Raw genomic sequence first — 56,753 nt, forward strand, 5'->3', positions numbered from 1 at the left:
GCGAGCTGGCGGAAGATCTCGTTGTTCGGGATCGCCTCGCCGGGCGCCTCCGCGCACTTGGTGTTGTAGGTCAGGTAGAGGTGGCCCCAGGACAGGATCATGTCCTCCATCTCCGCGCCCATCGTGGCGGGCAAGAGGATGTCGGCGTAGGAGGCGGTGTCCGAGATGAAGTGCTCGGCGGAGACCATGAACAGGTCCTCGCGCATCAGCCCCGCGACGATCTTGTCGGTCTCGGGCGCCTGCGTCACCGGGTTCGAGTTCCAGCACATCATCGACATGATCGGCGGGTCGAGCTGCAACTCGCCGGTGAGCGCGCGTCCGATCTGCAGGTTGCTGACCACGCGGGTCCCCTCGGGGATCAGGTCGGGCCGGCACATCACGTCGAACTTGTAGGGGTGCTCCCAGACGCCGAACTGCGTGACGCCGCCGCCGACATGGCGCCAGGCGCCCGTCAGGGCCGGAATGGACGAGACGGCCCGGATGGTCTGGCCGCCGCCGTAGTGCCGCTCCAGCGCCACGCCCATGCGGATGCCCACCGGCTGCTCGGTGGCCATTTCGCGGGCGAGCTTGCGAATGTCGTCGGCGGAAACGCCCGTGATCTCGGCAGCCCATTCGGGCGTGCGGGTGCTGGCCCGCTCCTTCAGCTCCTCGAAGCCAACCGTGTAGTTGTCGACGTAGTCCTGGTCGACGAGGCCCTGTTCGATGATGGAGTTGATCAGCGCCATGGCCAGCGCGCCGTCCGTGCCGGGTTTCGGCGCGATGTGCCAGTCGGCCGCCTTCGCCGTGCGCGAGGCATAGGTGTCGATCACGACGACCTTGGCGCCCTTCTTCTGCGCGTCCTTGACGATGGCCCAGTGGTGCAGGTTCGTGCTGACCGAGTTGCAGGCCCAGATCACGATGTACTTGGAGTGGATGTAGCTGTCCGGGTCGAGCCCGGCGGTCGGGCCGACGGTGAGCAGCCACGCCGTGCAGGAGCCCTCGCCGCAGAAGGTGCGCTCGGTCACGGTGGCGCCCATCCGGTTGAAGAAGGCGTCGCCGCCGTTCAGCCCATGCACGAGGCCCTGGTTGCCGAGGTAGCTGTACGGCGCGATTGCTTCGGGGCCGTACTGATCGATGATCGCCTTCCAGCGCGTCACGATGGTGTCGAGGGCCTCGTCCCAGGTGATGCGCTCGAACTGCTTCGAGCCCTTCGGCCCGACCCGCTTCATCGGGTAGAGCAGCCGGTCGGGGTGGTAGTGGCGCTTCTCGTAATCCTTCAGCTTCACGCAGAGACCGCCCCGGGTCATCGGATGGTCCGGGTTGCCCCGCACGCCGAGCAGCTCTCCGTCCTTGACCTCGAACAACATTGAGCAGGTGTCGGGACAATCGTGCGGGCAGCCGCCGAAGAAGGTCTCGGTCAGGCTCTCGACCTGAGCGACCAGCAGGGAGTCGGGCTTGACGATCTCGTTCATGTTTCCTCCACGGCCGAGCGTCCCGCCTTATTGTTCCTGGCGGGCCGGCCCGGTGCGCGCACACAATGCACTCAAGTGCTAACAATTCCAAATTTTGGCCTGGCGAAAGGGCCAAAAGAGTGCCGGACTATGGTACCAACCGTTTTGTCGCGGCTGCGGACCGAGCCCTCGGACCCGAAGCGTCGCGGTGCGGACAGGGCTGCGCTGCGGAGCGCGCGAAGCCGGACGGGATGGCACCTGTGGACCTGACGCTGACTCTGGACTTCGGGTCCGAGACGCCCCTCCAGGCGCAGGTCTTCGATCAAGTTCGCGAGATCATCCTCGACGGCCAGCTCAAGGCCGGGATGGCGCTGCCGCCGAGCCGCCTGCTGGCGGAGCGCCTTCGCGTGTCGCGCAACACGGTGATGCTGGCCTACGAACGCCTGACGGCCGAGGGCTACGTCAAGGCGCGCGGAACGGCGGGCCTGTTCGTGGAACCGATCCCGCCGGACAGCCTCCTGCTGATCCAACGCGGCAGCCGCTCGCTCACGAACGGGCCGGTGCCGGACGCGTCGAGCGAGCCCCTGCTGTGCTTCGCGGGCTCGCCCGGCGGCGGTGGGGACCGACCCGAGTTCGACTTCTGGGTCGGGCGGTCCGATCCGGCCGGGTTCCCGCTGCCGATCTGGCGGCGGATCGTCCTGCGTCTCCTGGGGAAGGAAACGGCCTATCTGACCGATTACTGCGATCCAGCCGGTCTCCCGGCTCTGCGCACGGCCATCAGCACCCACCTGCGGCGGGCCCGGGCGGTGGCGGTCACCGAGGATCAGGTCATCGTGACCACGGGGGGTCAGGAGGCTCTCAACCTCGTCTTCACCCTGCTGAAGGGGCATACCCGGCAGCTTTGCATCGAGAACCCCTGCTACCTCGGCGCCTCGCTGATCTTCAGGAATGCCGGCCTGGCCATCCATCCGGTCCCCGTCGACGGCGATGGCCTGCGGACGGACCTCCTGCCCAGCGCCAAGGGCAGCCTGCTCTACGTCACGCCCTCCCACCAGTTCCCCACCGGGTCCACCATGCCGTTGACGCGGCGCCTGGCTCTCCTGCGATGGGCGGAGGAGACCGACAGCTACATCGTCGAGGACGATTACGACAGCGACTTCCGGTACGACGGGCCGCCACTGACCGCCCTGGCCGGCCTCGATGGGGGACGACGGGTCTTCTACGTCGGGACGTTCTCCAAGTCCGTCGGGGCGGGCCTGCGCCTCGGCTACGCCACGGTCCCGCGCCTGTTCTGGGACGAGGCCCGGATGCTGAAGGCCCGGATGAGCAACGGGCAGGCCTGGCTGGAGCAGGCCGCCCTGGCCGCCTTCATCGACGAGGGGCATTTCGACCGGCACCTGCGCCGGTTGCGGCAGGTCTACAAGGCGCGACGGGACTGCCTCGTCGCGGCGCTGCGGGCGACGTTCGACGGGGCCGTCGTCCTGGGCAGCGAGAGTGGCCTGCATCTGGTCTGGCGCCTTCCACCCGGTTTTCCACCCGCCCGGCAGATCCAGAGCAGGGCCCGCGCGCAGGGCATCGGCGTCTACGCCCTCTCCAGCGGAGCCGCCTACGACTTCGATCCCGAAGCCCGGGACGACATGCTGGTCTTCGGGTACTCGTCGCTCACCGAGATGCAGATCGAAGCGGCGATCGGCACGCTGCATCGGATGCTTCAGGCACCGGGCTGAAGCGCCCGAGTTGCCGTGGCAGTCCAAGGCATCGGTCGGTCCAGGGGGCGTGTCGCCGGCATGGCCTCGACGACCGCTCCCCGACCCTGCGCACGGCGTGCCCCCAGCCTCGGGGTCGAACGACGCGGCGCCCGCCGCGGCGCCATCGGCCGTCGCCATCCACCGTCACTCCGTGGGTCTGGGGTCGGCGATGCGCCCCCGGCCGCACCCCCACCCCGCGTGGCGACCGATTGACTTGACCCGCGGTGCCGTGCGCCTCTGCGGCCGCGCGGACGCCGGGGCGTCCTCAGAAGGACCGTGATCCGAACCATGCTCGATCTTGCCACGCGGGTGTACAACCACAGCTTCAAGATCGACCCGATCGTCCGGTCGCTGCTCGACACGGACTTCTACAAGCTCCTGATGGCGCAGACGATCTTTCGCCGCCACCGCGATGCCCGCGTCACCTTCGGAATCCAGAACCGCTCGCGCCAGGTCCGGCTCGCCGAGTTCGTCGATGTCGGCGAATTGCGCGAGCAGCTCGACCATGCCCGCTCGGTGCGCCTGAGCCGGGGCGAATCCACCTGGCTGCGCGGCAACACCTTCTACGGCCAGCGCCAGATGTTCTCGGCCGATTTCATGGACTGGCTCGAGGGGTTTCGCCTGCCGGACTACGAGCTGGAGGCCCGGGACGGGCAATACGTGCTGACCTTCCACGGCCCCTGGATCGAGACCACCATGTGGGAGGTGCCGGCGCTCGCCATCCTCAACGAACTGCGCACGCGGGGCGTGGTGCGCCACCTCGGCAAGCTCGACCTGCAGGTGCTCTATGCCCGCGCCATGACCCGGGTCTGGGAGAAGATCGAGCGGCTGCGGCGCCTGCCCGGCCTCTCCATCGCGGATTTCGGGACCCGGCGCCGCCACGGCTTCCTGTGGCAGGACTGGTGCGTCGAGGCCATGCACGAAGCCCTGGGCGACCGCTTCCTCGGCACCTCGAACTGCCTCATCGCCCTGCGCCGCGAGGTGGAGGCCGTGGGCACCAACGCCCACGAACTGCCGATGGTCTACGCAGCGCTGGCCGACGACGATGCGGGCCTCGCCCGCGCGCCCTACGACGTGCTCGCGGACTGGCAGCAGGATTACGCCGGCAACCTGCTGGTGATGCTGCCCGACACCTACGGCACCACGGGCTTCCTGGCGAACGCCCCCGACTGGATGAACGCCTGGACGGGCATCCGCATCGACTCGAAGGAGCCGATCGCCGGCGGCGAGGAGGCCATCGCCTGGTGGCGGTCCCGGGGCTCCGACCCCCGCGAAAAGCTCGCGATCTTCTCCGACGGGCTCGACATCGACACCATCGAGGCGATCCACGCCCATTTCCACGGCCGGATGCGGATCGGCTACGGCTGGGGCACGCTGCTCACCAACGACTTCCGCGGCCTGGTGCCGGACGGCCGCCTCGACCCGATCTCCATCGTCTGCAAGGTGATCGCCGCCGACGGCCGCCCCACCGTGAAGATCTCCGACAACCCGTCGAAGGCGATCGGCCCGGCCGGGGAGATCGCCCGCTACACCCGCGTCTTCGGCGATGCGGGGCAGGCCGCGATGCCGGTCCTGGTCTGAGCGGCCCTCACTCCGGCGACTGGACGATGACGCCGTACCAGCCGAGGCCCGCATAGGTCTCGTAGCCGGGCGTGCGGTGGAAGGCGACGATCCGGCCGGTCCGGGGATCCTGGTCGGCGCCGCTGATCCGGCCACCGGCCGCCAGCGGCAGGGTCTCCTCGAGAACGCCGCGCCCGTCCGAGGCGGCGATCACCCGGTGGCGGGCATCGACGAGGAGCACGCGGGTGCGGGCCCGGTCCTCCTGGGCCACCCGCACGCCGTCGACGATGGCCCGGGCCTGGGCCTGCCAATCGAAGTGGATCGCCAGGACGCCGATCGGCCCGGCCCGGCTGTCCCCGTCCTGGCGGACGCTGGCGCAATAGGTCGCCACCTGCGCCCCGCCGAGGCCGGGCTGCCCCATCACGTCGGCGGCGACGTAGGCGTCCCCGTCGGGGAGGGCGGCCGCGCGCCGGAACCAGTCCTGGTCGGCGACATTGCGCCCGACGAGACCGGGATAGCGGTTCGGGCGTCCATGGGCGATCACGTTGCCCTTCAGGTCGCAGAGCCAGAGGTCGAGATAGACCGTGTAGGCGTCGAGGATGATGCCCAGGCGCCGGGTCGCGTGGGCGGCGGCATCGGTGCTCGGCTCCGCCGCGCAGGCGACCAGGGCCGCGTCGGTGGCCCACCAGCGCACGTCGCAGGTGCGCTCGTAGAGGTTGCGGTCGATGAGTTCGACGGCGTTGAGGGCGAGGTCGATCAGCCGTTGGGTCTGGGACGCGTCGGCGAAGCTCCGGACCTGGACCTGGAGGCCGGCGATGCGGTTCGAGAGCTCGACCTCGAGGGCGCGGGCCACGGTCTCCACCTCGGCGCCGATCGCCCGCACCTCCTGCGCCACCACCGAGAAGCCGCGGCCCATATCGCCGGCGCGGGAGGCCTCGATCAGGGCGTTGAGGGCGAGCATCTTCACCTGGCCGGTGATCGACTGGATGCGCCGGCTCTTGTCGGAGGCGATGCGCTGGAGCTCCGCGATCTCGGTGGCAATGCCGCGCAGGTTGGTGGCATCCGCCGCGCTGGGTCCGGTGCCAGCATCACTCGCCGTCTCGTGCACAACTGCCTCCAGACAAATCCGGACGGGCCCCGTCCTCTCGCTGTCGAAGAGCTTACGCAACTCAGCTTATATTTCCATTAAAACCAATCGTTTCGCGTGCACATCGGGTCCGATCACCAGACTTATCTTATGTTTAGCGCCGATCCCGCAGCAGTCCCACAGACGTCAGCCGAGCCCTGTGCGTGTTGTTAAGGCGATGAACACGATCGAAGCGTCCATTTTGTGCACGCCTGGGTCGAACCGGCCATGGTTCAAGAAACGCGCGAGAACCGACGGAGCGCTCGTCCCTCCGCGGACACGCAAACGCGCAGGATGACGTCGCCCGGGTTGCGAGATACGCCCAGGATCGGGCCGGACGCTGCGATCACCTGTGCGACGCCAGCGCTCAGCTATGCAACGGATGCAGGCCGGATCCGCCCCGATCACGGTTTCGCGACGTGATGAACCCGGGGAAGGGATCGATTCTCGCAAGCGCGTCGTTCTCTACGCCGCAATGCCCGCCACGCCGGCGGCCCGCGCGTCGCGTCTCGAACACGGAATCGGAATGGCCCTGCGATCCCCCCCGAAGCCGTCCCTCGTCCCGCCGCGACCCACGCGCATCGCGGCCGCCGGCACCCCGACCCAGGCCCTGACCTCGCCGATCATCGTCGCCGCCCTGATCATGGCGGGCCTGTATGTCGGCCGCGACGTCCTGATCCCGATCGCCATCGCGATCCTGCTCTCCTTCGTCCTCGGCCCCCTGGTGAACCTCCTGCGGCGCTGGCATTTCGGCCGCTTCCTCTCGGTGGCGGCCTCGGTCGTCCTGGCGCTGGGCACCGCGGCGTCCCTGGCGACGCTGATCGGGGTTCAGCTCGCCGACATCGCCAAGGACGTGCCGCGCTACCGCAGCACCATCGAGCGCAAGATCGAGGGTCTGAACGACACGCCCGCCGGACGCCTCGCCGGCTACGTCGCGAGCATCGGCCGAACGATGCACGAGAGCCACGAGGAGCCCAAGCCCGAAGCCAAGCCCGAGCCGAAATCCGGCTCGCAGGCCAATCCGGCCCCGCCCGAGAAGGCGATCCTGGTGGAGGTCAAGGAGCGCGTTCCCGGACCGGTGACCATGGCGGGCACGCTGATCTCGCCGATCCTGCACCCCCTCGCCACCATCGGCATCGTGTTCGTGGTGCTGCTCTTCCTGCTGATGCAGCGCGAGGACCTGCGCGACCGCATGATCCGGCTCGCCGGCTCCAGCGACCTCCACCGCACCACCGTGGCGATGGACGACGCCGCCAAGCGCCTCAGCCGCTACTTCCTGGTCCAGCTCGGACTCAACGCCGCGTTCGGACTGGTGGTGGGCATCGGGCTCTACGGTCTCGGGGTGCCGAACCCGGTCCTGTGGGGCATCTTCTCGGCGCTGATGCGCTTCGTGCCCTATGTCGGCGCCTTCGTGTCGGCCCTGTTCCCCCTGGCGCTGGCCGCCGCGATCGATCCCGGCTGGTCGATGGTGATCGGGACGCTGATCCTGTTCCTGATCCTCGAACCCCTGGTCGGGCACTTCATCGAGCCGATGCTCTACGGCCAGTCCACCGGCATGTCGCCCTTCGCGGTCCTGGTCTCGGCCCTGTTCTGGACCTGGCTCTGGGGACCCGTCGGCCTGCTCCTGTCCACGCCGCTGACGGTCTGCCTCGTGGTGCTCGGGCGCCACGTGGACAAGCTCGAATTCCTCGACGTCCTGTTCGGCGACCGGCCGGCCCTGACCCCGGTGGAGAACTTCTACCAGCGCATCCTGGCCGACGATCCGGAGGAGGCGCAGGAGCATGCCGACCTCATCCTGAAGACCTGCTCGCTCACCACCTACTACGACGAGGTCGTGGTGAAGGGCCTCGAACTCGCCGCCCGGGACGCCGCCCGCGGCGTGCTCACCACCGAGCAGAAGAACGACATCCGGGCCAGCGTCGGCGGCCTGATCGAGGAGATGGCCGACCGCGACGACCTGCGCAGCGACACCGAGGCGAAGGCGGATCCCGACGCGCCGCGCCCGGACCCGGTGCCGGAGGCCTGGCGGCCGGACGGCGCGGTGCTGTGCGTCGCCGGGCGCAGCTTCGTCGACGAGTCCGCCTGCGCGATCCTGGCCCAGCTTCTCGCCAAGCGCGGGATCGGCACGCGGGTGGTGCCGTTCGCCGACGTGGCGCGGGCGCGGATCGATGCCTTCGACCCTGGCCCGGCGCAGCTCGTCTGCATCGTCTCGATGGCGATCAGCGGCGAGCCCACGCACCTGCGCCGGCTGGCCGACCGCCTGCGTCGCAAGCTCCCGGGGGCCTGCTTCGTCCTCGGTCTCTGGCAGGCGGACGATGCCAGCCTCGACGAGGCGACCCGGCGCCGGGCGGTGGAGGCCGACATCCACGTGTCGTCCCTCAAGGCCGCCGTGGAGGCCGTCGTGGCCACCGCGCACGGCACCCGGAGCCCGGCCGAGACAACGCCCGAGGTCGAGACGGAATTCGCCCGGGTCCAGCCGATGCCGGTGTGACGACGCGGTTTTGGGCTTGACCGTCGCCCCCTCCGTCCGCTTCGCTCGCCAGCGATCCCGATCGGGATTGGCCTGACGGGCCCCTGCCGGAAAGAGGTATGCCGATGAGCGTCGTCGATCTCGCGCGGTTCATGGACGATCTCGCCGCGGCCTCGGGGCATGCGATCCTGCCCTTCTTCCGCGCCGCCTTCGGCATGGACGACAAGGCGCGGGGCGGGGCCGCCTTCGATCCGGTGACGGAGGCCGACCGGGCCGCCGAGGTGGCCATGCGCGGGATGATCCGGCGCGACCTGCCGACCCACGGCATCCTGGGCGAGGAGTTCGGCGCGGAGAACCTCGATGCCGAGTGCGTCTGGGTGCTGGACCCCATCGACGGAACCCGCGCCTTCGTCGCCGGCCTGCCGACCTGGGGCACCCTGATCGGGCTGACCCATCACGGCGCGGCGGTGCGCGGCCTGATGCACCAACCCTATCTCGGCGAGCTGTTCTCCGGCGACGGCGGGCAGGCCCGCCTGCGGTCGCCCCGCGGCGAGCGCACCCTGCTGACCCGTCGCGGCACCGCCCTGGACCAGGCGGTCCTCGCCACCACCGACCCGCGCCTGTTCGCCGAGGGTGCGGAGCGGGAGCGCTTCCTGGCCCTGGAGCGCGCGGTGCGCCTGTCCCGGTACGGCACCGACTGCTACGCCTATTGCATGCTGGCGGCCGGACAGATCGATCTGGTGGTGGAGGCCGGCCTCAAGCCCTACGACATCGTCGCGCTGATCCCGATCATCGAGGGGGCCGGCGGCATCGTGACGACCTGGGACGGCGGGCCGGCCACCGGGGGCGGGCGCATCGTCGCCGCCGGGGACCCCCGCCTGCACGAGGCGGCGCTGCGCCACCTCAATCCCTGAGGCGCCCGCCCCGAGTGGCCCATGAGATCCTGCGCCCGGCGGGCTGAGGCCGACGCTTCGTCCCCATGCGTGAGGTCCGCTGCGGGTGGATTCCTGCCTGTCTGCTTTCGGCCGGAAAATATGTAAACCCGGCGCTTTCTCGAAGATTGACGACATGCAAAAGATACAGCGACCGTTGGCGCTCAAGCTCGACATCAAATTTCTGATTGGAGTTGACGATGCCGCATCCACTTGGGCTGCTGATCTCGGTTGATCCAAGACCCAATGTTGTGTTCTAGAACCCAAAATTTTGTAATCTAGAAACTTGAATTTGAACGAGGCCGCATCTTAGCTGGTGCGGCCTCGCTTACGTTTACGGCCTGGTTTGGCTAACCAGCCTTCACCGACGAAATACTCAGGACCGGCGAGCAGACTTCGTTCGACGCTCCCGTCGGAGCCACTCCGGGGCAAAGCCGCCCTCAATAGGACTAGGAACGAGATGCGTTGAGGCTTCTGGTCACCGAAGCGAAAGCGACGGCCTCATTGGTATGCCACGAGCATCCAGACGGCCATGGCGACCATCATCAGGTTCTCGGTCAGCGAGACGAACCCGAGCGGCACCTTGCTCGCGCCGCCGACGCAGGCGCACTTGATCTCGCGCTTTTCGACGTAGACCGCCTTGGACACCGAGACCGCGCCGATCCCGCCGATGAACAGCGCCACCGGGATCGAGAGCCAGTTCAGGGCCCCCGCCACCATCAGGACACCGGCGCCGGCCTCGAGGTACGGGTAGGCGTAGGCGTAGCGCACCCAACGCTTCCCCAGGAGGTCGTAGCCAAGGAACATCGAGGAGAACGTCTCGACGTCCTGAAGCTTGAGGAGGGCGAGCACGCACATGCTGAAGGCGATGAACCACTCGGCGGCGCGCATCGTCAGCGGCGTGCCGTAGACGGCGTAGCTCGCTGCCAGTGCCATCAACGCCGTCATTGAGAACACGGCGATCACGGGTCGGTAGGTCGTGGCGTTCGGGTCGTTGGCGGCCTTGCCGAAGTGGCGCTGAAGGTCGTCGAAGCCGCCGACGCGATCGCCATTGATGAAGGTCTGCGGCGTGCTCTTGACCCCGTGCTCCGCCTTGAAGGCGTCGGTCTCCTCGCGGGTCTTGAGCCAGTGGTCGTCGACCGCGAACCCCTCGCGTTCGAGGAGGTCCTTGGCCTTGATGCCGTAGGGGCAGGTGTGGGCCGGCATGACCATGCGATAAAGCGTGGCCTTTCGGGCGGTGGTCGTCGAAGGCATTGCTGCAGCTTTCGTTTCTAGGATGGTATTCGTGCTGCCCCTGATATAGGTTCTGTACCATAGTACGGAGTCAAGGCATGCCCGGGATGACCATCGCGGCCCTGGCCCGAGAGGGCGGGGTCGGGGTCGAGACAGTGCGCTACTACCAGCGCCGCGGCCTGCTCGGGACGCCGGACCGGGGTGGCCCCGGACTCGGAGGCATCCGTCGCTACGGCGAGGCGGACGTGCGCCGCCTTCGGTTCATCCGTTCCGCGCAAGCCGCTGGGTTCACGCTTGAACTGATCGCCGAACTCATCGACCTGGACGCCACCGACGACCGCCCCAGGGCCCTTGAACTCGCCCGCGAGCGCATCGCGGCCCTCGATGCCCGTATCGCGGAGTTGCAGGCGGCACGGGGCGCGCTCGCGCGCCTGGAACGCGCATGCGGCTCCGGTCATGCAGGTCCGTGCCCGATCATCACGGCCTTCGAGCATCCCTGATCGGGGATACCTTCGTCGCCGCCATTACTCGGCCGCCTGCCTGAGCCCGACCTCCTGCGTTCCTTCGGCCGTCTTCGGAACGTCTGTAGCCGGCAGCAGTCCCAATCCCCAGCCCGTGGTCGACCGGCCGGGTTGTGGTAGGCCGTGAACCATCGGCTTACGGACTAAGGCTGGACGACCATCGAAAACTTGTCGGCTAAGGTTTTGCAGAGACCGTCGCGATTGGGGACGGCCAACCATCCTTCGAACTCAACCGCACCTGAACGAATCGCCTCGCTGCCATGGAGGCTGCCGAGCGCATCGAAGCATGCGCGGGCCCGGTCCACGATGTCAGGGTTGTAGCGGGTGAAGCCGCAGACGGTCGAAGCCCTGCGCAGCATCCCGTGCATCCTGAGGAACCCAGAGCAGTCGAAGTCTTCTGCCGATGCGGGCTGCGCGAGAGAGGCGAGGGTTAGCACGCCCAGGAACACTTTGGTCCTGATGGCCCAAAGTCCCCTAGCCATCGACGCCCGCCCGTTGGTCGCCCTTCGCGCCCAGTCCGGATGGACCGTCATCGCGACGCCGCCATGAAAGCCGGATATGCGCCAGGTACGGATAGACGGTGGGAAGGACCACCAGCGTCAGGAGCGTCGCGGTGACGAGGCCGCCGATCACCACCGTGGCGAGCGGACGCTGCACCTCGGCGCCCGCGCTCGTCGAGAGCGCCATCGGCAGGAAGCCGAGGGCCGCCACCAGTGCCGTCATCAGGACAGGCCGCAGGCGCATCTCGGCTGCGCGGGTCGCCGCCTCCCGGGCATCGAGGCAGACCCGTTCAAGGTCGCGGATGTAGCTCGTCAGCACCACGCCGTTGAGGATGGCGATGCCGAAGGTGGCGATGAATCCGATCGCCGCGGAGATCGAGAACGGCAGCCCGCGCAGGTACAGGGCGACGATGCCCCCGGTGGCGGCCACGGGCACGTTCAGGAAGATTAGCCCGGCCAGCCGGACGTCGCCGAACATCACCACGAGCAGGACCAGGATCGCGGCCATGGCGGCCGGCACCACCACGGAAAGCCGGCTCGTCGCCTCCTGAAGGTTCTGGAACTGCCCGCTCCATTGCAGGGAGTAGCGGGGCGGAAGGGGGACCTGCGCCTGGACCGCGGCCTGCGCGTCCGTCACGAAGCTCTGGACGTCGCGGCCACGGACGTTGGCCTGGACCGAGATCCGGCGCTGGAGCTTCTCTCGGCTGATCTGGGCCGGCCCCGTCGCAACGTCGACCGAGGCGACCAGCGAGAGCGGCACCAGCGCCTTTCCGCTGCGCCCCACGGGCAGGTCGCGGATGTGCGCGATGTCGCTGCGGTCGGCGGATTTCAGGCGGACCACGATGTCGGTGATGGAGTTGTCGTCGCCGTAGATCATGCCGGCGGTGCGCCCGCCGATGCTCTCGACCACGTCGAGGACGTCGCTGACGTTGATGCCGTAGCGGGCGGCCGCGGCCCGGTCGACCTGGATCGAGAGCGCCGGCATGCCCGCCTGGGCTTCGGCCTTCACGTCCGCCGCGCCCGAGACGCCTGAGACCGCGCGCACGATGGCGTCCGCCTTGTCCTTCAGCACCTTCAGGTCGTCGCCGTACAGGCTGATCGCCACGTCGCCGCGCACGCCCTCCAGCAGGTCGTCCATGCGCATCTGGATCGGCTGCGAGAACGCGTAGGACACCCCCGGCACCTCGGCGCGCAGACGCTTGTCGAGGGCGGCGACGAGGCCCTCCTGGGTGTCGGCCGTCGTCCAGGTCGAGGGGTCGGCCAGCGTGATGAAGCTGTCGGTGGATTCCACCCCCATCGGGTCGGTCGGGATCTCGGCGCTTCCGGTGAGCGACACGACCCGCTTGACCTCCGGGAAGCTCTTCAGGGTCTGCTCGATGCGATGCATGACCTTGAGCGAGGCGTCGAGGTTGATGCCCGGCAGCTTCTCGGACGTGATGACGATGGAGCCTTCCGAGAGCTTGGGCAGGAACTCGCCCCCGAGCCGGGTCGCGAGCCAGCAACTGCCGGCGAACAAGCTGAACGTCACCAGGACGGTGATCCCCGTGCGGCGCTCGGCCAGCCTCAGCACGGGGGTGTAGGCGCTGCGCGCCCAATGGACGAGGCGGGTCTCGCGTTCACCGATGCCTGGGCCTGCCAGCACGATGGCGGCGAGCGCCGGCATCAGGGTCATGGTTAGCACCAGGGATCCGGCCAGGGCCAGGATGACGGTGAGCGCCATCGGCCGGAACATCTTGCCCGCCACCCCTTCGAGGGCGAGGATGGGCAGGTAGACCATGATGATGATGGCGACCGCGAACAGGATCGGGCGCGCCACCTCGACAGTCGCCTTGCGGATGACCTCCTCGGTCGGACGTTCAGGGTGCTCGCCGCGGGCGCGCAGGACGTTCTCGATCATTACCACGGCGCCGTCGACGATGAGGCCGAAGTCGATGGCGCCGAGGCTCATGAGGTTGCCCGACAGCCCGAACAGCCGCATCCCGGCGAATGCCACGAGCATCGACAGGGGGATGGCGGCCGCCACCACGAGCCCCGCTCGAAGGTTGCCGAGCAGCAGGAGCAGCACGACGATGACGAGCACGGCACCTTCCATGAGGTTGTGCTCGACGGTGCGGATGGTCCGCGCCACCAGGGTGCTGCGGTCATAGTACGGGACGATCTCGACGCCCGGCGGCAGCTGCGGGCGAAGGGCTTCGATGGTCTGCTTCACGGCGGCGACCACGGCGCTGGCGTTCTCGCCCTGCTGCATCATGGCGATGCCGACGACGGTCTCGCCTGCCGCGTCGTGCGTCACGGCGCCGAGGCGGACCTTCGGTGCTTCCACCACCTCGCCCAGGGTCGCGACCGTGACCGGGACGCCGCCGGGGCCCGTCGTCACGACGACATTGGCAAGGTCCTTCGTATCCTTGGCGAGGCCGAGGCCGCGGATGACCTCCTGCTGGTCGTTGTGCTCGATGTAGGCGCCCCCACGCGCGGCGTTGTTCTCGGACAGAGCCGTGTAGACCTGGGCCATGGTCACGCCGTAGCGGTGCAGGCTCTCGGCGGCGATGCGGACCTCGTAGGTCGGCATTTGTCCGCCGTAGATGTTCACGTCGGTGATGCCAGGGGTGAGCTTGAGCTTCGGCGCGATGGTCCATTGCAGGATGCGCTTCAGCGCCATCGGCGAGTAGCCCGGCCCCCGCACCTCGAACTGGTAGATCTCGCCGAGCCCCGTCGCCATCGGACCCATTTCGGGATCGCCGATGCCAGCCGGCATCATGGTTTTCGCCAGCGGCAGGCGCTGGAACACCTGGGATCTTGCCTCGGTGATCGACATGGAATCGTCAAAGGTGACGTAGACGGCCGAGACCCCGTAGCGTGAGGTCGAGCGGATGCCCGACAGCCCTGGCGCCCCGGCCATCGCGTTCTCGACCGGGAAGCTGACGAGGCGCTCGACCTCTAGGGGCCCGAGGCCCGGCGACAGCGTCAGCACCATGACCTGCTTGGGCGAAACGTCGGGCACCGCGTCGATGGACAGGCCTTCGAGGTTGACGATGCCTCCGACCGCGCCGGCGAGCGCCAGGATCAGAACGAGCCAGCGGCGGCGGATGAGAAGGGCGAACCAGGCGTTCATCGCGGCCTCAGTCCGTCGAGCCGAGCAGGGCGCGCATCAGGATGGCCTTGAGGCCGAAGCTTCCTAACGTCGCCACCGTCTCACCCGCCGCCACGCCGAACGTCACCTCGACCCAGTCGGCGCGCTGGATACCGAGCTTGAGGTCCCGTTTCTCGAAACGGTCGTCGCCGGTGCGCACGAAGGCGATGGGGCCGCTCTCGGTCTGCTGGATCGCGCCGGCCGGCACCGTGACGCCCTCGCGCCCGAGATCGGCGGCGATCTCAACGGACACGAACATGTTGGCGCGCAAGCTCCCATCGGGGTTGGCGATCTCGATGCGGGCCGGGGCGGTGTTGGTCATCGGGTCGATGGCGGCGTTGACCGAGCGCACCCGTCCCTCGAAGCGGGGATGCGCCGTGATGGGGGCTTCGATGCTCGCCCGGTCGCCGGCCTTCACGGTGGCGATGTCATGGCCGTAGAGGTTGGCCAGGACCTGGATCTGCGACGGGTCCGCCACGGTGAAGGCGTCGCGGTTGGTATCGACCACCTCGCCCAGGGTGATCCCCGCCATCGTCACCACGCCGTCGATGGGCGAGACGATGGCGCTGGTGCCGGGGGCCTCCCCGGGGGCCGGGGCGAGGCGCTCGTACTGCGCCCGGTAGAGGTCGACCTGCGACTTGGCGGACAGGGTGGCCGCATGAGCTTTGGCGAGGTCGACCTGGCGCCGGTCGACCTCGGCCTGGGCGACCCCGCCGAGCTTCACGAGGTCGCTGCCGCGCTTCAGGTTGATCTCGGCGACCTTCTCCGTGGCCTGCGCCTCGCCGAGGCTGGCCTGCGCCGCGGCGAGGCCGTTGCGCGCATCGAGGACGCCGGAGGCATCGAGGGTGGCCAGCGTCTGCCCTGCACTCACCCGGTCGCCCGGCTGCACGGACAGGCTCAGGACCCGACCCGAGGTGCGGGGCTTCAGGCGGGTGACCCGGCGCTCGTCGAAGGCGACCATGCCGGGGGTCCGCACGGGTAGGATAATCCGGCGGGTCTCTGATTGCCCGAAGGCCAGTCCGAGGCGGCCCTGGCCGTCGGCATCGAGCCGGACGACGTTGTCCTCGGTCGGCTGTTCGGATGCGGCCGGGGTCGTCGTAGCGGCCTCGGGTGCCGCTGGCGCCATTCCGGCCGTCTGGATAAGCGGTTCGGCATAGGGCCGGACGGCGTCCCGATACCACCAGCCGGCCAGCCCGAGCGCGGCCAGACAAACAACTAGGACCCACCGCGAACGGAACCAGATCCTCGTAGATGCGGGAGCGGGTGCCGCGGTGCCTATGGGTGTTCCCGCCGTGCCCGATGCAGCGGCATTCACCGATGCGCGCACCCTGCCACGGTCGACGATCTCAGCATCGCCGGTCCCGGGCATGTCGGTCTCCGCCTCCCTCAGCAAGATATCGATCCAAATCAGATTAGAGTTCTTCTAAGACATAGGGCGCGCGACCGCACCCGCCATTAAATTCGCGTTCACACTCGTGGTCCCGGGGCCGGTTCCGAACCACATCACGCAACGGGACAGGGGCGTGAGCCCGGGAGTGGACCGGGTTGGCCAAGCTGCTTCTGATCGAGGACGATGCCGCGACGGCCGAGGAGATCCTCGCCGACCTGCGCGGGCGGGGTCACGAGGTCGCGTGGGCCCCCACCGGGCCGGAGGGCGCGGATGCGGCCGGTTCGGGGGCCTGGAACGCCATCATCCTCGACCGGATGCTTCCGGGCCTGGACGGGCTCACCTTGTTGCGCGACCTGCGCGGAACCGGCGACCGGACGCCTGCACTGGTCCTGAGCGCGCTCGGCGACGTCGACGAGCGCATCCGCGGCTTGCGCGCCGGCGGCGACGACTATCTCGGCAAGCCTTTTGTCCTCGCCGAACTCGCAGCTCGGATCGAGGCCTTGCTACGGCGGCCGACGGACTCCCGCGAGACGGTCCTCCGGGTGGGAACACTGGAGCTCGACCTGATCGCCGGCACCGGTCGCAGGGGCCTGCGCGACCTCGACCTCCTGCCGCGCGAGCTCAAGCTGCTCGAATACCTCATGCGGCGGTCCGGGCAGGTCGTGACCCGGGCGATGATGTTCGAAGAAGTCTGGAACTATCGCTTCGCTCCCAAATCCAATCTTATCGACGTCCATGTCGGACGCCTGCGCAAGAAGCTTGAGACCGAAGGCGAACCGATGCTGATCCACAACGTCCGGGGAGAGGGCTTCACCCTGACCCCCGATGTCTAGGCTCGTCCGTTCCTTCGCGTTCCGGTGGGCCCTGGGCATCGCCCTGTGGTCGACGCTGCTCTCGCTGCTGCTCTTCGCCTTCGTGTACTGGCAGACCGCAGCGTTCATGCAAGACGAACTCGCCCAGGTCCTGCGCCACGAAGCCCGGTACGCCGCCGGGGACCCCGCCAAGTCGGGCGCTCGCATCGAGACCTGGATCAGCGAGGACCTGCACAGCGTCCACTTTGCCGGGCTGTTCGATGCCGAGGGGCACAAGCTCGCGGGCAACCTCGATGCGCCGCCGGCGAACCTGTCGCTCGACGGCGACGTCCACCGGATCGGCACACAGGTGGCCATCGCGGGGCGGCGCCTGCACGAGGAGCTCTGGTCTGCCGCCCTCGCCCTGGAGGACGGCAGCGTGGTGGTGGTGGCCCACGACACCGACGAGATCGACCGGGCCAAGGCCACGGTGATCCGGGCGCTCGTTCTCGCCCTCGTCCCGACCCTGGCCTTCTCCATCCTCGGCGGTATCTTGCTCGCGGGACGCGCCCGGCGACGCTTGGCATCAACCGAGGCGGCGGTCGCGCGGGTGATGCGGGGCGACTTGCGCCAACGCTTGCCGGTCGGTGAGGCCGGTGACGAGTTCGACCGTCTGGCGCGCGACGTCAACGGCATGCTCGCCGAGATCGAGCGCCTCGTGGAGGAGGTCCGCGGGGTGGGCGACGCCGTCGCCCACGATCTCCGGACGCCGCTCACGCGCCTGAGGCTGCGTCTGGAGCGAGGGCGCGATCAAGCCCGCGACCTCGACGAACTGCGCGTGGCGGTGGATCAGGGACTGGTCTGGATCGACCAGACGCTGGAGATGGTGACGGCGGTCCTGCGCATCGGCGAGATCGAGCACGGACGGCGCTGCGCCGCCTTCGGCCCAGTCGACCTAGGGCTCGTGGTGAGCGAGGCCGCGGAGTTGTTCGAACCCTTGGCCGACGAGAAGGGGATCGCACTCGGCATCGGGATCGAGGAGGGAGCGTCCGTCATTCGGGGCGACCGCAGCCTCATCTTCGAGGCGGTCTCGAACCTCCTGGACAACGCGATCAAGTTCACGCCGACCGGAGGCCGCGTCGGGATCGGTCTCGCGCGGCGCGACGGCGTCGCCGTGGTGTCCGTGGAGGACACGGGTCCTGGCATCGCCGCCGGCGAGCAAGACCATGTCTTCAAGCGATTCTATCGTGCCGAACGTGCCCGACAGACGCAGGGAAACGGCCTCGGCCTCGGCCTCGTCGCGGCCATCGCCAAGCTGCACGGATTTCCCCTCACCGTCGGCGACGGTCCCCACGGTGGATGTCGCTTCGAGATGGCATGCCTGACGGCGGAGCGTCATCCGTCGGTCATGGGATGAACGACCAGCCTGCCTTCGAAAGCCGGCGCTGATCGCGCCTGGCCCTAAAGGTCTCGCGTGATGAGCGAAGGCCGTGGCAGCCATGACGGATGCCACACCTATCGCTTCTCAGGCCATATCCAGACGAACCTTAAATTCGGTGTCATTTTCGAACGCTTCCAAACTGCGTTCGTTTTCCATTTACACATCGCCCTCCCAGGGCGGTGCCTCCTCCAAGGTCACATCAGCACCTCATGAAGAACGCCCGTTTCCTCTCGGCCATGCTCCTCCTCGGGACGGCGCTGCCGCTTCCCGTCCTCGCCAACGGAACGCCAACCGTCGCGCCGCCGGCCCAGAGCGCAATGAAGGTCCTCTCGCGGATCGACCTCGCCCAGGCCGATAAGCCGACCGCCAAAAGCACCGACGATGTCCGCGGCGCCTCGCAGACCAAGACCACCAGCCCGCAGCCGGTCGGCGCCTTCCCGACCAACGAGATGACGACACTTCCGGTTATCGGCCTCGACGGCGATGCGGATGCGATCAAGAAGGATGTCGCAGCCCTCCAGCAGACCCTGACCGAGCTGCAGCAGCTCCAGCTCCAGACCAAGCAGGCGCACTGGAACGCCTCCGGCACCCTGTACTACCCGCTGCACCTGCTCCTGCAGGAGCACTACGAGGGCCTGTCCAAGTACGCCGACACCATCGCCGAGCGTCTGCTCGCCGTCGGGTCCTCGGCCGACGGCCGCGCCAACACCATCGTCAAGACTTCCGGCGTCCCGGAGATCCCCGGCGGCTTCCTCGACGATGCCCAGATCCTGGTATGGTTCACCAACGCCTACAAGCGGGTCGGTGAGGAGGTGAACGCGGCCATCAAGGCGACCGAGCAGGTCGATCCGACGACCTCGAACCTCCTGCAGGAGGTCGAGCACGGCATTGCCAAGTACCAGTGGCAGATGCGCGCCCAACTCCAGCGCACCAAGACCGACCCGAACACGGGCTGGGACCTCAACGACAACAAGCCGGTCGACCTTCAGGGTCAACAAGCGCCGAACACGAGCGGCAGTTCGTCCAAGCCCTGAGGCGTGGCGATGGCCCTACCCGTTACCGGAGAGGGCCATCGACCTCTTGCGCTTTCGATCAAGATTGGAATAGCTCTAATCTAATAATGGGTTTCCTCGACGCATCACGGATCTGGCGTTCACTCACTCCGGTGCAGCGGACCATGCTGCGTCGCCTGGAGCGCGAAGGGTCGCTTCGTTTCCCCGGACCGTGGGAGATGCGCACGGTGCGTTCCCTGCTCGAACGCGGGTTCGTCAAGCCGGGACCGCGCGGCGGCACCGCTCCGGGCCTTTGGTCCCTCAGCGCCAAGGGGCGTCGCCTCCTACCGCGCCGGTCATCCGAAGCGGCTTTGGCAGTGAGCCATGTCGTCCCATCCAATGCCTCAACGGCCGTAGCGGACATTTAGCGATGAGTTCGAGCACGAGACGCGCCACCGTCGCCGGAAATCCGGGCGCGTCGACCTACGACCGGGGCACCATCGCCTTGCATTGGCTGACCGCTGGCCTTGTGTTGGTCCTTTGGCTGATCGGTACCTTCCTCGAAGACATCGTACCAAAGGGGACCCTGCGCTCCGGGATCTGGTCGGCTCACTTCGACCTGGGCTTCGTCCTGACCGCCTTCATCGTCGCGTTGCCGTTCTGGAGATGGTTCGGCGGCCGCCGGCTTCCCGTGGACGATCCGGGGGCCCTGCACATCTTGGCCAAGGCGACCCACGCCGCCCTGTATGCGCTGCTCTTCGCGATCGCAGGGCTCGGCATCGCGAATGCCCTCGTGCGCGGCGTCACCCTTGCTGGGCCGCTGGCGTTACCGGCCATCGGCGACCCGGAATGGCGCCGGCCGTTGACCCATTGGCACGGGGTCGCCGCCAACATCCTGATGGCGCTAGCGCTGTTCCATGCCGCCGCCGCGCTGGTCCACCACTACCTTTGGCACGACGGCATCCTGCGGCGCATCCTTCCAAGCCGTGCTGCACGGCTCACCTCCGAAAGACGTTGAACGCAGTGCGCGCACCCCACGCAGAAAACCACCTTATCGACCGCATCGGATGGCTACGGGCGGCAGTGCTCGGCGCCAACGATGGGCTCGTCTCGACCGCCAGCCTGATCGTGGGCGTCGCCGCGTCCACCGCTTCCACCGGGGAGATCCTAGTGGCGGGCTGCGCGGGCCTCGTTGCCGGCGCGATGTCAATGGCGGCTGGCGAGTACGTCTCGGTCAGCTCCCAATCAGACACCGAGCGGGCAGATCTAGCCCGGGAGAGCCGCGAACTCGAACAGGACCCAGCCGCCGAGCGCGAGGAACTCGCCGCCATCTACGTCACCCGCGGCCTGGACCAGGAACTTGCCCTCAAGGTGGCCCAGCAACTCATGGCGAAGGATGCGCTAGCCGCCCACGCACGGGACGAGCTCGGGATATCCGAGTTCACGACGGCGCGTCCGGTCCAGGCAGCGCTGACATCCGCGGCGACCTTCTCGTCCGGAGCGGCGCTGCCCCTGGCGGTGGCGGCAGTCTCGCCGGCCGATCTCGTGGTGTACCTCGTTTCGGGGGCATCCCTGGTTTTCCTGGCCCTGCTCGGAGCCCTCGGCGCAAAGGTCGGCGGGGCCGAGATTCTGCGACCGACAGCCCGGGTAGCGTTCTGGGGCGCCCTAGCGATGGCTGTGACCGCGGGTATCGGACATCTCGTCGGCAAGGCGGTTTGAACATGAGGTGGCGGTCCCGTCGCCCAGCGAGCCGTCCCAAACCAACATACAGACTCCAACCCGCTGCAACTCTTCGCGATTGCGGGTACCGCCTTCATCGTCAACGCCATCGCCCGTAAAGGCGAGACGACGTGGTTCGAGGGACTCCTGCTCCTCGGGGTCTACATTCTGTTCGGGGTGGCCTTCTTCTTCGCGAGCCCGGCTTAACCGCAGCCAATTGAATGGCCGCTTTCGGGCAGTGCGTCATCTAATGTCTATGGCAATGTTGGGTCGAAAGCAGCCCCCGCGGCACAGGTCTCCCGCATCGGGGACCACCAGACGTCCCTGACGCGCACGCCTCCTCTTGACCCCTCAGGTTACGCCTCCTGCCGAACGCGTGCGTCGGTCGGCTGGGGCGTGTCGGAGCCGGGCATGAAGGCGTCGAAGGCGGCCCAGAAGTCCTGACGGATGCCGTCGCGTTCCGACAGGATCTCGTGCCGGGCATCGGGCAGCACCAGGATGTGCCCGGCGCGCAGGCCGCGGGCGAAACGCTCGGTGGTGCGGGTACCGCAGACGGGGTCGGCGCCCGCCGCGACGATGAGCGTCGGCACCGAGATCCGGCCCGGCACGCGCGGATCGGCGAGGCGCTTCATCGCCCGGAAGGCGCTCGCGAGCCAGGCGATGCTCGGATCGCCGACGGCGCCGGCCCCGACATCCCGGGCGGCCGCCGCGTTGCGGGCATAGCGCTTCGGATCGCGGCACAGGCGATTGCCCGGATAGGGCTTCGTCGCGATCGAGACCGCCGAGCCGAAGGGAATGTAGCGCCGGCCCCAGCCGATCGCGTGCAGGGCAGCGGCGAGGAGGGCCGCCCCGGCGGGCCAACGCACCATGCGGATCGACAGCATGGGCGCCACCATGACGACGCGCCGGAACGGCAGCCAGCCGTCATGGGCCCCGGTCAGGGCGACGGCCCCGCCCATCGAGTGCGCGAGGGCCAGATGCGGATGCGGCATCAAGGGATGCAGGATGGCATCCTCGATCGCCTTCAGATCGAGACGGTAATCGTCGAAATCCGCGACGTGGCCCCGATGCGGATCGTCGACCTGTCGCTGCGACTCGCCCTGGCCACGCCAGTCGAAGGCGACGACGGCGAAGCCCCGCCCGCGCAGGTCGGCGATGGTTTCGTAGTACTTCTCGATGAATTCGGCCCGGCCCTGGAGGAGGCAGACGGTTCCCTTCACCAGGCGGGTGGTCGGGCGCCAATGGGCGGCGCGCAACTCGATGCCGTCGTCGGTGCGCACCGCCTTGAGGGCACCGCCCGGCGGAACGGGATTGTCGGGGGTGGAGCGCAGAGTCAGCATCGACGAAGTCTCAGGTAGAGGAAGGAACCAAATTTTTTGGCCGAGGCACCGGCTCAGGCTCTTGCGAGGCTGAAACCCAGAGCCGATATCACGGAAGCACCGGCCAATACGGCGGTGCGACTGGTCCGGCCCTCGGGCGGACCTGAAACCAGCATGTTGCTTCTTACGGAGAATATGTGATGCGTCAGTTCGACCTTGCTCCCCTCTATCGCTCCACCGTCGGTTTCGACCGCCTCTTCTCGGCCCTCGACCAGCTCGTGAGTGCCGACGCGGCTCCGACCTATCCGCCCTACAACATCGAGCGCACCGGCGAGAACGCCTACCGGATCACGGTGGCGGTGGCCGGCTTCACCGACTCCGATCTCGCGATCGAGGTCAAGGAGAACGCGCTCACCCTGAAGGGCGAGCGGAAGTCCGATCCCGCCAAGCCGGCGGAATTCCTGCACCAGGGCATCGCGGCCCGCGCCTTCGAGCGTCGGTTCCAGCTGGCCGACTACGTCCAGGTGACGGGTGCCGCCCTGGAGAACGGCCTCCTCCACATCGATCTCGTCCGCGAGATTCCGGAGGCGAAGAAGCCCCGTCAGATCCAGATCGCCACCGGCCGCACCCCGCAGGCCCCGGTGATTGAGGGTTCGGTGCAGCAGGCCGCCTGATCGGCGCGTAAGGACGTTCGGAGCGCCCCGGCCGCACGGCCGGGGCGTTTTTCTGTCCGGAAGTTTGTTTCTGTCCAGAAGCCTCTTTCTGTCCGGAGACGTCTTTCGATCCGAAAGCGTCTTCCGATCCGGAGACCGCGTGCCCGGAGGAACGGTCGGCTCAGAAGTCGCCGTCGAATCCATCGTCGCGGCTCGGCTCCTTGCAGCGATAGCCGATGAAGCAGCGCGGCGTATCCTGCGCCGGCACGAAGGCCGGGATCGTGATCTCGGTGACCTCGCAGAAGCTGCGGTCGCGCACGAAGCGGTCATAGGTCTGCCCCCCGGTTCCGAGGACGAGGCCGCCCCGGCGGTCCACCAGCGTCTTGGCCTGGCCGCAGGACATGGCTGTCGTTGAGGCCCGCTGCGCGTGCGCCGGTGCGGTGCAGAGGGCAAGGACGAGGGCGGCGCGGGCAATGCGGATCGGCATGGCGGGCCAACGCGCTCGGCGACCGGTCGATCCCGACGCGGGACGCGGCGCGCCCCATGCCTCAGGCGCCTCGGCCGCCGCGTGCGCTCACAGGTCGCCGAAGATCAACTGTCCCTGCGGGCTCGGACGCCGCGCGGCCGGATTGCCCTTGGCACGATTGGCCGCAGGCTTGCCCACGGTCCGGCGTGTGGCCGGGCGCTCGGCCGGCGGATCGGCCCTGAGGCGGGCTTTCGCCTTGTCGCGGGCGATCGCCTCCGGGGCATGGGGATCATCGTCGAGCCACTTGCCGCGCTTGATCACCTCGTTGACCCGGCCCTGGTTCACGCCGACCTTGAAGGCGATCTCCTGCTGGGTCATGCCGGTGGAGGCATGCAGGTCGAGGATCGCGCGGGCGAGCTCCGGGGTCATCTTCTGGCCGGTCAGGCGCCGGGCCGGCTTGATCGTCCGCGTCGCCCGGTCCCGCTCGCGCAGGCGCTCCAGCAGGGCGAGCGCCATGTGCATGCCGTGCTCGCGCAGGGACTCCTCGAATTCCTTCAACGTCGCCATGGTCGGCATCCTCATCGCCGCAGGGTTCCGTGAGGTCGGAACCGCGACTGTTCCATCAACGCGACCGAAACGCCAGGGTTGCTCCGGACAGGCTGTCAGGGTTGGGCTGGTTCGGGCATCGTGACAACAGGCAAGCACCGTCATCCACCGCTATCCGCCGGGACCGGCCCGGACCGGGGCGGGCAGGGGGCTCCTGACGGGCCGCCGCGCCCGTGGTCAGCGGCGTGCCGTTCGGCTAAACCGCCGGTCCTGCCGCGGTTTTCGAGGATCCCCGCCCGATGATCAGCCCGATCGTATCCGTCTCACGCGCGGGGCCGCCCCCCGGCACGCCGTCCCTGGTGGATGCCCTCGAGGGCGGCGCGGTCCTGATGTTCCCCGATCTGGACTTTCCCTTGAGCCGCTTCGAGGAGCGCTTCGTCGAGCGCCCCTTCGCCGACGGCAAGGCCAAGAACGTCAATATCCGCGGACCGGAGGCCACCCTCCGGGGCGCGGCCGGCACGCCGGAGGAGCAGGAGGCCCTGCGCCAGGTCCTGATCCGCTACCGCAGCTTCGCCGAGGCGCTGCTGGCCGAGCACCTGCCGGCCTATGCCGGCAAGGTCTCCTTCGCGGGCACCTCCTATCGCCCCTTCGAGGTCGACCAGCGCAAGCTGAGCTGGCGGCGCGACGACACCCGCCTGCACGTGGACGCCTTCCCGTCGAACCCGATCGGCGAGAAGCGCATCCTGCGCATCTTCCGCAACATCAACCCCAACGGGCAGCCGCGTCACTGGCGCGTCGGCGAGGACTTCCCGTCGATGGCGCAGAAATTCCTGCCGCGCCTGCCCGGCTACTCGCCGCTCTCGGCCCGGATGCTGGCGCTCCTGAAGATCACCAAGGCGCGGCGCAGCGAGTACGACCACCTCATGCTGCACCTGCACGACGCCCTGAAGCAGGACATGGCCTACCAGGAGACGGCGCCCCAGGCGGACGTGCACTTCTCCCCCGGCCAGACCTGGGTGACCTTCTCGGACCTCGTGATGCACGGCGCCATGGGCGGCCAGTACATGCTCGAGCAGACCGCCTACCTCGCGGTGGCCGACCAGGCCCGCCCCGAGCGCAGCCCGCAGCGCCTGCTCGCCCAGGCCCTCGGCCGCCCCCTTCGCTGAGTCCCTTTCGCGAATTCCCTTTCCGCTGATCCCCCTCGAACCCTACGGCCGGAGACCCCCGATGATCCTCGAAATCGCGCAGATCGACGTCAAGCCCGGGATGGAGGCCGAGTTCGAGGCCGGCATCGCCAAGGCCTCGGCGATCTTCAAGGCCGCCAAGGGCTGCCGCAGCTTCGCCGTCCGCCGCTCCATCGAGAAGCCGCAGCGCTACCGCCTGCACATCGAGTGGGAGACCCTGGAGAACCACACCGTGGATTTCACCGGCTCCCAGGCCTGGAAGGACTACCGGGCCATGGTCTCGCCCTGCTTCGAGGCCCCGCCGAGCGTCGAGCACACCGAACTGGCCCTCCAGGCCTTCTAAGGGACGCGTCAGGAGCCGGAACCGCGCACCAGCATCTTGATGCGGTCGTCGAGCCGGCCGATCCGCGCGCGGACACCGCGCGCGGCGCATCCCGACAGGGTCTCGCCGGCGAAGAAACCAAACTGCGCGGCGCGCTCGCGGCAGGCCAGGACGGGCGGCAGCGCGATCACCAGGGCGAAGGGCGCGGTGAGCAGGACGAGGTTGAGCAGGAGGGACGGCGCCCAACCCAGGGCGAACGACCGGACCTCCGGCTCCGCTTCGCCTTCGACATCCCGGAAGCGGCGCACCGTCCGGGGCGTGCGCAGACCCTCACGGATGATCGCCTGACGGACCCCGGCCTGCGCCGGCATCGCCGCCTCGGCCTCGGGATCGTCCCGCGCCGGCCCGGCGCGCGTCTCCAGGGGCATCGTCCGAGCTCCGAGCGTCACCATGACCTCCCGCCGCGATCGCGATGATCCGTTCCCATCACGCCGCGCTACCGCAGGCCGCTCGCGACCGTTCGCAGGTCGCTGTCGAGATGGAGCATCCGGCCGGCCAGGTCGCGGCGGGCGCAGGCGGTGCTGCGCAGGAGGTCGGGGACCCAGGACCCGCGGGCGCTCCCCTGGCAATCCATCAGCAGGCTCGCGGCCAGCAGAATCGTCATCGGTCCGAGCATCAGGGTGACCTTCAGCAGACGGAAGAAGCCGAAACCGCCGCGCTGCCGGCGGGGTCGGGCCGGCGCACGATCCCGACCGGACGGACGCCGAGGCGGGCGGTCCTCCGACGCGTCGTCGCGCGGACCGAACTCCTGCTCGTAATAGGCTTCAAGCTTGCTGCGCTTCATCGGTGAGCGTCCGCCGACCTGGCTCGTGACATCCTCGTCGCACGAGATACACGCCGAGAGCGATAAGCTTGGCCTAAGATCGCCGGGCGCGGGAGGCGCGACCTACGCGCGTGGTTTCGGAATACTTAGCGGCCGGAGGACGATCGAACGCGCTCCCGGTGACATCGGCGCACGGACTGCGTACCTAGGTTCAGCAGGCCGAACCGGCCCGGTCCCCGGGCGCCGGACTCTCCCTACCACCGAGCGATCCTCGCCCATGATCCAACGCCCCCTCCGCATCGGAACGCGCGGAAGTCCGATGGCCCTGGCCCAGACCGGAATGGTCCGGGACAAGATCGTCGCGGCCAATCCGGGTCTCGAGACCGAGATCGTGGTGGTCAACACCGTGGCGGATCGCATCCTCGACCGCCCGCTCTCCGAGATCGGAGGCAAGGGGCTGTTCACCAAGGAGCTCGAGCAGGCGCTCTATGCCGACGTCGTCGACGTCGCCGTCCACTCGATGAAGGACGTGGAGACGTGGCTGCCCGACGGGCTCGTGATCGCCTGCATCCTCGAGCGAGACGACCCCCGTGACGCCTTCCTGTCGCCGCGGGCCTCCGGCTTCGCCGAGCTCCCGTCGGGATCCCGGATCGGCACCTCGTCCCTGCGCCGGGCCGCGCAGGTGTTGATGCGCCGGCCGGACCTGCGGATTGTTCCTCTGCGCGGGAACGCCAACACGCGCATGCGCAAGCTGGAGGAGGGGACCTGCGACGCCACCCTCCTGGCGCTCTGCGGCCTGGAGCGCCTCGGCATGGCCGACATGGCCCGCAGCGTGCTCGACGTCGGCGAGATGCTCCCGGCCGTGGCGCAGGGCGCGCTCGGGATCGAGTGCCGCGAAGCCGACGCGGACGTGCGCGCGCTCCTGGGCCCCCTGGTCTCCGCCACCGCCACCGCCGAACTCGCAGCCGAACGCGGTCTCCTGGCCGAGCTCGACGGCTCCTGCCGGACCCCGATCGCCGCCCTGGCGCGGATCAGCGGCGACACGCTCAACCTCGACGGCCTGCTATTCCTGCCGGACGGCAGCGCCCACTGGGCCGTCCAGCGCTCCGGCGCGGTGGCGGACGCCGCCGAGATCGGGCGCGAGGCCGGCGCCGAATTGAAGCGGGCAGCGGGCGACACCTACGCGCGGCATCTCCAATAGGCGCTCACGCCAGACTTCGCTCGATCGCCTCCTCGTCGCAGATCACGCTGGCCGCGCGTCGATACTCGCTGCCGAGGGGCTGAGTCAGGATCGGTGCTTTCGCCCGGGCGGTGAAGGCGTCGAGGAACACCCGCATCACGTGGGCGACCGCGCTGGGCGTAACCGAACGCAGGTCGTCCTCGTAGTAACGCCCCGCATTGGCGGTACTCGTCACGATTTCGTACGCGGGAAAGTAGACGGCGCGCGGCTCAGCCGCGGCGATCTCTTCGGCCGCCGCCCGCAAAGCGGCCTTGCTGTAGGTGTTGGAGACCAGCACGTGCTGATCCGCGTAGGTCGCGATCAGGGGCACTGGCGAGACCGTGAGAATCACCCGGGCGGCTGGATTGACCGCGAACAGCCGCTCCAGGAAAGTCAGCATGTCGTCCCGCACATCACCCACCCGCGCATTCACGAAGGCGTAGGCGTCCGGGTCGAAGCTACCGCCGATGACCCCTGGGGCTACCGGGAGCATCGCGCCGTCGGCGCGATGCATCCAGCCCTCGGTCAGGCCTAAGGTGAATACGAAGACGTCGAGGCTTTCGAACATGGCCCGTACCGCCGCAAGATGCCTCCGGCGATCGGCTTCCACCTCGGCCGCATCGGCGAAGCCGGCTGGCTCGATTCCAGGGCGAAACGGATCAACCAAGCGACCATCCGGACGCGTCCACGTCGACAGGGCAGGAGCGTAGGTGCCCCAGGCACGGTCGAAGAGCTGCAGAATCTGGCGGGCGGTGTAGATGTTGCCGTAGCGGGCCGAGTAGATCCCATATTGCCGGTCGGCGGCGGCTTCGGGTGCCATACCGTCGGGTCCTACCTCCGTGAGATAATGCCCGAACCCTGCCCGTGTCAGGGCGCGGGCGACGTGCTGGGCGAAACACGAGCCGGCGGTTGCCACCCGAGCTTCAGGGCCGATGGTGAAGCGGCTGCTCGGGGCGGGCGCCAAGGCGAAGGGCGCCACGCCTGCCACGGCCTTGCGCCAGAATCGCTCGGCCGGTAGATCGGCGTAAGGGTTCACTACCACGGCGGCATCTCCATCCGATCGCTCAGGCCATTGCCGCGCACGTTCACCAAGACCATGGTCTCGGACTCTTTCGCGGCCCTGGCTGCCTCCCTCGCACGTCCGGGTTCATCGTGGCGATCCTTGGCGGGAGCCTGGCGCGGGCCCCGGATCAACCCCGGCCCGGTGCGGGACGGACCGCGGATCGCCGTCCTTGGCAACTGCCAGGCAGTGGGTATCGCCCAATCCCTGCGACTTCTGCTCCCCAGCGCGCAGGTCCACCTCGTTCCCTTCGACGGCCTCGGCAAACGGCATGGCACCCTGGAGCGCCTCAAGGGCTATCTCGCTCCCTTCGATCACGTCTTCACGCAGTTCTTCCCCCAGGGCTTCGTCGAGGGCGGAAACGTCCATGCCCTCGGCGAAGACGATCCTCGCCTGAGCCTGTATCCCACCATTCTATTCCCAGGCTACCAACCTGACATGGTCCTCGTGGGTGATGTCGGGGCGCTCTCCGCATCGCGCCTCATCGCCTCGCCCACAGGTCCCTATCACTCTGCCATCGTCCTGTGCGCCTATTTGGAAGGCCTGAAACCGGAGGAGACCGCAGAACTGTTCCGCGATTCGATCTATACGCGGCTCGGCTTCTATGAAGCCTGGAACGTGGCCGCAGCAGAACTCCTGGGTAGCGCGCGCGACATCATGTTTCCGCTGGAGGCGGAACTCGCCCGATGGTCCCGACGCGGTTGCTTCATGCACGTCCTGAACCATCCCAAGTTGTTCGTTCTGGCCGATATTGCCCGGCGACTCGCCGTAGAAGCGGGCCTGCAGCCCCTTCCAGCCCGAGTCGAGGATTACCTACCGGATGCCCTTGCCGCCGACGTGGTCTGGCCCCTCTACCCGGACCTCGCCGCGCATTATGGCCTGACGGGTGCGATGCTGTTCAAGGACCGGGCCCGCCGGGGCGACCCGAAACTTTACGACTTACCGGCCTTCATCGCGGCAAGCTTCGCGATCTACCGGCGTCATGCACCGGAGTCTCTCGGGTGCATTCGAGTCGAGGGCTGGCGGGCAAACCCTGCCGTGCGGTCATTGTTCAAGGCCTGAGTGCGCTCCTCCCTCAGCCTGTCGCGCGCAGGATCAGCGACTCCGATCCGGCGGCGGGTTCACGCATCATCGAGTTGGCCAGATCGACCACATCCTGGATCCGAAAGGGCTTGGCCAGGAAAACGCTGTCCCGCACGGCACAGCGATCGTCGCATCCCCCGGTCGACGAATAGATGACCGGCCCGTTCGGATTGAGCATGCGGAAAGCTTGGGCGACAGACCAGCCGTCAATGAGGCCTGGCAGGTTGATATCGGTAAGCAGGAGCGCGAAAGCAGCGTCTGCTCTATCTTCTGCCGCAGTGGCCTGCCGGATGGCAGCCACTGCCGCCTCTCCGCTGGAGACCGAAACCACGGCGATGCCGTTCCGCTGGCACAGAGCGGTCAGCATCTCAAGAAGCAGGTAATTGTCCTCGACGACGAGGATCTGACGCCGACGCATGAATCGCACCAACTCTTTGCACAGCCGGCTTAGTCCGCTAGTGGTTAATTGCCGATCAACAGAAGCGACGGTTCGGCGAAGTCACGCCCCTGACCTAGTCTGGAAAACAAAATGCCGGACCATTCGACCCACGAGGCCGGGACGTCCGCAGCCCCCGATGCGCCCGTTGTGCAGGCGGGGTCGATCTACGAGCCCCGCACGCTCAAGGAGTTGGAGGACATCTTCGGCCGGGCCCGATTAATGGATCTGCTTGATCGCTTAAGGACCGAGATCGGCCGACGGCTTCTGTCGCCGGCCTCGGAACGCATCACCCTTGGGCAGGATGCCCACATTCTGCTTTCCGCGAGCGGATCACTCGGCTTCTTTGATCTTTCCCAGCGCTGCTCGCAGATGGAGCGGGCCTGCCTGGAGGGAGCCGACCTTGCCGAGCCTCTCGCAGCGGTCCGGAAATCGGCCGAAGCCGCGGTGACGGCGATCCGGGCCATCCGAATCCAATCCTGAAGCCCTCGGGTTACGGCATGTTGCCATCCGGTCACGGATGGGACGCCCATGCATGCTTCGACGTCAGCGTCGCGCCGCCGCCGCAATCGGGGACGATTCCGGATCTCGTTTCACCGAAGCCATCGCCGGAGTGTTCTGGCGCCGGCTGGCGTGACGACTGCGTTACAAGAGACCTTGGCCGATTTCGGAAAGATCGCTTCAAGGTTGACGGAACCTTCGCTTAACCGAGACCACATAAGAACCGCCAATGTGTCCCCGAGGGGGGCACATGAGGCGACGTTGCCAGCCTGATTGACAGGAACCCGGCGGCTGTGCCCGAGGAGAACAGGATCATGCCCATGATTGCGCGCTTCCGCGTGTTTCCGCTGGCGGCCGCCCTCTGCGCCGCCCTCAGCGTCGCCGCCTGCACCAACGATAAGGATTTGGCCGATGCTTCCGGGTTCGGCGCCGGCGGTGGCATGAACGGCGGCGCAAACACACCCGGAAGTGCTCAGGACTTCGTGGTGAACATCGGCGATCGGGTGTTCTTCGAGTCCGATTCCACCGACCTGACCCCCACCGCCACCGCCACCCTGGACAAGCAGGCCACCTGGCTGCAGCGCTATCCGCGCTACACCTTCCTGATCGAGGGTCATGCCGACGAGCGCGGCACTCGTGAGTACAACTTCTCGCTCGGAGAGCGTCGCGCGCAGTCGGTGAAGGACTATCTCGCCTCGCGCGGGATCGCGACCGGACGGATCCGCACTGTTTCCTACGGTAAAGAGCGTCCGGTGGCCGTTTGCAACGACATCTCGTGCTGGTCGCAGAATCGCCGCGCCGTTACCGTTCTCGACCGTGGCGCCGGCTCCTGACCCAGGCTATGTCGGGATCTCGGGACAGATGCTCGCCCGGGATCCCGCATCCAAAACGATGCGCCGCAGTTTGGCATGGCCGCATTTTTGCCGCGTGGGACAGCATTTGCTATCGGCGGACCGCGATCCTCGCGAGCGCACTTCTGCCCCCCGACCACCGGTAACGACCGCCATGCTTGCCCGCCTCCTCTTCGCGACCCGCCTCGGCACCGCAGCCGGCGTCGTCATGGGATCAATCCTCTGTGGGATGCCGGCTCCCGGGATGGCACAGGACGCCTCCGACTTCGTCGTCCGGCTCAACCGGCTGGAGAACCAGTCGCGCCAGACCGCCGGGCAGATCGAGACGCTGCAATACGAGAATCGCCAGCTGAAGGAGCAACTCCGCAAATTTCAGGAAGATGTGGAGTTCCGCCTGCAGGAAGCGAAGGGAGGCCGCAGCAGCGCCCCGTCCGGTACCAATCCTACTCCGGCCAAGCCGCAGAAGCGCAGTGATGCCTTCGATCCCGAGCACAATCCCGGCCTGCCGGGCGCGCCGATGCAGTTGGGCACCACAACGCCGAGCGGGGCGGTGGCCGAAGCGCCCCGGACACGCAATGTGCCTCCGACAGTCGTGGAGGCGGACGACGAAGAGCCCGGCCTGACGCCACCTGGTCTCGGCGGCCCCGTCGACCTCTCACCACCCGCCCGCGTTCCGACCACCGGTGCCCTTCCGAATCCGCCCCGGCCTGGCAGCGTCGCTGCCACGGGGTCAGGCGATGCACGCGGGGATTACGAGGCAGCCTACGCCTACATCCTTCAGCGCCAGTACGAGCAGGCCGAGATGGGCCTACGCCAATTCATTCAGTCTCATCCGCGCGACGCGCTAGTGCCATCGGCAACCTACTGGCTCGGCGAGAGCTACCTGCAGCGCAACCGCAATCGCGAGGCGGCTGAGCAGTTTTTGAAGGTCTCCACGGACTATGCCCGTTCGGCGCAGGCGCCGGATGCCATGCTGAAGCTCGGGGCCTCGTTGAACGCGCTCGGCGCCCGCGAGCAAGCCTGTGCGACTCTCGCCGAGTTAGAGCGTAAATTTCCTTCCGCCAGCGCCAGCGTCCGTCAGGGCGTGACGCGTGAACAGAAGCGCGCACGCTGCGCCGCTTGACCAAGGCGGTCGATGGGGTCGAGAACGCGCTCCGAGCCTACCTGTCGCGCGAGACGGTTCTTCTTGCGGTGTCCGGTGGTCCCGATTCGACTGCGCTGATGGCCGCGGCCGTGGCTGTAAAGTCTGCGGCAACCGTCCACGTCGCCACGATCGATCACGGCCTACGGCGCGAAGCGAGCGCGGAAGCCGCGGCGGTCGCGGCTCTCGCTGAGACGCTCGGCCTTCCGCACCGAACCTTGAGCTGGACCGGACCGAAACCGTCGCGGGGTCTTCAGGAGGCCGCCCGTGTAGCGCGTTACGCCCTCCTCGCGACCCATGCCGAAATCGTCGGTGCCAAACTCGTGCTCACTGGACACACCCGCGACGATCAGGCCGAGACGGTTCTGATGCGTCTGCTGGCGGGAAGCGGGCCCGCAGGCCTCGCGGGTATGCGCACCGAGCGCTCTCTCACACCGTCCATCAAGCTGGTACGGCCTTTCCTGACGATCGCGAAGGCCCAACTCGTAGATTATTGCGAGCGCCAGGGGTTCGCCTTCGTGCGCGATCGTTCCAACGACGACGATCGCTTCGCCCGGGCTCGCCTCCGCCGGCTCGTTCCGGGCCTCACCCGCGAAGGGCTGAGTACGGATCGGCTCTGCCGCCTGGCAGCGCGCTGCGCACGTGACGATGCCGCACTGAAGGAAGCGGCGCGGATCGCATTCGCTGTGGCACGGAGGCCAGAACTCCGCCCTGGCATCCGTCTGGATGGTCGACATCTGTGCTCGCTGCCGGACGCCGTGCTTCTTCGTCTCACCAGTCTCGCTGCAGAGCAGATGAACCCGGGTGGGCCGGAGCGGCTGGAACGGCTCGAAGCCCTTGTTCTCGACGACATTCGACCCGCGCTTCATGCGCGCACTCCGATACGCAGGACGCTGCGCGGGATCTTGTTCGAAGTGACGCGGGCAGCGGATTTGGTCCTGACATCGGCACCGCCGCGCCGGGGGAAGAAATCTTCGTAACCTTCCCATTGGATGCAGCCTTGCCGCGGCGGCATGCCCATGGCACGGCCTCCCCTTCGACTTGGCAAGGGGTGACTCGCTGCCTACATTGGCGGGGAGCGTCAGGAGCGACCCGCCCCAATTCGCGTGGTGGGCCCCGATGCCTCCAGGGATAGATCGATGAACCCGAATTTCCGCAATTTCGCCTTGTGGGTCGTCATCTTCCTGCTCGTGCTTGCCCTCGTGACCCTGTTCCAGAACCCGGGTCATCGTGGTGGCGGTTCCGAGATCGCCTACAGCCAGCTTCTGAACGATGCCGATTCCGGCAAGATTCAAACGGTTGTGATCTCAGGGCAGGATGTCAGTGGCACCTATGTCGGCGGCGGCAACTTCACCTCCTATGCTCCCAATGACCCGAGCTTGGTGTCCAAGCTGCAAAGCAAGGGCGTTCAGATCACTGCGCGTCCTCCGTCGGACAACACGCCCTGGTTCATCCAGTTGCTCGTCAGCTGGTTACCGATACTCGTGTTCATTGGCGCCTGGATTTTCCTTTCCCGCCAGATGCAGTCCGGGGCAGGACGCGCAATGGGTTTCGGCAAGTCGAAGGCTAAGCTCCTCACCGAGGCTTCGGGTCGCGTGAGTTTCGATGACGTTGCTGGCGTCGAGGAAGCCAAGGAGGACTTGCAGGAGATCGTTGAATTCCTGCGTGACCCTCAGAAATTTCAGCGTTTGGGCGGTCGTATCCCGCGCGGCGTGCTTCTCGTCGGCCCTCCGGGGACAGGTAAGACCTTGATTGCCCGGGCGGTCGCGGGTGAAGCCAACGTGCCCTTCTTCACCATCTCCGGCTCGGACTTCGTCGAGATGTTCGTCGGTGTCGGTGCGTCCCGCGTGCGCGACATGTTCGAACAGGCGAAGAAGAATGCCCCTTGCATCATCTTTATCGATGAAATCGATGCTGTTGGCCGGCATCGCGGAGCGGGCCTTGGCGGCGGTAACGATGAGCGTGAGCAGACGCTGAACCAGCTCCTCGTTGAAATGGACGGGTTCGAGGCGAATGAGGGTGTGATCATCATCGCCGCCACGAACCGTCCCGACGTCCTTGATCCCGCTCTGCTGCGTCCGGGTCGGTTCGACCGCCAGATCATGGTGCCGAACCCTGATGTCGTCGGTCGGGAGCGTATCTTGCGTGTTCACGTCCGTAAGGTGCCCTTGGCACCGGACGTCGATCTCAAGGTCATCGCGCGCGGTACCCCGGGCTTCTCCGGCGCCGATCTGATGAACCTCGTCAACGAGTCGGCCTTGCTGGCGGCCCGCCGCGGCAAACGAATCGTCACAATGCACGAGTTCGAGGATGCCAAGGACAAGGTGATGATGGGCGCCGAGCGGCGCACCCTGGTCATGACCGAGGACGAGAAGCGGCTCACTGCTTATCACGAAGGCGGTCACGCGATTGTTGCCTTCAATGTCCCGGCCACGGATCCCGTGCACAAGGCGACCATTATCCCGCGTGGACGGGCTCTCGGCATGGTCATGCAGCTTCCCGAGCGTGACAAGCTGTCCATGTCTTACGAGCAGATGACCTCGCGGCTTGCGATCATGATGGGTGGACGCATCGCCGAGGAAATGACTTTCGGTGCCGACAAGGTGACCTCGGGTGCTCAGTCGGACATCGAGCAGGCGACCCGTCTTGCCCGCATGATGGTCACCCGTTGGGGCTTCTCGCCGGAACTCGGGACCGTTGCCTACGGAGAGAACAACGACGAGGTCTTCCTGGGGATGTCGATGGGCCGTCAGCAGACGGTTTCCGAGGCGACCGCTCAGAAGATTGATGCGGAAGTTCGCCGCCTTGTGGAAACGGGCCTCGAAGAAGCGCGCCGCATCCTCGGTGATCACAAGGACGACCTGGAGGCGTTGGCGCAGGGCCTCCTGGAATATGAAACGCTGTCCGGCGACGAGATCAAGAACCTCATTGCTGGCAAACCTCCGATCCGTGATGCGGGCGATGGACCGACGACACTGCGCGGATCATCTGTTCCGTCGGCCGGTCGTGGTCGTCCGCGCGGGAGTGACGGACTGGAGCCTCAGCCTCAGGCTTGAGCCATCAGGCTCCAGCTTCTTCAACTGACGTCACGAGCCCGCCACCGGCGGGCTCGTTCGTATCTAGGCCCTCCTTAACGGTATAGGAGGTTTGGTCCTCCCGAGCGGGATCCGGAAACGGGATTTTCAGCCTCCAGGGTGGACCTAATGCCGAAGCATCATCACCAGCGGTAAGCCGGAGGATTGCGTCTCGAGACAGACTCAGTTCCCCTACACCGAGAACAGCAAACAGGACGCGAAGAGCATGTCGCGCAAGTATTTTGGTACCGATGGTATCCGGGGACGAGCCAACGGCGTCATCACACCGGAACTTGCCCTGAAGGTCGGTCAAGCGGCAGGCCTCATTTTCCAGCGCGGCGATTACCGCCACCGCGTCGTGATCGGCAAGGATACGCGTCTCTCGGGCTACATGATCGAAACGGCCCTGATTGCGGGCTTCACATCAATGGGCATGGATGTGCTGCAACTCGGGCCGATGCCAACGCCGGCCGTGGCAATGCTCACCCGATCGATGCGCGCTGATATCGGTGTGATGATTTCGGCCTCTCACAATCCATTCGAAGACAATGGCATCAAGCTGTTTGGACCTGATGGCTTCAAACTCAGCGACGATGTGGAGCGCGAGATCGAGGCGCTGATCGACGGCGAGTTGCATAAGCGTCTGGCAGGCTCTCGAGACCTCGGACGTGCCAAGCGCATCGAGAGCGTGCACGCCCGCTACATCGAATTTGCCAAGCGCTCCCTGCCGCGGAATGTCACCCTCGACGGCCTGCGCATTGTCGTGGATTGTGCGAACGGCGCCGCCTACCGGGTGGCACCTGAAACCCTCTGGGAGTTGGGCGCCGAGGTGATCGCCATCGGTGTGGAGCCCGACGGATTCAATATCAATCGCGATGTCGGATCGACTGCGCCTGCCGCGCTTGCGGCCAAAGTTCGGGAGCTTCGCGCTGATATCGGTATTGCCCTCGATGGAGACGCCGACCGGGTGCTCATCATCGATGAGAAGGGCCAGTCTGTTGACGGCGATCAGCTGATGGCGGTGGTCGCGCGGTCCTGGAAGGAGGATGACCGCCTGACGCAGCCGGGGTTGGTCGCCACGATCATGTCGAACCTGGGCCTTGAGCGCTTCCTGGGGGGTATCGGTCTCAACTTGGCACGTACCGCTGTAGGGGACCGCTACGTGCTCGAGCATATGCGGGAACACGGCTACAATCTGGGTGGCGAGCAATCCGGGCACATCATCATGTCGGATTATGCCACCACGGGCGATGGCCTCGTAGCGGCTCTTCAGCTGCTCAGTGTGGTGAAGCGTCAAGAGCGGCCAGTCAGCGAGGTCTGCCACTGCTTCGATCCCTTGCCACAAATTCTCAAGAACGTGCGCTACCGGTCTGGCCAACCGCTGGAGGCAGACTCTGTCGTCACGGCGATTGCCCAGGCGCGTGAACGGCTTGGCAATTCCGGCCGCTTGGTGATCCGCCCGTCGGGCACCGAGACGGTGATCCGCGTGATGGCTGAAGGAGACGACCGGCGCCTAGTGACGGAGGTGGTGGATGATGTGGTCGAGGCTGTTGCCAAAGCCGCAGCGTAAAAACACGCACCGGTTTGCCCGGGACGGGACGGTACGGAGTCTTCGGCTTCAGCGGATCCGTCCCACCGCGCTATAGGGCGATCGATTGGGATCCCTTTCATGTCGAAACGTCAGAGCTGGTCGTAAGCTGCGGGAGCGACTTCACGCCAAGCGGCCAGGAGAGCCGCGGCAAGCCTGTCCTCATCCGCCTCACAGAGGGTGAGACTGGTCCACCCACGCCGGCCCCAAGCACCGTCCACGGCCTCGAAGAGATTCGGCTCGGCCTCAATCCACTCGACCTGCTGCGCGTGCGACAGGCGCAGGACCAGTCGCTCCTCTTCGACCCAAAGCGTCGCGAAGATCCGTCCGAGAATCCGGAAATCGGGGTGCCCGTTGTGGGCCCCCTCGGTCACTTCCGGGAGAGATCCAGCCAAGCGGCGAACATCCTCTGGTGTGCTGGGCACGTGCAGTATTTCCGTTGAGATCTGAGCTTCTACTCGAAGCGAGAGGGCAACCCTTGCTCGACACGGACCTAGCGTTGTGTGCTGACCGTCAACTCTTCCGCAAGGATAAGATTTAACGTTAAATCGGATTTAACGCTTGGACTCCATGATGCCCTCGTCATCCCGCCGGCGTTTCAGGCTTCCGGCACACGGTCGATTGAAGGACATCCGATGCGCCGCACCAAGCTGTCTGCCTTGGCGCGCTCGATCACGCTCTTTGCGAGCGTGGCAGCGCCCTGCCTCGCCCAAGCGGCGGATCTGCTTCCGCCCCTGCCGCCCGAACCGCTGCCCCCGCCCGTCGAAATCGGCGGTGGCTGGTACCTGCGCGGCGACGTCGGTGTCGGCGCGGCAAGCGTGGGCGCCATTTCGACTACAGTCCTGAAGGGATCCCTTCCGGACGGATACCGCTACGATCAGAAGGCCATCGAGAGCCAGTTCTTCGCTGGTGGCGGTGTTGGCTATCAGTTCGGCTCCTACTTCCACGGCGATGTCACGGCCGAGTATCGTGGCGGCGGCAAACTGACCTTCCAGGACAGCTACGGAGCGGATTGCCTCTTGGCTGACTGCCGCGGAGTTAACGCGTACCAGGCCAATCTTGCCTCGGTAGTCGTCATGGCGAACGGCTACATCGATCTCGGCACCTGGTATGGCGTGACGCCCTTCATTGGCGGCGGTGTCGGCACTGCCTTCCATGAATTCTCCGGATTCAACGACCGCGGCTTCGGTACCGCAAGCGGTGGTTATGGATTCGCGAAGGACAAGCACTCGAACACCTTGGCCTGGGCAGCCATGGCCGGTCTCGCCTACAGCGTGACGCCCAACTTGAAGCTGGAACTCGGCTATCGCTACCTCAATTTGGGCGACGTGCGCTCTGGGGTCGTCAACTGCATCAACCAGGATTGCGGTGGCGCGATCTACAAGGTCAAGGAGGTCACCTCCCACGACGTTCGGATCGGCATGCGCTGGCTCCTCGGAGGGATTGTCGCACCGGCGGTCGCCGAGTATCAGCCTGAACCGACACCCCTGGTTCGCAAGTACTGAAAGCATCGTTTCCGGGAAGGTCAGGGATCGCGTCGCTGCACGAATACGAACCAAATGGCCGGGCGCGTGGAATACCGCGCCCGGCCTTTTTTCATTTTCGAACACCAGCAAAAGCGGCAAAATTCTTGGCGCCTCAATATGTTAAGGTTAAGTCCTCACTAACGGTTCCAGTGCAGACTGCGCTCGACGTTGATCCAAGGTGCACAGATAGAGCCTTCGACCGCGTCGCGTCCTCCAGTGTTCGAGACCGTCATGGCCGCATTCAGATTTCGCACCGTCACGGCTTTCGGATTGATGCTTGCCGCGCAAGGGCAGGTGGCGATCGTTCAGGCGGCGGATCTCCGATTGTTGCCGCCGACATCCGCGCCGGTCGCCATCGGAGAGGGGTGGTACCTCCGAGTCGACGCGACGGTCAGCGACTATGCGCGCCCACGTGATGCAACGTCGGCTCCGTCTGATGGAAGCCCGCTGGTTCCCCTTACACGTCTGAATCTCGACACGACCCCTGGCTACGGCGGTGGCGTCGGCTACCGCATCACCGATTGGCTTCGCGTCGACGCGACGATCGATCAACGGACCCCCTCGCGCTACAGCGCCTACTCTTCGGGCTCTGGGTTCGTCACCGGCTACAACATCGAGTCGGGTCAACTCGACATTCTCACAGGGCTGGTGAACGTCTACGCTGACCTTGGAACCTGGTGGGGCCTGACGCCCTATATCGGCGGTGGCATTGGTATTGCGGACAAGCACTTTGCCAAGGCCTACACTCAGACGACCTGCATTCTCGAATTCTGTGACAACAATCCCGGGACCGGTTCGCGCGACGTGGTGCGTCGGCCGAGCCGTTCGGTGACGTCAATGGCCTGGTCGTTGACGGGCGGCGTTGCCTACGAGATCGGCGGTGGCCTGAGCCTCGACACCAGTTACCGTTACGTCGATCTTGGTCGCGCAAAGACGGGGCGCGACACCTTTGGTTTTGATTCGCGTTTGAAAGACCTCGCCTCGCACGAGGTTCGGGTTGGCCTACGCTACAGCTTCGCTAGCGGCTTAGGTCGACTCCCCGGGCTCACCAGCGTGACTTCGTCCCAAAATCCCTACGAGTGACCCTCAAGGAGAGGGCTGCGCTGCTTCGGTAGGCCGAAGGTATCTTCTCGAAAGCGTAGTTCAACGGATTATTAAGGTTACCCAAGTAAAACCAAACCTACAGGCTCGGCCCCCCAAACCATCGGCCTGACGCCCTGAGGACGATATCAATGCGTACCGTAACCCTTGCGCTCATGGCTAGCTTTACGCTCGGCGTCGTCGCCCCGGCGCAGGGCGCAGACCTAGATTATGGGGTTCTTCGCGGCGCTGATTACGAACCCGAGGTTCAAGTTATTGATTGGAACGGCGTCTATTTCGGCGGGCACGGCGGATACACGTCGACATCCCTAAATCAGAACAACGTGTTCCAGAAGATGCTCGCCGAAGAGTTCAGGGTGCGCGACATCGAGAGCCAATTCAGTGTTTCATCCTTCCTTACCGCGCCTTCGGCCCGCGTAGACGGAGCGAGCTACGGGGCCTTTGCCGGCTTCAACTATCAGTTCGACGAGGTCGTAGTTGGCATCGAGGCCGACTACACGCGCTTCAACAAAGCAGGCCAAGTCAGCAACGGTATCAGTCGTATCATGACGACCACTGGTGGCATGACCGAGGTCGTCAACTTGATGGGCCTTTCGTCCACGAAGATCGAGGATTACGGAACCATCCGTGCCCGCGGTGGCTGGGCATTCGGGAGGTTCCTGCCCTTCGTAACGGCCGGGCTCGCGATTGGCCGTGCTGCTGTCACCGATACGGTCGCCGTACAAAACTACGGCTACAACTCTCAGACCTATGCGTCCAACCTGACCGCGACAGTACCCGCCTACGTCGTCAGGCATGATTACGCGAGCTTCAATCCTGCCTATCCCGGAAATTATTCATCCCCGTACGGCCAAGTTCAGACCGCTCCCAATGCGCCCTACACCATAGGCAAAACCACGATCAAAACGGTCGGCGGATTGGCCCTCGGAGGCGGATTGGAGTTCGCTGTCACGGAGAACATTCTGGTTCGTGGCGAGTACCAGTACGTTCAGTTCAACGATTTCGACGGACACAAGGTAAACCTGAACACGGTTCGCGGTGGCGCGGCCGTCAAGTTCTGAGAGTCGTTAACAGAACGCTGGTGTTTCACAGTCTAGTATCACCGATCGGCGGATCGACCGGCCGGGAGTTCGTTGATGCATCGCCTCGTCGTCATTGGTTGCGCTGTGGTCGTGTCCATGGGCGTTGACCCAGTCCAGGCGGGCGGTGAGCCGACCGCCGCGTACAAGCGCCTGGTTCTACCGCCCCACATCGCTTATCGCGCCCCAGCCTACGTTGCTCGGCAGCGCCCGGTCGTCTTGATTCCGATCCGTCGCTTGCCGCGTTCCCTGGCATTGCCGCTCTACAACGAGCCGCCCCCGCGCTTTCAGGCGCTCTGACCGTATTCAGGTCTCCAGCTCGGTATCCCAGTAGAGATAGTCGAGCCAGGTGTGGTGATACTCCCGGTGATCGAACTCCGGCTGACGGCGGTGTAGTTCGTGCCGCGTCGGACGGTGCGGCTCGTGGAGCAGCGGCATGTCCGCTTCCGCCGGAGTGCGATTGGCCTTGCGCAGATTGCAGGGGGAACAGGCCGCAACGACGTTCTCCCAGCTCGATAGGCCGCCGCGGGACCGGGGCACCACATGGTCGAAGGTCAGGCCGCCCGCCGGAAGGCGCAAGCCGCAGTACTGGCACGAGAAAGTATCGCGCAGGTAGATGTTGTAGCGGGTAAAGGCCGGGCTACGCGCCAGCGTCACATAGCTCTTCAGGGCGACGACGCTGGGTACGCGCAGTGAGCGAGACGGGGACCGGGCCTCGACGTCGTAACTGGCTACGAGCGTCACTCGATCGAGGAACAACGCGGTGAAAGCGTCCTTCCAGCACCACAGGGAAAGCGGATTATAAGAGAGCGGCCGGTAATCCGCATTCAGGACGAGCGTTTGAAGATCCAGCATCGGCGCTACCCTCTCGACGGGTCAACGGAGGGACAACGCGCAGGAATCGGTGAGCGCGTCGTCCCAGGTTGGTGAAAGATCAAACATCTCCGCAACCCGGGGAGTCGTGACACAGCCGGGGATGGGGATAGGGACCAGCCGCTCCGAGAGAGCCGACGAAGGGCAGGGGTGCCGGTCTTTGGCCAAAAGCCGTCGCATCGGGCGAAAACGCCCGGTTCGTGGCGACGCTCATCGGCGCGGATGGTCGTCGCCACCTCCTCGCACGGGAACGAAAAGGCCAAGTCCATCGGCGCTTAGTCTAATATCAGCGTGACACGCTTGTGAAGGTCAACCCGGCTTCCCACGAGGTCGCGCCCACAGGTCGGCAGCCACGTCGGCTGACCGCCTGAATCTGCGGTACCGTCAGCCTTTCGCCCCATTGCTCGGCGATGGGGCTGTCCCTGGTCGCTCCCCGTCCTTCCGGGTTGCGCAGATTCTGCTCGTGCCGTTCAGGCATACGGGTTGCCAGCGGCCCAACGAGGCGAGGCGCGACGACGCGCCATGACCGCGCTATGGCTCAGCGCAAAAGGATCATCATGGGCGATTCCCCGACCGGCCAAACGACTTGCGGCATTCGAAGGGCGGCACTGATCGCCGCGTGGCTCGGCGTCTTGGTCTTGGCCCCCATGGGTGCCTTGGGGCAGGGCACGCCGACGGCACCGCCTGCCACGGTCCCTTCGAAAGCTGCCCCGGCCACTGCGCCGGCGGCTACCGCAGATGGCAAGCCCGCCTCAAAAGCGGTGGTACCGAAGCCGGCCGTGTCGGAGCAGATCCAGAACGTTCGCGATCAGCTCGACAGTGCCAAGGTCGATCTGGAGCAACGCGAAAAAATTCTGACCGGACCGCATGTGGGAAGCGGCGACCTGACCCGTGCCCGCGATGGCATCGAAGCCATTGCAGACAAGATCCGCCACGTCATCGACATCACCACCCCGCGCCTTGAGGCGGCTCGCGAACGGCTGACACAGCTCGGTCCGAAACCGAAGGAAGGGGAGGAGGGCGAGGACGTAGCGCGCGAGCGGACGGAGCGGGAGCACGCGGTCGCGGAGATCGACGAAACGCAGCGCCTCGCCCGCTCCCTGCTGGTTCAGAGTGACCAGATCGTCGATCAGGTCTCGAACCGCCGACGCGCAGCTTTCACCCGCGGCCTGTTCGAGCGCTCGACTGCCCTCGTCAGTCCAGATCTCTGGATGCGGATCGCAGCGGACATCCCACGCGACATACGCGCATTGCAGAGCGCCGTGGAGGATACGGCAGACCTGTTCGCCCGCAACGGCACCATCGGAAATCTGCTGCTGCTCGGGATCGCCTTCGGCATCTCGATTGCCCTGTATTTCGGGCGCCGCAACATCGCCCCGCGCCTCGGGCGGCGCGATGCCAAGGCCGTCGATCCCTCACAGCGCCGGAAGCTCCTGGCCGCTTGGCGGGTGTTCCTCCTTGGCACCATTCCGGCCTTCATCGGCAGCTACGCGGTCTATTACGCCCTCGACGCCACCGATCTCCTGCCCCTACGCCTGTTGCCAGTGGCGGGCGCCATCCTGGGCGGCCTCGCCTTCATCGCCTTCGTGGAGGCCCTGGCGGACGCTCTGCTCTCTCCCGACAAGCCGTCCTGGCGCGTTGCGACAATGAGCGACGCCGCCGCTGCGCGGGTGACCCGCCTGGCCGTCGGCATCGCCATCGTCATCACGGTGGTTAAGTCGATCGAGGCGCTGAATTCGGGTATCTCCGCGGCTCTGCCCATCTCCATCGCCACCCGCGGTATTGGCGCGCTCGCCACCGCGCTGATCCTCGCCATCGGACTGCACCGCTTCGCCGATTCGGCTGAGCAGGAGGAGGCGTGTTTCGGCCCCTACGTGGCCCCGGAAGCCACCACTGGGATCGGCGGCCCCGCGCGCCTTCTCGGCTGGGCGGCCGCGGTGGTCATCGCCATCGCTCCCATCGTCGGCTACGTGGCCTTCGCGGCCTTCGTCATCGATCAGCTCGTCTGGACGGCGGGGCTCTTCGTCCTGCTGTTCCTGCTGATTTCCAGCGCTGACACCTTCATCGGAGGGACGCTCGGGGACGATACCAAGATCGCCACCGCGCTCCAGGCCAATACCGGCCTGCGCAAACGCTCAATCAATCAGATTGCCGTGCTGGCGACCGGCCTTGCGCGGGTGGTGCTAGTCCTCGTTGCCGCGCTGCTCGCCCTAGCCCCCTGGGGCCTCGACTCGACCGACGTGTTCAGCTCGGTCCGCAGCGCCTTTTTCGGCTTCAAAGTCGGTGACGTGACGATTTCGCTCTCGACGATCGTTCTCGCCATTGGTCTCCTGCTCCTTGGCATGGCGGTGACGCGCGCGATTCAGCGCTGGCTCGAGCAGACCTACCTGCCGGCCACTGACCTCGACGCCGGCCTGCGCAACTCGATTTCGACGATTGCGGGTTATATCGGCTTCCTGCTCACTCTAGCGCTTGCATTTTCCTACCTAGGCCTTAGCCTGGAGAAGCTCACCATTGTGGCCGGTGCCCTCTCCGTCGGTATCGGTTTCGGCCTGCAATCCATCGTCAACAACTTCGTCTCTGGCTTGCTTCTCCTCTGGGAGCGCCCGATCCGCGTTGGCGATCAGGTCCTGATCGGGGACAGCGAAGGCATTGTAAAACGCATCTCGGTACGTTCGACCGAGATCCAGACCTTTGATCGCTCGGCCGTAATCGTACCGAACTCAAATTTGATTTCCGGTATCGTGAAGAACCGCGTCCGCGGCGATCGGACCGGCCGTGTCAGCATCACGGTCAGCGTTCTGCGCAACCAAGACCCCGTCCACGCAGCCGAACTCCTGATGCGCTGCGGTCAGGCCCAGCCGGACGTGCTGAAGGAACCGCCGCCCCGCGTCATCTTCCGCAAGATCGGCGATCCCTTCCTGGAATTCGAGCTGATCGTCATGATCGTCGACGTCAGTCTGGGCCTGAAAGTTCAGAACGATTTGAACCTTACGGTCTTTCAGACCTTGTCGCAGGCTGGAATGATCCCCGCTCTCGGGCCGGGGTCCAGCGTGGTCACCGTGCAAGGACTGGATTCCTTCCAAAGTGCCGTGGGGCAGATCGCCAGCGCGTTCACCCAACCGCAACGCTCTGGAGATCAAACCTCACCGCAGCGTGCCGAGGAGCGGTTCGACGAGGCCGAACCTATGCGCTCCGCGGAGGTGGCGAGGCGGCGCGCGGGGAGTTGAAGCGGTACGTAGGGAGATGGGGACGTGGGGCGTAGAACGGTACTGAGTTTTGGCACCGGCATGGCGGCGGCTGGTCTGACGCTGCTCGCGGGCTGCGCCACCCAGGAGCCTATCAACGCCACGCTTCCCAGCCTCTACTGGCCGATGACGACGCAGTCGGCGCAGGTCGATACGGCGACGGCCCGCGACATGATCTCGGCCTACCGCGCGCGAAACGGAGCAGGGCCGCTGCGCCTTGACGCCGAGTTGCAGAAGCTGGCCGAGACGGAAGCAGCCGCGATGGCCGCGGCCGACCGACCAAGCCGGGCTCAGACCGTCAAGAATGCAGTCGAGCGGCTCGGCTTCCAATCGGCGGAGGCTAATCTGTCGGCCGGTTACCACACGCTGGCCGAGGCGTTTTCAGGATGGCGTGACAGCCCGGCTCACAACGCCGCGATGCTGGCACCCGGTGTTCAGCGCATGGGCATCGCGACCGCCTACGCGCCTGGGTCAAAATACAAGGTTTACTGGGCGCTCCTGTTGGCCCGCTAGACGGCGTTTAAGGACGCCTATCCCGGCCGGATATTGGCTTTACCGTCAGACACGAAACTGTAGGCGCATCTTTGGAGGGGTTCCCGGACGGCTAGCGGACGGAAACTTCACCGTTGCGGATGACGCCGCCCGATCCGACCGGCCTTTGAGCCAAACTCTGCGCGCGGCGCATCCTCGGCGGCTCAGGGAAAATTCTTCATCCGAGGCGTCGGCGACGTTTCGCTGAGGAGGGTCACGGTCACTCGGCGGTTGGCCGGGAGGTAGGGATTATCTGGAAACAGGGGCTCCGTGTCGGCTTTCCCGGTTACGGCTGCGAAACGGTCATCGGGAACGCCGCTGCCGGCCAGAATTTCGCGGACGCTGATCGCGCGGTTGGCCGAGAGCTCCCAAGGTGGAGCCGGAGGTCGCGTTCCGGGTCTCTCCGTCGCGGTGTAGCCCGTGATGGCGATACGATTGGGCATCTTGCGCAGAGTTCCGGCGACCCGCTCCAAGAGGCGTCGGGTACGGGCATTGGGCCGACTCGATCCATCGGGAAACATTGAAGCGCCGTCCTGATCGACAATCGAGACGTCGATCCCGCGCTGCGAGGGAGCGACGATGATGTTCTTCGATAGCTCGGCGACCTCGGGCATGTCTTGTAACGCCTGCCGCAGGCTTGCTGCGGCAAGACCGGCACCGTCCGGGTAGCCCTTGTCCGGCATACCCTCGTCAACGTTGCCATCGACCGCAGGTGGGGTGGTGTGATCGGTAGCGAGGTCAGGGGGAATGTCGCGTTTGTACTTGACCTTGTCGGCGTGGGCGAGGCCGTCCTTCTCGATAATGCCAGCAAAGCGCGACTCCTTGTTGACGCCGAATGCGTCTCGCATGGAGCCGGCCACCGCCTGCATCTTCTTCTGGTCCTGGGTCGAATAGGCGGCAATCATCACGAAAAAACTCATGAGAAGTGCCATCAGGTCGGCGAAGGTCACGAACCACCCGTGGCCACCATGCGCGCCGCCGCGCTTCTTCTTAGCCATCTGCGTCGTCGCGCGTGATGTGGGTGCACGCCATTACGCCGGCTCGGCCACGAGTTCGTCGCGGTGGTTGTGCGGCAGATAAGCGATCAGCATCTCGCGAACCAGTGACGAGCTCTTGGCGTCGCGGATCAGGAGGATCCCGTCGATGATGAGTGAGCGCGACACATCCTCCTCCTCCAGCTTCACGTGGAGTTTGTCGGCAAGCGGCAGGGTGATCATGTTGGCGATCAGGGCACCGTAGAGCGTGGCGAGGAGGGCGGTCGCCATGGCCGGGCCGAGCTTCGAGGGGTCCGACATGTTGGCGAACATCGTCACCATGCCCAAGATGGTTCCAATCATGCCCCATGCGGGGGCGCAGTCTCCGAAGGCGCGGTAGATCTTCGAGCCTTCGTCGAGGTGCATCAGGAAGTTGTCGCGGTCGCGCTCCATCGTGTCCCGGATGAACTCGCGGTCATAGCCATCGGCGATGTAGCGCGCGCCCTGGGCCAGGAAGGGATCGGAGATCTCCATGTTCTCCAGCGCCATCGGGCCGGATTTCCGCACCACATCAGCGATCTTGGTGATCTCCTCAATGAGGTCGCGGGGCTTGATGGCGCGCATCGAGAAGGCATAGCGCAAGCCCATCGGCAGCCCGTGCATCATCGTCGAAAAGGGGAAGCGCATCATGGTGGCGGCGGTGGCCCCACCGAAGATCACGATGACGGCGTGCTTATCGAAATAGGCGGCGAAGTTGCCGCCATCGATCATGATCAGGACGAAGACGACGCCGAAGCCGCCGACGAGGCCGATACCGGTTGCGAGATCCATGATCACTCGAGCCTGGGCGGCTGCCCGCATGCCGCGTTGGCGCCACAGGACGAGGCGCCGTCCCCACCGTTACGGATTCAGGTTGAACGAACCGTAAAAACCCTGGCCAAACGCTACGCGATCGCGTCATGCACCGTTCAGGGAGGCCACGACATAAGGCACTGAGCGCCAAAGGTTTGGCCGCCTCTGCCGGGAAGCGTCGTCGCAACCCGGTCCGGCATCGGAGCACACGGTATCATGTCGTTGGTTCGTCTCTACGCGCGAGTCATGGGTCTTCTGGGCACCGACCGCCGCTTGGCCGCTGTCCTGGCCTGCGCGAACGTGGCCCTGGCGGTAGCAGCCTTCGCCGAGCCGCTGCTGATGGGCCGCATCATCGACCAACTGACGCATCTCAAGAGCAGCACCAACGCCTTCACCACGCTGGCCCCGCTGATCGGCGCCTGGGTGGGCTTCGGCCTGTTCACGATCGCCGCCGGCGTCACGATCGCGCTGCATGCGGACCGGCTTGCCCACCGCAACCGCTTGTCGGCCATGGCGAATTACTTCGAGCACGTGTTGGAACTGCCACTCGCTTTCCACTCGTCGAACCATTCGGGTCGGGTTCTCAAGGCGATGCTGGAGGGCTCGAATGGCATGTTCTGGCTCTGGCTCGGCTTCTTCCGTGATCACTTCGTGGCCTTTGTCTCGCTCATTGTCCTCCTGCCGATGACCCTGTTCGTGAACTGGCAGCTCGGCTCGATCCTCGTCGTGCTCGTCCTGGCGTTCACGGCCCTGACCACGATGGTCATGCGTCGCACCGAGACCCTCCAGGGGCGGGTAGAGGCCTATCAGTCGGGTCTGGCCGAACACGCCTCGGATGCCCTCGGCAACGTCGCGGTCATCCAGTCCTTCACGCGCGCCAAGGCCGAGAAGGACGCGATGCACGACATCATCCGCAACCTGCTCGCTGCGCAGATCCCGGTCCTGTCTTGGTGGGCGCTTGCAAACGTGGCCACGCGCGCCTCGGCGACTCTGACGATGACCGCGATCTTCATCACCGGCATCGCCCTGCACCAGCACGGTCAGGCCAGCGTCGGCGAGGTCGTAGCCTTCATGAGCCTTGCGACCATGCTGGTTTCACGTCTTGACCAGGTTGCCACCTGCATCAACGGCCTGTTCCAGCAGATGCCCAAGATCGACGAATTCTTCGAGATCCTTGACACGACGCCGGCGGTTCATGACCGCCCGGGCGCCCAGCAGGTCGCGCGGTTCGACGGCGAAGTGGCTTTCGAAGGTGTCGGCTTCTCCTACAACGCCCGCCGCAAGGCCTTGGAGGATGTCTCCTTCATCGCGCGGGCTGGCGAAACCGTCGCTCTCGTCGGCACCACCGGTTCGGGAAAGTCGACGACGCTCGGCCTTCTCCACCGCGCCTTCGACCCCGACCACGGCGCAATCCGCATCGATGGCACCGATATCCGCGACATCGGCCTGTCGTCGCTGCGCCACAACATCGGTGTGGTGTTCCAGGAGCCGATGCTGTTCGCCCGCTCGATCCGCGAGAACCTGCAGGTCGGCCGCCCCGACGCCACCGATGCCGAGATGCTCGACGCCCTCGAGCGGGCTCAGGCCAGCGAATTCATGGCCCGCCAAGCGGATGGCCTCGACACGGTGATTGGCGAGCGCGGACGCTCGCTCTCTGGCGGCGAGCGCCAGCGCCTCTCGATCGCCCGCGCGCTCCTGAAGAACCCGCCGGTGCTGATCCTTGACGAGGCTACATCCGCCCTTGATGCCACCACCGAGCGCAAGCTGCAGGGTGCCTTGGAGGCCGTGATGGAGGGCCGAACCACCTTCGTCATCGCCCACCGTTTGGCGACGATCCGTAACGCCGACCGTATCCTCGTCTTCCACGAGGGCCGGATCGTCGAATCGGGTAGCTTCGACGATCTGGTCGCGCAGAACGGACGTTTTGCCGATCTCGCCCGAGCTCAGTTCATGGCGAGCGCCGAGCCAGAGGGTATGCCGCTCGCAGCCTGATCCACGCGACGCAAGTCAACAAGAGCAGCCCTCATCCGGCACTCGGGTGAGGGCTTTTTCTTTGAGGACAAGGCCTTCGGCAAAGACTTGGAAGAGATAGACCCACGCCGCCATTGCGATCGGACGGCCGTCAGGTACGGTCCGATACCACCCAATGCGGTGCAGGCGATCAATCCGCCGCAGACAGCGCCGCATCTTCCGCCCAGACCCGGAATCTTGTCAGGCGGTTCGATCCGAAGGTGTGGGTCAGGGGTACGTCCGCCGCATCGCGCCCGCGTGCCACTAGGATCCGGCCCCGACGAGGGGCATTGTTGCGCGGGTCGAAGACGTGCCAGGCGCCGCCGAGGTAGACCTCGGTCCAGGCGGCAAAATCGCCTGGAGCATGCGGTTCAGGCTCTCCGATGAAGCTGAGATAGCCAGTGCAGTACCGAGTCGGGATATTCAGGGCCCGGCAAAAGGCGACGAACAGGTGAGCATAGTCGCGGCATACACCGCGCCGACTCGCGAAGGCGTCGGCAGCGGTGCGGTCGACGTGGGCATACCCGTAGCCGAAGGTGATGTGGTCGTGGACGAAGTCGCAGATCGCCTGCACGCGCGACCACCCGGGGTCAAGGTCGCCGAACAGTCCCCAGGCCTCGTTCGAAAGCAGGTCGGATTCGCAATAGCGGCTCGCCACGAGGAACGGCAAAGCCTCTTCTGGTAGATCCTCGACCGCGTGCTCCTCGGCTTCCGGCACGACTGGATCCAGGGCGCCGTCATCCTCAGTTTCGGCATGAACGCTGAGGGTCAGGGCGCCCCCGGGAGCTACGAAGCGCACGGTCCGATTGCCGAAGACATCTCGGAAGGTCCGCAGGGGCAGCGGCGGATCGAGGGTGAGCACGTCCGGCGGTACGGCAGCCAAGCCGTTCGACGGATAGGAGTTCAGGCGGGCGATCACGGGCGTCGGCTGAGGGAAGTCATAGCCCATCTCGCAACCGAACCTAATTCGCATCGAAGCTCCCCCGGGCCGCCCGCCGCGCCGCCGCCTGCGCCCTCACTGCCCGCGCTCGGACCGAGACACTAGGCCGCCAGGGTCACAGACGGATGTCATCGCGCGCCCTGCGCGCAGATGAAGCAGTGCAGGTTCAGAGCCCCCGGGCCCGCGCCTGCTTCTCCTGCATCCGCGCCTGAAGCCGCACGCGTCGCGCTGCAATGACGGTGCCATTGATCTCACCGCCGAACAGGAACATCGCGGCTAGCCAATAGAGGAACACGAGGAACACCATCGCGGTGGCAAGGCCACCATAGGTGGAGGCGTAGGCGTTGGAGAAGCGGTCCAGGTAGTAGCCGAACCCGAGGCCGGCCAGAAACCACAGCAGCAACGTCACCGCGATCCCGGGAACCACTGCCAAGACGGAGCGACGCCCTGTTGCCACAAACTTATGAGCGATCACCAGCACGGTGAGGAGCAGGAAGGCCGTGATACCGATCCGTCCGATCGCGACGGTCAAGCTGAGGGGCTCGAGCCCCGGTGCCACGTTGATGACTTTGCGCCAGATCAGCGGGCCCAGCACTACAAGGAGCGCAAAGGCCAGCATCGCGAAGGCGCCGCAGACGACGTAACCGATAGATTCGAGACGCGTCAGCCACCAGGGCCGCACCTCGCGCAGGCCGTAGGCGCGATTCAACCCGACGCGCAGGCTCTCCACACCCGAGGATGAGAAGTACAGCGCCAAAAGCGCGCCGAGAGTGAGCACGCCGCCGCGTTGCTCGGTCAGCACCCGGTGCACCTCGTTGACGATGGGTTTGGCCACCTCGCGCGGCCAGGCATCGAAGATGAGGACGCTGGCTTCGTCGGCGAGCGATTTCGTCCCGAACAGGCCGGCCAAGGCTGCGAGCAGGATCAGAAACGGAAACAGCGCGGTCAGACTCGAGAGAGCGATGTGGCTGGCGATGGCCCAGCCGTCATGGGCGACGAAGCGCAGGGCGGCGACGCCTGCGATCTCGAAAGGCTTGCGGAGACGTCTCACGGGGCGGGGGGTCGTCCTCGAACGGGGCAGGCGGGTAGGCGTGTCTTCTAAACGCAACGCAGCCTGTTCGCGCAACGTACCGTGCGTGACCCAGCGCCGTACCCGCTTGAATTCGACGCGGCCGTGTGATGCGTGGCTGCCATCATGCCCGCTCCCGCTCCGTTCCTCGTTCCCGCCCTTTTCGTTTTGATCTGGGCGACGGGCTTCGTCGCGGCCCGCTTCGTGGCTCCCCATGCCGAGGCCTTCACCTTCGTGGCAATCCGCGTGGTCGCAGTCGCGCTCGTGCTGGGGGGCCTCGCTCTCGTGCTCCGCGCACGCTGGCCGCGTGGCCGAGCCGGCTGGCTCCATGCCGCGTTTGCGGGCGTGTTGATGCAGGGGATCTACGTCATCGGCGTGTTCTGGTCGGTGCAGCATGGTTTGCCGGCGGGCATCGCCGCCCTGGTCGGCAGCTTTCAGCCCCTGTTGACTGCGACCCTGGCGGGGCCCGCCCTCGGAGAGACCGTGAGCCGGCGACGTTGGTTCGGCATCGCGACCGGTTTCGCCGGTGCGCTCTTCGTCCTGTTGCCGAAGATCGGCGCATCGGATTCGGCCGGCATCCCGGTCGCGGCTCTGGCTGCCTGCCTCTTCGCGATGGCGGCGATGACGGGTGGCACCCTCTTGCAGAAGCGATACGGGGCCGGAGGGGACCTCCTCAGCAACGCCGCCATTCAGTTCGTGGGAGCCGCTCTCCTTGCCGTACCGGTCGCCCTCATCTTCGGCACCGGTGGCTTCGATGCGTCCACCTCCCTGTGGCTCGGCCTCGCTTGGTCGGTCCTCGTCAACTCCGTCGGAGGTATCCTGCTGCTGCTCTTGCTGATCCGTCGCGGCGCGGTGGCGGGGGTCGCCGCGCTGCTGTTCCTCGTCCCGCCAGTCTCAGCGGCGATGGCCTACGCACTGTTCGGCGAGGCACTTGCGCCGATCCAGATGGGCGGCATGGTCATCGCCACTCTGGGCGTGGCGCTCGCCAGCCAGGGGTGATCGACGGGTTCGGAGATCGACTTTTTCTTTGAGAAACATCTCAATAAAATTCATCATCCCTCGAATAGCAAAGAGAAATCACGGCTTTTCGGCTTGGCGCATAATGAATTCAGGCGGGATAGTGCCGCAGTGCGGCGAGACGCCTCTACAGGCGCAGCAAACCTGCCTATAATGAACTACAAACCCCCATTCTTTTGCCAGCGAGCTTACCATGTCAGCCTCCCCCGTCGTCTCGACCGAACCGCAGGATCTCGTGACCCTGGCCCGTGATGCGGCCGAGGCCGCGAAGGGTCTTGTCGCCGAGGCCACGCGGCGCGTGCGCGCCACGATCCTGTCGGACGAGGGCAAGATCTCGGCCGAGAAGATGGAGATGCAGCAGCACGCCACGCATGGCCTCGCCTGGATCGCAACCTACGCCGAGGGCGTGCGGGAGCTCGGGGCCTACGGCCAGCGCCTCACGGACAGCGGGGAGTTCGGCGAGACCGAGAGCCTCCTGGTCCGGATCGGCCTCGGCGAGTACCTCGATCAAATGTTCTCCGGTATCCCGATGAGCCAGGGCGAGATGGTGCGACCCACCGGCTCCCTGGGCCTGGGCGCGCGCGAGGTCGCCAAGTTCCGTACCGAGGCGGTGGAGACCCTGATCGCCGAAGGCAACACCCCCGAGAACCGCGCCGCCCTCGTGGCCCGCATCCGCGACAATGGCGGCGCGGCCACCATCGGCAAGTCCGGCCTCGACGAGGACATGGAAGCGATCCGCTCCGAAATGCGCCGCTTCGGCCTTGCCGAGGTCGTGCCACATGCTCACGAGTGGCACAGCCAGAACGCCTACATCCCGATGGAGATCGTCACCAAGATGGCCGAACTCGGCGTCTTCGGCCTGACGATTCCCGAGGAGTACGGCGGCATGGGCCTGCCGAAGATCTCGATGTGCGTGGTCTCCGAGGAATTGTCGCGCGCCTATATCGGTGTCGGTTCCCTCGGAACCCGTTCGGAGATCGCCGCCGAGCTGATCCTGTGCGGCGGCACCGAGGAGCAGAAGCACCGCTTCCTGCCCGGCATCGCTTCGGGCGACACCCTGCCCACCGCCGTGTTCACCGAGCCGAACACCGGCTCCGATCTCGCGAGCCTGCGCACCAAGGCCGTCAGGGACGGCGATGTCTGGAAGATCTCGGGCAACAAGACCTGGATCACGCACCCCGTGCGCGCCGACATCATGACCTGCCTCGTGCGCACCAAGCCGGAGGAGAAGGGCCACAAGGGCCTGTCGCTCCTCATCGCCGAGAAGCCGCGCGGCACCGATGCCGAGCCGTTCCCGGTCCAGGGGCTGTCCGGCGGCGAGATCCACGTGCTCGGCTACCGCGGCATGAAGGAATACGAGCTCGCCTTCGACAACTTCGAGGTCCCGGCTGCCAACCTGCTCGGCGAGGTCGAGGGCAAGGGCTTCGCCCAGCTGATGCAGACCTTCGAATCGGCGCGTATCCAGACGGCAGCCCGCGCCATCGGCGTGGCGCAGAACGCCCTCGACCTCGGCCTGCGCTACGCCGAGGAGCGGGTGCAGTTCGGCAAGGCCCTGATCAACTTCCCCCGCGTGGCCGACAAGATCGCCATGATGGCGGTGGAGATCAACATCGCCCGGCAGCTGACCTACTTCTCGGCCCGGGAGAAGGACGAGGGCAAGCGCTGCGACCTCGAGGCCGGCATGGCCAAGCTCCTGGGCGCCCGTGTCGCCTGGGCGGCGGCCGACAATGCCCTGCAGATTCATGGTGGTAACGGCTTCGCGCTGGAATACGCGGTGAGCCGCGTGCTCTGCGACGCCCGCATCCTGTCGATCTTCGAGGGGGCCGCCGAGATCCAGGCCCAGGTCATCGCGCGCCGCCTGCTCGAAGCCGCCTGAGCCGCGAGGACCGGCACCGCGTTGCGAGGCCGATGACGCGAGACCGCCGGGGCGATCCGATCGCCCCGGCGGTCTGGTATTCAAACAGGGTGTCGTCGAGGTCGCGCTACTTCGTGATCTTGACCGACACGGGGTCGCTCGACGGGAAGGTCTCCTCCAGGGCCTCGTCGAGGCGCTCGTCGAGTTCGCCCTTCTGATTCTCGGGACGGTTCCTGTCGGATCCTTTCGGGGCTGCCTGGCCCGTGGTGGAGATGATGTCGGTCTCCGGCGTCTTCTGGTGATCGGCCATCCTGGGCACTCCTTCGGTTCGTAGGTCCGCGCCTGCGTCGGCACATCGTCCGGGACAACGCCGCGGGCGCGTCCGGTTTCCATGGACGCGCCGGGATCCGCCCTCAGGGGGCTGCCGGGATCTGCGTCCGGGTCGTGGCCCGGTCGGGGCGGGCGGGCGCCGTCCGGGCCTCCCGCAGGACGAAGTCGTAGACCTGCATCAGGCGGTCGAGATGCGCATCCGACGTCAGGGGTGAGGCCCAGTAGCGTTCGTAGGCCGCCCGGCTCATGCGCTCGGCGAGCGCATCGTCGGAGAGCCGGACGAGGTGCGCCGCGAGGGAATCCGGGTCGCCCGAGCGGAACCAGAAGCCGGTCTCGCCATCCTCCACCGCCTCCCGGCCGGCGCAGGCATCGCTGACGATCACGGGCGCGCCGCAGGCGAGGGCCTCGTACACCGTGAGGGGCTGGCCCTCGTACCAGACGCTGGGAAAGACCAGGGCTCGGGCCCGTCGCATCAGGGCCTGGACGCCGGCCTCGTCGCGCCAGCCCAGCATCACCGCCTCCGGATACCGGGCCGAGAGATCGGCGCGGGCCGGCCCGTCCCCGACGAAGACCGGCCGGATTCCGGCGCGGCGGGCCGCCTCGGCGAAGATCGGCGCGCCCTTCTCGGTGGAGATGCGCCCGACGAACAGGAATTCGCCCGGCGGCCCCGAGCGGAGAGGGGCCTTGTCCACCGCGATGGGGTTGTCGACCCGGTGGAAGCGGGTCGCGCTCGGAAGATGCGGGGCGACCACCCGTTCCTGCAGGGCGCTGAGCGTGACGACGTGCGGGAACAGCGCCTTGAGGCCGGCCACATGCTCGAGGCCGAGGTGGCGCACCACCCGCAGCAGCTTGCGCGGGTAGCTGCGGGCATCGCAGTTCGTGCTCAGGCAGCCCAGGGACATCGGCGTGCGGTGGCAGATCCGGGCGGCCGGATACTCGTAGAAGCCGCCATTCGGGCAGACGAGGAAGAACTCGTGCATCGTGTAGAGCAGCGCCAGACCGGACGCCGCGAGGCTGCGCCCGATCGAGGGCGAGAGCGCCTTGGCGAAGGCATGGACGTGGACGACGGTGTCGCGCGGGTCGAGGCCCTGCAACGCCGTGGCCAGGCGCCGGGCGGCCGGACGGTTCCAGATCGCCTGGGCGGCGAAGGCGAGCTTGTTCGTCGTCGTGCCGATATCGTCCTGACCGAGGCAGACCACGCGGATTCCGGCCGCCTCCAGGCGCGGATCGGCGGGACCGACCGCGGCGAACACCGTGACGCTGTGGCCCCGCGCGCGCAGGCCGAGCGCGGAATCCAGGGCCACCTTGGCCTGTCCGCCATTGATGAAGGCATGGTCCACGACGAGGACGAGGTGCATGGTGGACAGTCCCGGCCAACGACAAGGTCTTCGCCGATCTTTACCGAACGTACGTTGATCGCCGGTAAATCCGATCTCTTGCGGTGGTCGTCGGACGACCCGCTTCGAATTCCTCGGGCCTCGACACAGTCTCGGACCTCACATGCAGATCGTCGTGTTGGCGGAGTTCGCGGTGGCGAGCGGCGGCGCCGAGAAGGTGGCCGTCGAATCGGCACGCGGCCTCGCCGAGGCCGGACTCGACGTGACCTACATCCAGGCCATCGACGGTCCGGTGGATGCCCTGCTGGCGCATCCCCGCATCCGTCGAATCGGCCTCGGCAACACCGACATCTGGCAGCGTCCGACGCATCGCGCCGCGCTCACCGGGCTCTGGGACGCGGAGGCCGCGGCCCGTCTCGGAGCCGCCCTCGACGCGTTGCCGGTGCGGCCGGACCTGATTCATCTCCATCAATGGACGCGCAGCCTGTCGCCGAGCGTCTTCCCGGCCCTGTTCGCGCGCAACCTGCCCGTCGTCACGACCCTGCACGACTACTTTCTCGCCTGCCCGAACGGCGTCTATTATCGCTTCGATCAGGCAGAACCCTGCGCGCTGAAGCCGCTCTCGGCCGCCTGCATCGCAGCGCCCTGCGACGGCCGGAGCCGGCTCCACAAGCTGGTCCGCGTCGGACGCTCGGTCTCCCTGCGCGCCGCCCTGAAGCGCCGGCGTCTCGACGTCATTCACGTCTGCGACGCGAGCGTGGC

The 56,753-nt window shown here is 66.5% G+C and carries 52 protein-coding genes (2 of these 52 cut by a window edge); 31 read left to right on the top strand and 21 right to left on the bottom strand.

Annotation, left to right across the window (positions count from 1 at the left end; all coding sequences use genetic code 11):
• A protein-coding gene (locus AC0IY1_RS09875) for a molybdopterin-containing oxidoreductase family protein (RefSeq protein WP_471769221.1) crosses the window boundary here: on the bottom strand, positions 1–1,451 show its 5' portion. It extends 712 nt beyond the left edge of the window; the window shows 1,451 of its 2,163 coding nt (coding positions 1–1,451); the start codon lies at positions 1,449–1,451; its stop codon lies off the left edge, out of view.
• A gap of 230 nt (positions 1,452–1,681) precedes the next feature.
• Here AC0IY1_RS09875 and pdxR point away from each other — a divergent pair, with 230 nt between their 5' ends.
• Positions 1,682–3,157, top strand: coding sequence for a MocR-like pyridoxine biosynthesis transcription factor PdxR (gene pdxR, locus AC0IY1_RS09880; protein ID WP_471769223.1), 1,476 nt, complete (start codon positions 1,682–1,684; stop codon positions 3,155–3,157).
• Between the two features lie 309 nt (positions 3,158–3,466).
• Complete coding sequence (locus AC0IY1_RS09885; protein WP_055950567.1) at positions 3,467–4,759, top strand: nicotinate phosphoribosyltransferase; 1,293 nt, start codon at positions 3,467–3,469, stop codon at positions 4,757–4,759.
• A gap of 7 nt (positions 4,760–4,766) precedes the next feature.
• On the opposite strand, the gene AC0IY1_RS09890 is transcribed toward AC0IY1_RS09885, so the two are convergent.
• On the bottom strand, positions 4,767–5,846 hold the full coding sequence (locus AC0IY1_RS09890; protein ID WP_103710002.1) for a methyl-accepting chemotaxis protein: 1,080 nt from the start codon (positions 5,844–5,846) through the stop codon (positions 4,767–4,769).
• A 544-nt stretch (positions 5,847–6,390) separates the two neighbouring features.
• Between AC0IY1_RS09890 and AC0IY1_RS09895 the strand changes: the two genes are divergently transcribed.
• Positions 6,391–8,355 carry an AI-2E family transporter gene (locus AC0IY1_RS09895; protein ID WP_471769224.1) on the top strand — a complete coding sequence of 655 codons (1,965 nt, stop codon included), beginning with the start codon at positions 6,391–6,393 and terminating at the stop codon, positions 8,353–8,355.
• 104 nt (positions 8,356–8,459) lie between these two features.
• Positions 8,460–9,248: a histidinol-phosphatase gene (hisN, locus tag AC0IY1_RS09900; protein WP_471769226.1), complete on the top strand. Its 789-nt coding sequence runs from the start codon at positions 8,460–8,462 to the stop codon at positions 9,246–9,248.
• A 519-nt stretch (positions 9,249–9,767) separates the two neighbouring features.
• Here hisN and AC0IY1_RS09905 read toward each other — a convergent pair.
• Positions 9,768–10,520, bottom strand: coding sequence for a glutaredoxin family protein (locus AC0IY1_RS09905; RefSeq protein WP_471769227.1), 753 nt, complete (start codon positions 10,518–10,520; stop codon positions 9,768–9,770).
• Positions 10,521–10,597: 77 nt separating this feature from the next.
• On the opposite strand from AC0IY1_RS09905, the gene AC0IY1_RS09910 reads away from it, so the two are divergent.
• On the top strand, positions 10,598–10,999 hold the full coding sequence (locus AC0IY1_RS09910; protein ID WP_471769228.1) for a MerR family transcriptional regulator: 402 nt from the start codon (positions 10,598–10,600) through the stop codon (positions 10,997–10,999).
• A 164-nt stretch (positions 11,000–11,163) separates the two neighbouring features.
• Here AC0IY1_RS09910 and AC0IY1_RS09915 read toward each other — a convergent pair whose 3' ends face one another.
• The 3 genes from AC0IY1_RS09915 to AC0IY1_RS09925 are packed head-to-tail and all read right to left on the bottom strand — an operon-like array spanning position 11,164 to position 15,776.
• Positions 11,164–11,469, bottom strand: coding sequence for a hypothetical protein (locus AC0IY1_RS09915; RefSeq protein WP_471769230.1), 306 nt, complete (start codon positions 11,467–11,469; stop codon positions 11,164–11,166).
• Between the two features lie 25 nt (positions 11,470–11,494).
• Entirely contained in the window at positions 11,495–14,632 is a 3,138-nt protein-coding gene (locus AC0IY1_RS09920; protein ID WP_471769232.1) for an efflux RND transporter permease subunit, read from the bottom strand.
• A 7-nt stretch (positions 14,633–14,639) separates the two neighbouring features.
• A complete protein-coding gene (locus AC0IY1_RS09925; protein WP_471769234.1) occupies positions 14,640–15,776 on the bottom strand; it encodes an efflux RND transporter periplasmic adaptor subunit in 1,137 nt (378 codons plus the stop codon).
• A 419-nt stretch (positions 15,777–16,195) separates the two neighbouring features.
• On the opposite strand from AC0IY1_RS09925, the gene AC0IY1_RS09930 reads away from it, so the two are divergent.
• From AC0IY1_RS09930 to AC0IY1_RS09950, 5 genes are all read left to right on the top strand, one after another.
• Complete coding sequence (locus AC0IY1_RS09930) at positions 16,196–16,873, top strand: response regulator transcription factor (protein WP_471769235.1); 678 nt, start codon at positions 16,196–16,198, stop codon at positions 16,871–16,873.
• Positions 16,866–18,248: a sensor histidine kinase gene (locus AC0IY1_RS09935; RefSeq protein ID WP_471769236.1), complete on the top strand. Its 1,383-nt coding sequence runs from the start codon at positions 16,866–16,868 to the stop codon at positions 18,246–18,248. The genes AC0IY1_RS09930 and AC0IY1_RS09935 overlap by 8 nt, the downstream gene beginning before the upstream one ends.
• A gap of 233 nt (positions 18,249–18,481) precedes the next feature.
• Complete coding sequence (locus AC0IY1_RS09940) at positions 18,482–19,306, top strand: Dps family protein (RefSeq protein WP_471769238.1); 825 nt, start codon at positions 18,482–18,484, stop codon at positions 19,304–19,306.
• Between the two features lie 388 nt (positions 19,307–19,694).
• On the top strand, positions 19,695–20,282 hold the full coding sequence (locus tag AC0IY1_RS09945; protein WP_471769240.1) for a cytochrome b: 588 nt from the start codon (positions 19,695–19,697) through the stop codon (positions 20,280–20,282).
• 5 nt (positions 20,283–20,287) lie between these two features.
• Entirely contained in the window at positions 20,288–20,983 is a 696-nt protein-coding gene (locus AC0IY1_RS09950; RefSeq protein ID WP_471769431.1) for a VIT1/CCC1 transporter family protein, read from the top strand.
• Between the two features lie 356 nt (positions 20,984–21,339).
• Here AC0IY1_RS09950 and AC0IY1_RS09955 read toward each other — a convergent pair whose 3' ends face one another.
• On the bottom strand, positions 21,340–22,323 hold the full coding sequence (locus AC0IY1_RS09955) for an alpha/beta fold hydrolase (RefSeq protein ID WP_471769241.1): 984 nt from the start codon (positions 22,321–22,323) through the stop codon (positions 21,340–21,342).
• A 179-nt stretch (positions 22,324–22,502) separates the two neighbouring features.
• Here AC0IY1_RS09955 and AC0IY1_RS09960 point away from each other — a divergent pair, with 179 nt between their 5' ends.
• Positions 22,503–22,976: an Hsp20 family protein gene (locus AC0IY1_RS09960; protein WP_103709999.1), complete on the top strand. Its 474-nt coding sequence runs from the start codon at positions 22,503–22,505 to the stop codon at positions 22,974–22,976.
• Positions 22,977–23,136: 160 nt separating this feature from the next.
• On the opposite strand, the gene AC0IY1_RS09965 is transcribed toward AC0IY1_RS09960, so the two are convergent.
• Both AC0IY1_RS09965 and AC0IY1_RS09970 read right to left on the bottom strand, forming a co-directional pair.
• Positions 23,137–23,442, bottom strand: coding sequence for a hypothetical protein (locus AC0IY1_RS09965; RefSeq protein ID WP_055950237.1), 306 nt, complete (start codon positions 23,440–23,442; stop codon positions 23,137–23,139).
• 87 nt (positions 23,443–23,529) lie between these two features.
• A complete protein-coding gene (locus AC0IY1_RS09970) occupies positions 23,530–23,988 on the bottom strand; it encodes an RNA polymerase subunit sigma-70 (protein ID WP_471769243.1) in 459 nt (152 codons plus the stop codon).
• A gap of 278 nt (positions 23,989–24,266) precedes the next feature.
• Here AC0IY1_RS09970 and AC0IY1_RS09975 point away from each other — a divergent pair, with 278 nt between their 5' ends.
• Both AC0IY1_RS09975 and AC0IY1_RS09980 read left to right on the top strand, forming a co-directional pair.
• Positions 24,267–25,133 (top strand): Kdo hydroxylase family protein, encoded by an 867-nt coding sequence (locus AC0IY1_RS09975; protein WP_471769245.1) that lies wholly within the window; start codon positions 24,267–24,269, stop codon positions 25,131–25,133.
• Positions 25,134–25,194: 61 nt separating this feature from the next.
• Complete coding sequence (locus AC0IY1_RS09980; protein ID WP_103709996.1) at positions 25,195–25,494, top strand: antibiotic biosynthesis monooxygenase family protein; 300 nt, start codon at positions 25,195–25,197, stop codon at positions 25,492–25,494.
• 8 nt (positions 25,495–25,502) lie between these two features.
• Here AC0IY1_RS09980 and AC0IY1_RS09985 read toward each other — a convergent pair whose 3' ends face one another.
• Positions 25,503–25,901, bottom strand: a complete 399-nt coding sequence (locus tag AC0IY1_RS09985) for a hypothetical protein (protein WP_471769247.1) — start codon at positions 25,899–25,901, stop codon at positions 25,503–25,505.
• A 68-nt stretch (positions 25,902–25,969) separates the two neighbouring features.
• Complete coding sequence (locus tag AC0IY1_RS09990; RefSeq protein WP_471769249.1) at positions 25,970–26,317, bottom strand: hypothetical protein; 348 nt, start codon at positions 26,315–26,317, stop codon at positions 25,970–25,972.
• A 256-nt stretch (positions 26,318–26,573) separates the two neighbouring features.
• Between AC0IY1_RS09990 and hemC the strand changes: the two genes are divergently transcribed.
• On the top strand, positions 26,574–27,497 hold the full coding sequence (hemC, locus tag AC0IY1_RS09995) for a hydroxymethylbilane synthase (protein WP_103709994.1): 924 nt from the start codon (positions 26,574–26,576) through the stop codon (positions 27,495–27,497).
• 4 nt (positions 27,498–27,501) lie between these two features.
• Here hemC and AC0IY1_RS10000 read toward each other — a convergent pair whose 3' ends face one another.
• Positions 27,502–28,551: a GSCFA domain-containing protein gene (locus AC0IY1_RS10000; RefSeq protein WP_103709993.1), complete on the bottom strand. Its 1,050-nt coding sequence runs from the start codon at positions 28,549–28,551 to the stop codon at positions 27,502–27,504.
• A gap of 168 nt (positions 28,552–28,719) precedes the next feature.
• Here AC0IY1_RS10000 and AC0IY1_RS10005 point away from each other — a divergent pair, with 168 nt between their 5' ends.
• Complete coding sequence (locus AC0IY1_RS10005; protein ID WP_471769250.1) at positions 28,720–29,637, top strand: WcbI family polysaccharide biosynthesis putative acetyltransferase; 918 nt, start codon at positions 28,720–28,722, stop codon at positions 29,635–29,637.
• 13 nt (positions 29,638–29,650) lie between these two features.
• Here AC0IY1_RS10005 and AC0IY1_RS10010 read toward each other — a convergent pair whose 3' ends face one another.
• Positions 29,651–30,076, bottom strand: coding sequence for a response regulator (locus tag AC0IY1_RS10010; protein WP_471769252.1), 426 nt, complete (start codon positions 30,074–30,076; stop codon positions 29,651–29,653).
• Positions 30,077–30,244: 168 nt separating this feature from the next.
• On the opposite strand from AC0IY1_RS10010, the gene AC0IY1_RS10015 reads away from it, so the two are divergent.
• The 6 genes from AC0IY1_RS10015 (at position 30,245) to glmM (ending at position 37,231) form a co-directional block, all read left to right on the top strand.
• Entirely contained in the window at positions 30,245–30,577 is a 333-nt protein-coding gene (locus AC0IY1_RS10015) for an Hpt domain-containing protein (RefSeq protein WP_471769254.1), read from the top strand.
• 338 nt (positions 30,578–30,915) lie between these two features.
• Positions 30,916–31,428: a peptidoglycan-associated lipoprotein Pal gene (gene pal / locus AC0IY1_RS10020; protein WP_471769433.1), complete on the top strand. Its 513-nt coding sequence runs from the start codon at positions 30,916–30,918 to the stop codon at positions 31,426–31,428.
• Between the two features lie 172 nt (positions 31,429–31,600).
• Positions 31,601–32,569 carry a tol-pal system protein YbgF gene (gene ybgF / locus AC0IY1_RS10025; protein ID WP_471769256.1) on the top strand — a complete coding sequence of 323 codons (969 nt, stop codon included), beginning with the start codon at positions 31,601–31,603 and terminating at the stop codon, positions 32,567–32,569.
• Positions 32,566–33,567 carry a tRNA lysidine(34) synthetase TilS gene (gene tilS / locus AC0IY1_RS10030; RefSeq protein WP_471769258.1) on the top strand — a complete coding sequence of 334 codons (1,002 nt, stop codon included), beginning with the start codon at positions 32,566–32,568 and terminating at the stop codon, positions 33,565–33,567. Before ybgF ends, tilS begins: the two co-directional genes overlap by 4 nt.
• A 159-nt stretch (positions 33,568–33,726) precedes the next feature.
• Complete coding sequence (gene ftsH / locus AC0IY1_RS10035; RefSeq protein ID WP_103709988.1) at positions 33,727–35,643, top strand: ATP-dependent zinc metalloprotease FtsH; 1,917 nt, start codon at positions 33,727–33,729, stop codon at positions 35,641–35,643.
• Positions 35,644–35,887: 244 nt separating this feature from the next.
• Complete coding sequence (gene glmM, locus AC0IY1_RS10040; protein WP_103710034.1) at positions 35,888–37,231, top strand: phosphoglucosamine mutase; 1,344 nt, start codon at positions 35,888–35,890, stop codon at positions 37,229–37,231.
• 110 nt (positions 37,232–37,341) lie between these two features.
• Here the strand turns inward: glmM and AC0IY1_RS10045 are convergent, their stop codons facing one another.
• Positions 37,342–37,674 carry an MmcQ/YjbR family DNA-binding protein gene (locus AC0IY1_RS10045; RefSeq protein WP_471769260.1) on the bottom strand — a complete coding sequence of 111 codons (333 nt, stop codon included), beginning with the start codon at positions 37,672–37,674 and terminating at the stop codon, positions 37,342–37,344.
• 210 nt (positions 37,675–37,884) lie between these two features.
• Between AC0IY1_RS10045 and AC0IY1_RS10050 the strand changes: the two genes are divergently transcribed.
• The 4 genes from AC0IY1_RS10050 (at position 37,885) to AC0IY1_RS10065 (ending at position 41,255) form a co-directional block, all read left to right on the top strand.
• Positions 37,885–38,754, top strand: a complete 870-nt coding sequence (locus AC0IY1_RS10050; protein WP_055950278.1) for an outer membrane protein — start codon at positions 37,885–37,887, stop codon at positions 38,752–38,754.
• Between the two features lie 252 nt (positions 38,755–39,006).
• Positions 39,007–39,858: an outer membrane protein gene (locus tag AC0IY1_RS10055; protein WP_471769262.1), complete on the top strand. Its 852-nt coding sequence runs from the start codon at positions 39,007–39,009 to the stop codon at positions 39,856–39,858.
• Between the two features lie 149 nt (positions 39,859–40,007).
• On the top strand, positions 40,008–40,937 hold the full coding sequence (locus AC0IY1_RS10060) for an outer membrane protein (RefSeq protein ID WP_471769263.1): 930 nt from the start codon (positions 40,008–40,010) through the stop codon (positions 40,935–40,937).
• 75 nt (positions 40,938–41,012) lie between these two features.
• Complete coding sequence (locus tag AC0IY1_RS10065) at positions 41,013–41,255, top strand: hypothetical protein (RefSeq protein ID WP_471769265.1); 243 nt, start codon at positions 41,013–41,015, stop codon at positions 41,253–41,255.
• 6 nt (positions 41,256–41,261) lie between these two features.
• On the opposite strand, the gene AC0IY1_RS10070 is transcribed toward AC0IY1_RS10065, so the two are convergent.
• Positions 41,262–41,810, bottom strand: coding sequence for an HNH endonuclease (locus tag AC0IY1_RS10070; protein WP_055950293.1), 549 nt, complete (start codon positions 41,808–41,810; stop codon positions 41,262–41,264).
• A 551-nt stretch (positions 41,811–42,361) separates the two neighbouring features.
• Here AC0IY1_RS10070 and AC0IY1_RS10075 point away from each other — a divergent pair.
• A complete protein-coding gene (locus AC0IY1_RS10075) occupies positions 42,362–45,058 on the top strand; it encodes a DUF3772 domain-containing protein (RefSeq protein ID WP_471769267.1) in 2,697 nt (898 codons plus the stop codon).
• 60 nt (positions 45,059–45,118) lie between these two features.
• Complete coding sequence (locus tag AC0IY1_RS10080; RefSeq protein ID WP_471769434.1) at positions 45,119–45,589, top strand: CAP domain-containing protein; 471 nt, start codon at positions 45,119–45,121, stop codon at positions 45,587–45,589.
• Positions 45,590–45,771: 182 nt separating this feature from the next.
• On the opposite strand, the gene AC0IY1_RS10085 is transcribed toward AC0IY1_RS10080, so the two are convergent.
• Positions 45,772–46,605 (bottom strand): OmpA/MotB family protein, encoded by an 834-nt coding sequence (locus AC0IY1_RS10085; protein ID WP_471769269.1) that lies wholly within the window; start codon positions 46,603–46,605, stop codon positions 45,772–45,774.
• A 33-nt stretch (positions 46,606–46,638) separates the two neighbouring features.
• Entirely contained in the window at positions 46,639–47,412 is a 774-nt protein-coding gene (locus AC0IY1_RS10090; protein ID WP_055950305.1) for a motility protein A, read from the bottom strand.
• A 237-nt stretch (positions 47,413–47,649) separates the two neighbouring features.
• Between AC0IY1_RS10090 and AC0IY1_RS10095 the strand changes: the two genes are divergently transcribed.
• Complete coding sequence (locus tag AC0IY1_RS10095) at positions 47,650–49,425, top strand: glucan ABC transporter ATP-binding protein/ permease (protein WP_471769270.1); 1,776 nt, start codon at positions 47,650–47,652, stop codon at positions 49,423–49,425.
• Between the two features lie 169 nt (positions 49,426–49,594).
• Here AC0IY1_RS10095 and AC0IY1_RS10100 read toward each other — a convergent pair whose 3' ends face one another.
• The gene (locus tag AC0IY1_RS10100) at positions 49,595–50,416 is read right to left on the bottom strand and encodes a transglutaminase-like domain-containing protein (RefSeq protein ID WP_471769272.1); all 822 of its coding nucleotides are present in this window, start codon (positions 50,414–50,416) and stop codon (positions 49,595–49,597) included.
• Positions 50,417–50,549: 133 nt separating this feature from the next.
• Positions 50,550–51,434: a YihY/virulence factor BrkB family protein gene (locus tag AC0IY1_RS10105; RefSeq protein WP_055950316.1), complete on the bottom strand. Its 885-nt coding sequence runs from the start codon at positions 51,432–51,434 to the stop codon at positions 50,550–50,552.
• Positions 51,435–51,578: 144 nt separating this feature from the next.
• Here AC0IY1_RS10105 and AC0IY1_RS10110 point away from each other — a divergent pair, with 144 nt between their 5' ends.
• Positions 51,579–52,451 carry a DMT family transporter gene (locus tag AC0IY1_RS10110; protein ID WP_471769274.1) on the top strand — a complete coding sequence of 291 codons (873 nt, stop codon included), beginning with the start codon at positions 51,579–51,581 and terminating at the stop codon, positions 52,449–52,451.
• 211 nt (positions 52,452–52,662) lie between these two features.
• Positions 52,663–54,345 (top strand): acyl-CoA dehydrogenase family protein, encoded by a 1,683-nt coding sequence (locus tag AC0IY1_RS10115; RefSeq protein ID WP_471769276.1) that lies wholly within the window; start codon positions 52,663–52,665, stop codon positions 54,343–54,345.
• A 106-nt stretch (positions 54,346–54,451) separates the two neighbouring features.
• On the opposite strand, the gene AC0IY1_RS10120 is transcribed toward AC0IY1_RS10115, so the two are convergent.
• Together AC0IY1_RS10120 and AC0IY1_RS10125 are read right to left on the bottom strand one after the other, a co-directional pair.
• Positions 54,452–54,634 (bottom strand): hypothetical protein, encoded by a 183-nt coding sequence (locus tag AC0IY1_RS10120; RefSeq protein WP_055950325.1) that lies wholly within the window; start codon positions 54,632–54,634, stop codon positions 54,452–54,454.
• Between the two features lie 103 nt (positions 54,635–54,737).
• On the bottom strand, positions 54,738–56,012 hold the full coding sequence (locus AC0IY1_RS10125; protein WP_471769278.1) for a glycosyltransferase family 4 protein: 1,275 nt from the start codon (positions 56,010–56,012) through the stop codon (positions 54,738–54,740).
• Positions 56,013–56,154: 142 nt separating this feature from the next.
• On the opposite strand from AC0IY1_RS10125, the gene AC0IY1_RS10130 reads away from it, so the two are divergent.
• Positions 56,155–56,753, top strand: partial view of a glycosyltransferase gene (locus tag AC0IY1_RS10130; RefSeq protein WP_471769280.1) — the 5' portion only. The gene runs 655 nt beyond the window's last position; 599 of the gene's 1,254 nt are visible here — the first part of the coding sequence; it begins with the start codon at positions 56,155–56,157; the stop codon falls past the right edge of the window.

The organism is Methylobacterium sp. AC690 (genome assembly GCF_979256535.1).

Excerpts from the sequence above, each read along its gene's own strand:
- pal (WP_471769433.1), top strand. The coding sequence starts at position 30,916 with ATGATTGCGCGCTTCCGCGTGTTTCCGCTGGCGGCCGCCCTCTGCGCC.
- AC0IY1_RS10100 (WP_471769272.1), bottom strand. The coding sequence starts at position 50,416 with ATGCGAATTAGGTTCGGTTGCGAGATGGGCTATGACTTCCCTCAGCCG.
- pdxR (WP_471769223.1), top strand. The coding sequence starts at position 1,682 with ATGGCACCTGTGGACCTGACGCTGACTCTGGACTTCGGGTCCGAGACG.
- hisN (WP_471769226.1), top strand. The coding sequence starts at position 8,460 with ATGAGCGTCGTCGATCTCGCGCGGTTCATGGACGATCTCGCCGCGGCC.
- AC0IY1_RS09945 (WP_471769240.1), top strand. The coding sequence starts at position 19,695 with ATGAGTTCGAGCACGAGACGCGCCACCGTCGCCGGAAATCCGGGCGCG.
- AC0IY1_RS10085 (WP_471769269.1), bottom strand. The coding sequence starts at position 46,605 with ATGGCTAAGAAGAAGCGCGGCGGCGCGCATGGTGGCCACGGGTGGTTC.
- AC0IY1_RS09960 (WP_103709999.1), top strand. The coding sequence starts at position 22,503 with ATGCGTCAGTTCGACCTTGCTCCCCTCTATCGCTCCACCGTCGGTTTC.
- AC0IY1_RS09980 (WP_103709996.1), top strand. The coding sequence starts at position 25,195 with ATGATCCTCGAAATCGCGCAGATCGACGTCAAGCCCGGGATGGAGGCC.
- ftsH (WP_103709988.1), top strand. The coding sequence starts at position 33,727 with ATGAACCCGAATTTCCGCAATTTCGCCTTGTGGGTCGTCATCTTCCTG.
- AC0IY1_RS10050 (WP_055950278.1), top strand. The coding sequence starts at position 37,885 with ATGCGCCGCACCAAGCTGTCTGCCTTGGCGCGCTCGATCACGCTCTTT.
- AC0IY1_RS10110 (WP_471769274.1), top strand. The coding sequence starts at position 51,579 with ATGCCCGCTCCCGCTCCGTTCCTCGTTCCCGCCCTTTTCGTTTTGATC.
- AC0IY1_RS09985 (WP_471769247.1), bottom strand. The coding sequence starts at position 25,901 with ATGCCCCTGGAGACGCGCGCCGGGCCGGCGCGGGACGATCCCGAGGCC.
- AC0IY1_RS09925 (WP_471769234.1), bottom strand. The coding sequence starts at position 15,776 with ATGGCGCCAGCGGCACCCGAGGCCGCTACGACGACCCCGGCCGCATCC.
- AC0IY1_RS10115 (WP_471769276.1), top strand. The coding sequence starts at position 52,663 with ATGTCAGCCTCCCCCGTCGTCTCGACCGAACCGCAGGATCTCGTGACC.
- AC0IY1_RS10075 (WP_471769267.1), top strand. The coding sequence starts at position 42,362 with ATGGCTCAGCGCAAAAGGATCATCATGGGCGATTCCCCGACCGGCCAA.
- AC0IY1_RS09920 (WP_471769232.1), bottom strand. The coding sequence starts at position 14,632 with ATGAACGCCTGGTTCGCCCTTCTCATCCGCCGCCGCTGGCTCGTTCTG.
- AC0IY1_RS09935 (WP_471769236.1), top strand. The coding sequence starts at position 16,866 with ATGTCTAGGCTCGTCCGTTCCTTCGCGTTCCGGTGGGCCCTGGGCATC.
- AC0IY1_RS09975 (WP_471769245.1), top strand. The coding sequence starts at position 24,267 with ATGATCAGCCCGATCGTATCCGTCTCACGCGCGGGGCCGCCCCCCGGC.
- AC0IY1_RS10080 (WP_471769434.1), top strand. The coding sequence starts at position 45,119 with ATGGCGGCGGCTGGTCTGACGCTGCTCGCGGGCTGCGCCACCCAGGAG.
- AC0IY1_RS09910 (WP_471769228.1), top strand. The coding sequence starts at position 10,598 with ATGCCCGGGATGACCATCGCGGCCCTGGCCCGAGAGGGCGGGGTCGGG.
- AC0IY1_RS09895 (WP_471769224.1), top strand. The coding sequence starts at position 6,391 with ATGGCCCTGCGATCCCCCCCGAAGCCGTCCCTCGTCCCGCCGCGACCC.
- AC0IY1_RS09970 (WP_471769243.1), bottom strand. The coding sequence starts at position 23,988 with ATGGCGACGTTGAAGGAATTCGAGGAGTCCCTGCGCGAGCACGGCATG.
- AC0IY1_RS09885 (WP_055950567.1), top strand. The coding sequence starts at position 3,467 with ATGCTCGATCTTGCCACGCGGGTGTACAACCACAGCTTCAAGATCGAC.
- AC0IY1_RS09940 (WP_471769238.1), top strand. The coding sequence starts at position 18,482 with ATGAAGAACGCCCGTTTCCTCTCGGCCATGCTCCTCCTCGGGACGGCG.
- AC0IY1_RS10060 (WP_471769263.1), top strand. The coding sequence starts at position 40,008 with ATGCGTACCGTAACCCTTGCGCTCATGGCTAGCTTTACGCTCGGCGTC.
- AC0IY1_RS10095 (WP_471769270.1), top strand. The coding sequence starts at position 47,650 with ATGTCGTTGGTTCGTCTCTACGCGCGAGTCATGGGTCTTCTGGGCACC.
- AC0IY1_RS09905 (WP_471769227.1), bottom strand. The coding sequence starts at position 10,520 with ATGCCTTCGACGACCACCGCCCGAAAGGCCACGCTTTATCGCATGGTC.
- glmM (WP_103710034.1), top strand. The coding sequence starts at position 35,888 with ATGTCGCGCAAGTATTTTGGTACCGATGGTATCCGGGGACGAGCCAAC.
- AC0IY1_RS10065 (WP_471769265.1), top strand. The coding sequence starts at position 41,013 with ATGCATCGCCTCGTCGTCATTGGTTGCGCTGTGGTCGTGTCCATGGGC.
- AC0IY1_RS10090 (WP_055950305.1), bottom strand. The coding sequence starts at position 47,412 with ATGGATCTCGCAACCGGTATCGGCCTCGTCGGCGGCTTCGGCGTCGTC.
- AC0IY1_RS09955 (WP_471769241.1), bottom strand. The coding sequence starts at position 22,323 with ATGCTGACTCTGCGCTCCACCCCCGACAATCCCGTTCCGCCGGGCGGT.
- AC0IY1_RS09990 (WP_471769249.1), bottom strand. The coding sequence starts at position 26,317 with ATGAAGCGCAGCAAGCTTGAAGCCTATTACGAGCAGGAGTTCGGTCCG.
- AC0IY1_RS09965 (WP_055950237.1), bottom strand. The coding sequence starts at position 23,442 with ATGCCGATCCGCATTGCCCGCGCCGCCCTCGTCCTTGCCCTCTGCACC.
- AC0IY1_RS10120 (WP_055950325.1), bottom strand. The coding sequence starts at position 54,634 with ATGGCCGATCACCAGAAGACGCCGGAGACCGACATCATCTCCACCACG.
- AC0IY1_RS10070 (WP_055950293.1), bottom strand. The coding sequence starts at position 41,810 with ATGCTGGATCTTCAAACGCTCGTCCTGAATGCGGATTACCGGCCGCTC.
- hemC (WP_103709994.1), top strand. The coding sequence starts at position 26,574 with ATGATCCAACGCCCCCTCCGCATCGGAACGCGCGGAAGTCCGATGGCC.
- AC0IY1_RS10010 (WP_471769252.1), bottom strand. The coding sequence starts at position 30,076 with ATGCGTCGGCGTCAGATCCTCGTCGTCGAGGACAATTACCTGCTTCTT.
- AC0IY1_RS10055 (WP_471769262.1), top strand. The coding sequence starts at position 39,007 with ATGGCCGCATTCAGATTTCGCACCGTCACGGCTTTCGGATTGATGCTT.
- ybgF (WP_471769256.1), top strand. The coding sequence starts at position 31,601 with ATGCTTGCCCGCCTCCTCTTCGCGACCCGCCTCGGCACCGCAGCCGGC.
- AC0IY1_RS10125 (WP_471769278.1), bottom strand. The coding sequence starts at position 56,012 with ATGCACCTCGTCCTCGTCGTGGACCATGCCTTCATCAATGGCGGACAG.